General features: G+C 72.2%; 47 protein-coding genes, 6 pseudogenes and 1 riboswitch. Of the genes and pseudogenes, 25 read left to right on the top strand and 28 right to left on the bottom strand.

Annotated features, from left to right (window positions below):
* The first annotated feature begins 1 nt into the window (after nt 1).
* Nucleotides 2-2440, top strand: coding sequence for an HAD-IC family P-type ATPase (locus ACFP2V_RS06330; RefSeq protein WP_381206689.1), 2439 nt, complete (start codon nt 2-4; stop codon nt 2438-2440).
* A 93-nt stretch (nt 2441-2533) separates the two neighbouring features.
* Here the strand turns inward: ACFP2V_RS06330 and ACFP2V_RS06325 are convergent, their stop codons facing one another.
* The gene (locus ACFP2V_RS06325) at nt 2534-3313 is read right to left on the bottom strand and encodes a DUF5707 domain-containing protein (protein ID WP_381206686.1); all 780 of its coding nucleotides are present in this window, start codon (nt 3311-3313) and stop codon (nt 2534-2536) included.
* A 266-nt stretch (nt 3314-3579) separates the two neighbouring features.
* Here ACFP2V_RS06325 and nhaA point away from each other — a divergent pair, with 266 nt between their 5' ends.
* On the top strand, nt 3580-5472 hold the full coding sequence (gene nhaA, locus ACFP2V_RS06320; RefSeq protein ID WP_381207532.1) for a Na+/H+ antiporter NhaA: 1893 nt from the start codon (nt 3580-3582) through the stop codon (nt 5470-5472).
* A 172-nt stretch (nt 5473-5644) separates the two neighbouring features.
* Here the strand turns inward: nhaA and ACFP2V_RS06315 are convergent, their stop codons facing one another.
* The 3 genes and pseudogenes from ACFP2V_RS06315 to ACFP2V_RS06305 form a co-directional block, all read right to left on the bottom strand.
* The gene (locus tag ACFP2V_RS06315; RefSeq protein WP_381206683.1) at nt 5645-8794 is read right to left on the bottom strand and encodes a sacsin N-terminal ATP-binding-like domain-containing protein; all 3150 of its coding nucleotides are present in this window, start codon (nt 8792-8794) and stop codon (nt 5645-5647) included.
* Between the two features lie 707 nt (nt 8795-9501).
* Complete coding sequence (locus ACFP2V_RS06310; RefSeq protein ID WP_381206681.1) at nt 9502-9711, bottom strand: DUF397 domain-containing protein; 210 nt, start codon at nt 9709-9711, stop codon at nt 9502-9504.
* Nucleotides 9708-10585: pseudogene (locus ACFP2V_RS06305) on the bottom strand (helix-turn-helix domain-containing protein). The gene ACFP2V_RS06310 and the pseudogene ACFP2V_RS06305 overlap by 4 nt, the downstream one beginning before the upstream one ends.
* Nucleotides 10586-10746: 161 nt before the next feature.
* On the opposite strand from ACFP2V_RS06305, the pseudogene ACFP2V_RS06300 reads away from it, so the two are divergent.
* Nucleotides 10747-10931, top strand: a pseudogene (locus ACFP2V_RS06300) (ATP-binding protein); the annotation flags it as partial.
* Here the strand turns inward: ACFP2V_RS06300 and ACFP2V_RS06295 are convergent.
* Nucleotides 10884-11183, bottom strand: a pseudogene (locus ACFP2V_RS06295) (transposase); the annotation flags it as partial. The pseudogenes ACFP2V_RS06300 and ACFP2V_RS06295 sit on opposite strands and share 48 nt — an antisense overlap.
* 254 nt (nt 11184-11437) lie before the next feature.
* On the bottom strand, nt 11438-12373 hold the full coding sequence (locus ACFP2V_RS06290) for a DUF3027 domain-containing protein (RefSeq protein WP_381206679.1): 936 nt from the start codon (nt 12371-12373) through the stop codon (nt 11438-11440).
* Between the two features lie 396 nt (nt 12374-12769).
* On the opposite strand from ACFP2V_RS06290, the gene ACFP2V_RS06285 reads away from it, so the two are divergent.
* From ACFP2V_RS06285 to ACFP2V_RS06270, 4 genes are all read left to right on the top strand, one after another.
* A complete protein-coding gene (locus ACFP2V_RS06285; RefSeq protein ID WP_381206676.1) occupies nt 12770-14218 on the top strand; it encodes an MFS transporter in 1449 nt (482 codons plus the stop codon).
* A 171-nt stretch (nt 14219-14389) separates the two neighbouring features.
* On the top strand, nt 14390-14887 hold the full coding sequence (locus tag ACFP2V_RS06280) for a DUF2771 domain-containing protein (RefSeq protein ID WP_381206673.1): 498 nt from the start codon (nt 14390-14392) through the stop codon (nt 14885-14887).
* Between the two features lie 92 nt (nt 14888-14979).
* A complete protein-coding gene (locus ACFP2V_RS06275; RefSeq protein WP_381206670.1) occupies nt 14980-15675 on the top strand; it encodes a futalosine hydrolase in 696 nt (231 codons plus the stop codon).
* The gene (locus ACFP2V_RS06270; RefSeq protein WP_381206667.1) at nt 15665-16648 is read left to right on the top strand and encodes a 1,4-dihydroxy-6-naphthoate synthase; all 984 of its coding nucleotides are present in this window, start codon (nt 15665-15667) and stop codon (nt 16646-16648) included. The genes ACFP2V_RS06275 and ACFP2V_RS06270 overlap by 11 nt, the downstream gene beginning before the upstream one ends.
* A gap of 10 nt (nt 16649-16658) precedes the next feature.
* On the opposite strand, the gene ACFP2V_RS06265 is transcribed toward ACFP2V_RS06270, so the two are convergent.
* Complete coding sequence (locus tag ACFP2V_RS06265) at nt 16659-17042, bottom strand: cold-shock protein (RefSeq protein WP_381206664.1); 384 nt, start codon at nt 17040-17042, stop codon at nt 16659-16661.
* A 165-nt stretch (nt 17043-17207) separates the two neighbouring features.
* Here ACFP2V_RS06265 and ACFP2V_RS06260 point away from each other — a divergent pair, with 165 nt between their 5' ends.
* Nucleotides 17208-17459: a hypothetical protein gene (locus ACFP2V_RS06260; protein ID WP_381206661.1), complete on the top strand. Its 252-nt coding sequence runs from the start codon at nt 17208-17210 to the stop codon at nt 17457-17459.
* A gap of 20 nt (nt 17460-17479) precedes the next feature.
* Here ACFP2V_RS06260 and ACFP2V_RS06255 read toward each other — a convergent pair whose 3' ends face one another.
* Nucleotides 17480-18106, bottom strand: coding sequence for an HAD family hydrolase (locus ACFP2V_RS06255; protein ID WP_381206658.1), 627 nt, complete (start codon nt 18104-18106; stop codon nt 17480-17482).
* Between the two features lie 54 nt (nt 18107-18160).
* Nucleotides 18161-19294 (bottom strand): hypothetical protein, encoded by a 1134-nt coding sequence (locus tag ACFP2V_RS06250; RefSeq protein WP_381206655.1) that lies wholly within the window; start codon nt 19292-19294, stop codon nt 18161-18163.
* Nucleotides 19295-19413: 119 nt separating this feature from the next.
* Between ACFP2V_RS06250 and ACFP2V_RS06245 the strand changes: the two genes are divergently transcribed.
* The 3 genes from ACFP2V_RS06245 (at nt 19414) to ACFP2V_RS06235 (ending at nt 24284) form a co-directional block, all read left to right on the top strand.
* Nucleotides 19414-22062 carry a helicase-associated domain-containing protein gene (locus ACFP2V_RS06245; RefSeq protein WP_381206652.1) on the top strand — a complete coding sequence of 883 codons (2649 nt, stop codon included), beginning with the start codon at nt 19414-19416 and terminating at the stop codon, nt 22060-22062.
* A 44-nt stretch (nt 22063-22106) separates the two neighbouring features.
* Nucleotides 22107-22481 (top strand): iron chaperone, encoded by a 375-nt coding sequence (locus ACFP2V_RS06240; protein WP_381206649.1) that lies wholly within the window; start codon nt 22107-22109, stop codon nt 22479-22481.
* Between the two features lie 159 nt (nt 22482-22640).
* Nucleotides 22641-24284 carry a DNA repair helicase XPB gene (locus ACFP2V_RS06235; RefSeq protein ID WP_381206646.1) on the top strand — a complete coding sequence of 548 codons (1644 nt, stop codon included), beginning with the start codon at nt 22641-22643 and terminating at the stop codon, nt 24282-24284.
* A 536-nt stretch (nt 24285-24820) separates the two neighbouring features.
* Here the strand turns inward: ACFP2V_RS06235 and ACFP2V_RS06230 are convergent.
* Nucleotides 24821-25024, bottom strand: coding sequence for a hypothetical protein (locus ACFP2V_RS06230; protein ID WP_381206643.1), 204 nt, complete (start codon nt 25022-25024; stop codon nt 24821-24823).
* A gap of 481 nt (nt 25025-25505) precedes the next feature.
* Here ACFP2V_RS06230 and ACFP2V_RS06225 point away from each other — a divergent pair, with 481 nt between their 5' ends.
* Complete coding sequence (locus tag ACFP2V_RS06225) at nt 25506-27575, top strand: HelD family protein (protein ID WP_381207529.1); 2070 nt, start codon at nt 25506-25508, stop codon at nt 27573-27575.
* A gap of 21 nt (nt 27576-27596) precedes the next feature.
* Here ACFP2V_RS06225 and ACFP2V_RS06220 read toward each other — a convergent pair whose 3' ends face one another.
* The 4 genes and pseudogenes from ACFP2V_RS06220 to ACFP2V_RS06205 all read right to left on the bottom strand — a co-directional run.
* Complete coding sequence (locus ACFP2V_RS06220) at nt 27597-28307, bottom strand: copper homeostasis protein CutC (RefSeq protein WP_381206641.1); 711 nt, start codon at nt 28305-28307, stop codon at nt 27597-27599.
* Between the two features lie 104 nt (nt 28308-28411).
* Nucleotides 28412-29092, bottom strand: coding sequence for a maleylpyruvate isomerase family mycothiol-dependent enzyme (locus tag ACFP2V_RS06215; RefSeq protein ID WP_381206638.1), 681 nt, complete (start codon nt 29090-29092; stop codon nt 28412-28414).
* A 213-nt stretch (nt 29093-29305) separates the two neighbouring features.
* Nucleotides 29306-29473, bottom strand: a pseudogene (locus ACFP2V_RS06210) (IS110 family transposase); the annotation flags it as partial.
* A gap of 312 nt (nt 29474-29785) precedes the next feature.
* Nucleotides 29786-30134 (bottom strand): annotated as a pseudogene (locus ACFP2V_RS06205) (DUF5063 domain-containing protein); the annotation flags it as partial.
* Between the two features lie 51 nt (nt 30135-30185).
* On the opposite strand from ACFP2V_RS06205, the gene ACFP2V_RS06200 reads away from it, so the two are divergent.
* Together ACFP2V_RS06200 and ACFP2V_RS06195 are read left to right on the top strand one after the other, a co-directional pair.
* Entirely contained in the window at nt 30186-30848 is a 663-nt protein-coding gene (locus tag ACFP2V_RS06200; RefSeq protein ID WP_381206635.1) for an HD domain-containing protein, read from the top strand.
* A gap of 10 nt (nt 30849-30858) precedes the next feature.
* Nucleotides 30859-31965: a GNAT family N-acetyltransferase gene (locus ACFP2V_RS06195; protein ID WP_381206632.1), complete on the top strand. Its 1107-nt coding sequence runs from the start codon at nt 30859-30861 to the stop codon at nt 31963-31965.
* Nucleotides 31966-32233: 268 nt separating this feature from the next.
* On the opposite strand, the gene tnpA is transcribed toward ACFP2V_RS06195, so the two are convergent.
* Nucleotides 32234-32650, bottom strand: a complete 417-nt coding sequence (tnpA, locus tag ACFP2V_RS06190; protein ID WP_381206628.1) for an IS200/IS605 family transposase — start codon at nt 32648-32650, stop codon at nt 32234-32236.
* A gap of 25 nt (nt 32651-32675) precedes the next feature.
* Between tnpA and ACFP2V_RS06185 the strand changes: the two genes are divergently transcribed.
* The gene (locus tag ACFP2V_RS06185) at nt 32676-33899 is read left to right on the top strand and encodes an RNA-guided endonuclease InsQ/TnpB family protein (RefSeq protein ID WP_381206625.1); all 1224 of its coding nucleotides are present in this window, start codon (nt 32676-32678) and stop codon (nt 33897-33899) included.
* Between the two features lie 118 nt (nt 33900-34017).
* Here the strand turns inward: ACFP2V_RS06185 and ACFP2V_RS06180 are convergent, their stop codons facing one another.
* Both ACFP2V_RS06180 and ACFP2V_RS06175 read right to left on the bottom strand, forming a co-directional pair.
* Nucleotides 34018-34290, bottom strand: coding sequence for a DUF4031 domain-containing protein (locus ACFP2V_RS06180; RefSeq protein ID WP_381206622.1), 273 nt, complete (start codon nt 34288-34290; stop codon nt 34018-34020).
* The gene (locus tag ACFP2V_RS06175) at nt 34287-34745 is read right to left on the bottom strand and encodes a hypothetical protein (RefSeq protein WP_381206619.1); all 459 of its coding nucleotides are present in this window, start codon (nt 34743-34745) and stop codon (nt 34287-34289) included. Before ACFP2V_RS06175 ends, ACFP2V_RS06180 begins: the two co-directional genes overlap by 4 nt.
* 55 nt (nt 34746-34800) lie before the next feature.
* Here ACFP2V_RS06175 and ACFP2V_RS06170 point away from each other — a divergent pair, with 55 nt between their 5' ends.
* The 3 genes from ACFP2V_RS06170 (at nt 34801) to ACFP2V_RS06160 (ending at nt 37460) form a co-directional block, all read left to right on the top strand.
* Nucleotides 34801-35778: a MurR/RpiR family transcriptional regulator gene (locus ACFP2V_RS06170; RefSeq protein ID WP_381206617.1), complete on the top strand. Its 978-nt coding sequence runs from the start codon at nt 34801-34803 to the stop codon at nt 35776-35778.
* 57 nt (nt 35779-35835) lie between these two features.
* Complete coding sequence (gene murQ, locus ACFP2V_RS06165; protein WP_381206614.1) at nt 35836-36822, top strand: N-acetylmuramic acid 6-phosphate etherase; 987 nt, start codon at nt 35836-35838, stop codon at nt 36820-36822.
* 68 nt (nt 36823-36890) lie between these two features.
* On the top strand, nt 36891-37460 hold the full coding sequence (locus ACFP2V_RS06160) for a hypothetical protein (RefSeq protein ID WP_381206611.1): 570 nt from the start codon (nt 36891-36893) through the stop codon (nt 37458-37460).
* 32 nt (nt 37461-37492) lie between these two features.
* Here ACFP2V_RS06160 and ACFP2V_RS06155 read toward each other — a convergent pair whose 3' ends face one another.
* Nucleotides 37493-38998, bottom strand: coding sequence for an MFS transporter (locus tag ACFP2V_RS06155; RefSeq protein ID WP_381206608.1), 1506 nt, complete (start codon nt 38996-38998; stop codon nt 37493-37495).
* 284 nt (nt 38999-39282) lie between these two features.
* Entirely contained in the window at nt 39283-39507 is a 225-nt protein-coding gene (locus ACFP2V_RS06150) for a hypothetical protein (RefSeq protein WP_381207580.1), read from the bottom strand.
* Here ACFP2V_RS06150 and ACFP2V_RS06145 point away from each other — a divergent pair.
* Entirely contained in the window at nt 39448-39930 is a 483-nt protein-coding gene (locus ACFP2V_RS06145) for a Uma2 family endonuclease (RefSeq protein WP_381207527.1), read from the top strand. The genes ACFP2V_RS06150 and ACFP2V_RS06145 overlap by 60 nt on opposite strands.
* A 146-nt stretch (nt 39931-40076) precedes the next feature.
* On the opposite strand, the gene groL is transcribed toward ACFP2V_RS06145, so the two are convergent.
* From groL to thrC, 4 genes are all read right to left on the bottom strand, one after another.
* Entirely contained in the window at nt 40077-41699 is a 1623-nt protein-coding gene (gene groL, locus ACFP2V_RS06140) for a chaperonin GroEL (protein ID WP_381206605.1), read from the bottom strand.
* A 391-nt stretch (nt 41700-42090) separates the two neighbouring features.
* Complete coding sequence (locus ACFP2V_RS06135) at nt 42091-42294, bottom strand: cold-shock protein (RefSeq protein ID WP_004986573.1); 204 nt, start codon at nt 42292-42294, stop codon at nt 42091-42093.
* A gap of 431 nt (nt 42295-42725) precedes the next feature.
* Complete coding sequence (locus ACFP2V_RS06130; RefSeq protein WP_381206601.1) at nt 42726-43001, bottom strand: MoaD/ThiS family protein; 276 nt, start codon at nt 42999-43001, stop codon at nt 42726-42728.
* Between the two features lie 177 nt (nt 43002-43178).
* The gene (thrC, locus tag ACFP2V_RS06125) at nt 43179-44471 is read right to left on the bottom strand and encodes a threonine synthase (protein WP_381206598.1); all 1293 of its coding nucleotides are present in this window, start codon (nt 44469-44471) and stop codon (nt 43179-43181) included.
* Between the two features lie 18 nt (nt 44472-44489).
* A riboswitch (SAM riboswitch) is annotated at nt 44490-44704 on the bottom strand.
* 322 nt (nt 44705-45026) lie between these two features.
* Between thrC and ACFP2V_RS06120 the strand changes: the two genes are divergently transcribed.
* From ACFP2V_RS06120 to otsB, 3 genes are all read left to right on the top strand, one after another.
* The gene (locus ACFP2V_RS06120; protein ID WP_381206595.1) at nt 45027-45971 is read left to right on the top strand and encodes a glucosyl-3-phosphoglycerate synthase; all 945 of its coding nucleotides are present in this window, start codon (nt 45027-45029) and stop codon (nt 45969-45971) included.
* Between the two features lie 159 nt (nt 45972-46130).
* The gene (locus tag ACFP2V_RS06115) at nt 46131-47540 is read left to right on the top strand and encodes an alpha,alpha-trehalose-phosphate synthase (UDP-forming) (protein WP_381207524.1); all 1410 of its coding nucleotides are present in this window, start codon (nt 46131-46133) and stop codon (nt 47538-47540) included.
* 268 nt (nt 47541-47808) lie between these two features.
* The gene (gene otsB, locus ACFP2V_RS06110; RefSeq protein ID WP_381206592.1) at nt 47809-48729 is read left to right on the top strand and encodes a trehalose-phosphatase; all 921 of its coding nucleotides are present in this window, start codon (nt 47809-47811) and stop codon (nt 48727-48729) included.
* A gap of 70 nt (nt 48730-48799) precedes the next feature.
* Here otsB and ACFP2V_RS06105 read toward each other — a convergent pair whose 3' ends face one another.
* Both ACFP2V_RS06105 and ACFP2V_RS06100 read right to left on the bottom strand, forming a co-directional pair.
* Nucleotides 48800-49075: a DUF3263 domain-containing protein gene (locus ACFP2V_RS06105; RefSeq protein ID WP_381206588.1), complete on the bottom strand. Its 276-nt coding sequence runs from the start codon at nt 49073-49075 to the stop codon at nt 48800-48802.
* 56 nt (nt 49076-49131) lie between these two features.
* Nucleotides 49132-49488: a hypothetical protein gene (locus ACFP2V_RS06100; RefSeq protein WP_381206585.1), complete on the bottom strand. Its 357-nt coding sequence runs from the start codon at nt 49486-49488 to the stop codon at nt 49132-49134.
* 67 nt (nt 49489-49555) lie between these two features.
* Between ACFP2V_RS06100 and ACFP2V_RS06095 the strand changes: the two genes are divergently transcribed.
* The 3 genes from ACFP2V_RS06095 to ACFP2V_RS06085 all read left to right on the top strand — a co-directional run bounded on the left by ACFP2V_RS06095 (nt 49556) and on the right by ACFP2V_RS06085 (nt 52703).
* The gene (locus ACFP2V_RS06095; RefSeq protein ID WP_381206582.1) at nt 49556-50500 is read left to right on the top strand and encodes an ROK family protein; all 945 of its coding nucleotides are present in this window, start codon (nt 49556-49558) and stop codon (nt 50498-50500) included.
* Nucleotides 50500-51660: an N-acetylglucosamine-6-phosphate deacetylase gene (gene nagA / locus ACFP2V_RS06090; RefSeq protein WP_381206579.1), complete on the top strand. Its 1161-nt coding sequence runs from the start codon at nt 50500-50502 to the stop codon at nt 51658-51660. Before ACFP2V_RS06095 ends, nagA begins: the two co-directional genes overlap by 1 nt.
* A 113-nt stretch (nt 51661-51773) precedes the next feature.
* Nucleotides 51774-52703, top strand: a complete 930-nt coding sequence (locus tag ACFP2V_RS06085; protein ID WP_381206576.1) for a 1-phosphofructokinase family hexose kinase — start codon at nt 51774-51776, stop codon at nt 52701-52703.
* A 136-nt stretch (nt 52704-52839) separates the two neighbouring features.
* Here ACFP2V_RS06085 and ACFP2V_RS38675 read toward each other — a convergent pair.
* The 3 genes and pseudogenes from ACFP2V_RS38675 to cdgB form a co-directional block, all read right to left on the bottom strand.
* Nucleotides 52840-52953, bottom strand: a pseudogene (locus ACFP2V_RS38675) (IS630 family transposase); the annotation flags it as partial.
* Between the two features lie 164 nt (nt 52954-53117).
* A complete protein-coding gene (locus ACFP2V_RS06080) occupies nt 53118-54062 on the bottom strand; it encodes a carbohydrate-binding protein (protein WP_381206573.1) in 945 nt (314 codons plus the stop codon).
* A 153-nt stretch (nt 54063-54215) separates the two neighbouring features.
* Entirely contained in the window at nt 54216-55895 is a 1680-nt protein-coding gene (gene cdgB / locus ACFP2V_RS06075; protein ID WP_381206570.1) for a diguanylate cyclase CdgB, read from the bottom strand.
* Between the last annotated feature and the right edge of the window lie 47 nt (nt 55896-55942).

The raw sequence follows: 55942 nt of genomic DNA, 5'->3' as shown, positions 1-55942 counted from the left end.
CATGACCCCTCTCGACGCGGACACGCGGACCGACGCCGCGCGTCCTGCCTCCCTGACATCACCGGTGACCGGCCTGACCTCCGCCCAGGTGGCGGAGCGGGTGGTCCTCGGGCAGGTCAACGACGTGCCGGTGCGCAGCAGCCGGTCGCTGGCCGAGATCGTCCGCGCGAACGTCTTCACCCGGTTCAACGCGATCATCGGCGTCCTCTGGGTGATCATGCTGGGTGTCGCGCCCATCCAGGACAGCCTGTTCGGCTTCGTGATCCTCGCCAACACCGGGATCGGCATCATCCAGGAGTGGCGGGCGAAGAAGACCCTGGACTCCCTGGCCGTGATCGGCGAGGCACGGCCGACGGTGCGCCGGGACGGGGTGAGCGCCGGGATCGGCACCTCGCAGATCGTGCTGGACGACCTGATCGAGATCGGGCCGGGTGACAAGGTCGTCGTCGACGGGGTGTGCGCGGAGGCCGACTCGCTGGAGATCGACGAGTCGCTGCTCACCGGCGAGGCCGACCCCGTGGTCAAGCAGCCGGGTGACCAGGTCATGTCCGGAAGTTTCGTGGTCGCGGGCAGCGGCGCCTTCCAGGCGACCAGGGTGGGGCGCGAGGCGTACGCGGCGCAGCTCGCCGAGGAGGCGTCCCGGTTCACGCTGGTCCACTCCGAGCTGCGCTCGGGCATCTCCACGATCCTCAAGTACGTGACGTGGATGATGATCCCGACCGCGACCGGACTGATCATCAGCCAGCTGTTCGTCAAGGACGCCGAGCTGAAGAACTCCATCGCCCGCACGGTCGGCGGGATCGTTCCGATGGTGCCCGAAGGGCTGGTGCTGCTCACCTCGGTGGCCTTCGCGATCGGGGTCATCCGGCTGGGCCGCAAGCAGTGCCTGGTGCAGGAGCTGCCCGCCATCGAGGGACTGGCCCGCGTCGACACGGTCTGCCTGGACAAGACCGGCACCCTCACCGAGGGCGGCATGAACGTCACCGAGCTGCACCTGCTCGACACCGGCACCGGCACCGGCACCGAGACCGGCACCGGCGAGGCGTACGTCCGGAACGTGCTCGGCGCCCTCGGCGTCTCCGATCCGCGGCCGAACGCCTCGCTCCAGGCGATCACCGAGGCCTACCCCGCCCCCGGTGACTGGCGGCGCACCGACGCCCTGCCCTTCTCCTCCGCCCGCAAGTACAGCGGTGCCGCCTTCGCCGAGGGCGACGGGGCCGCCTCTCCCGCCTCCCCCGCCTCCACCTGGCTGCTCGGCGCGCCCGACGTCCTGCTCGACGCCGACGACCCTGCCCTGGCCCGTACGGGGCGGCTGAACGAGCAGGGTCTGCGGGTACTGCTCCTCGCCCGCACCGAGCGGGCCCTGGACGACCCCGGGGTCGCCGTCGGTGTCCGCCCCACCGCGCTGGTGGTGCTGGAGCAGCGGCTGCGGCCGGACGCCGCGGACACGCTGGCGTACTTCGCCGAGCAGGACGTCGACGCCAAGGTCATCTCCGGCGACAACGCGGTGTCGGTCGGCGCGGTCGCCGGGAAGCTCGGGCTGACGGGGACCGTCGTCGACGCGCGCGGGCTGCCCTCCGAGCCGGAGGCGATGGCCGGGGCGCTCGACGAGGGCACCGTGTTCGGGCGGGTCACCCCGCAGCAGAAGCGGGACATGGTGGGCGCGCTCCAGTCCCGCGGGCACACGGTCGCGATGACCGGCGACGGGGTCAACGACGTCCTGGCCCTGAAGGACGCCGACATCGGGGTGGCGATGGGCTCCGGTTCCGAGGCCACGCGGGCGGTCGCGCAGATCGTGCTGCTCAACAACAGTTTCGCCGCGCTGCCGTCGGTGGTGGCCGAGGGGCGGCGGGTGATCGGCAACATCACCCGGGTCGCGACGCTGTTCCTGGTGAAGACCGTCTACTCGGTGCTGCTCGCGGTGCTGGTGGTGTGCTCGCAGGTGGAGTACCCGTTCCTGCCACGCCATCTGACACTGCTGTCCACGCTCACCATCGGCGTCCCCGCGTTCTTCCTGGCCCTCGCCCCGAACAAGGAGCGGGCGCGGCCGAACTTCGTACGGCGGGTCATGCGGTACGCGATCCCGGGCGGCGTGCTGGCCGCGCTGGCGACCTTCACCACGTACCTGCTGGCCCGCCACCACTACAGCGGCGAGGGCGCGCTGGAGGCGGAGACGAGCGCGGCGACGCTGACGCTGTTCCTGATCTCGATGTGGGTGCTGGCGATCATCGCCCGCCCGTACACGTGGTGGCGGATCGGGCTGGTGGCGGCGATGGGCGCCTGCTTCCTGCTGGTGCTGGCCGTGCCGTGGCTCCAGGAGTTCTTCGCGCTGAAGCTGGTCGGACTGACGATGCCGTGGGCCGCGGTCGGCATCGCGGTGGCGGCGGCGGCCACCCTGGAGGTTCTGTGGAAGTGGGTGGACCGGCGCTTTCCCGCTTAGCGCCCGGCCCGGCGGGCGAGCACCCGCCTCGTGCCGACGCGGCCCCACGCCTCTGAGAGGCGTGGGGCCGCGTGACCGGTTGTCCGGGGTGGCTTACTTCACGTCGACGAAGTCGCCGGCGGCGTTGACGGCCGGGGTGGTCGAGGTGCCCGCGAAGGAGTACCGGAAGTAGCCGTCGACGGAGGCCTTGACGGTGGTCTTCAGGTTGCCCGTCGAGTTGGACTTGATGGTCTTGACGGTGGTGTAGGTGCTGGAGCTCTTCTTGCGGAACTGCAGCTTCACGGACTGGGCGCTGTAACCGGCGTACTTGCCGGTCTCCCAGTTGGCCCGCGACAGCTTGCCGGTGACGGTGATCGTCTTCCCCTTCTTCACGGGCTCGGGGGAGGCGTCGACGGTCAGCTTCGAGGCGCGCTGCACGGAGAAGCTCTTGGCGTTCTCCTTCTCCATGTAGTCGTCGTCCTTGGCCGCGGCGACGATCCACACCTTCCAGGTGCCGGCGACCGAGTTGATGAGGTTGTCCCGCTGCTTCAGGGTGAAGGTGGCCTTGCAGGTCGACTTGGTGGCGTCGACCTTGGTGCACTTGGCACGGCCGTCGCTGCTGTCGGCGAGGGCACCGGTCTCGGACTTCTCGATGGAAGCGCCGCGGTACAGGATGGGATGGGCCCAGGCGATGCCCGAGTTGTCGGTGGCGGTGAAGGTGAGGGTGACCTTCTTCGCTTTCGTGGCGTCGACGACGACGGCCTTGCCGCCGTTGACCACCACGTTGGAGATCTTCGTGTCCCCGGCGGAGTCGTCGGCCTGCGCGGCCGGCGCGGCGAAGGCGGACAGGGCCAGGGCGCCGGATACCACGGCGACGGTGGTGCGAATACGCATGCGTTCTCCACGTGGAGAAAGGGGCCCAGGGGTCGACGTTTTTGGGTACGTCACCCAACGGCTCGTCGTCACACCCGGGACCTGAGTGACCATGGAGTCTGTTGACTCACGTGATCAGATGCGGAGCGCCACCGAATGGTTGTACGAGAATTGGAAAACATGTGGAGAAACTTTAAAAATCAGCGACCGGACCGTAGCGCCATCCCCCTCACCTCCCGCCTGCCTGCCACGGCCAGGGGCCGGACCGGGGCGGTGAGCCCCTGATGATGCTGCGCGCGAAGAAGTCCGAGGACTCCCAGTCCCGGTCGCGGAGGAGCGAGCTGGCGGCCCAGCTGTCCACCCCGGTCCGCAATTTCATGGCGACCGAGGCGGGCAGCGCGGGCCTGCTCCTGGTGGCTGTGGCGGTGGCCCTGATCTGGGCGAACTCGTCCTGGTCGGATGCGTACACCTCCCTCTGGCACACCGACCTCTCCCTCTCCCTCGGCAACGCCGAGCTGTCGATGAGCCTGGAGCACTGGGTCAACGACGGGCTGATGGCCCTGTTCTTCTTCGTCATCGGCCTCGAGGTCCGCTACGAGGTCTCCGTGGGCGAGCTGAACAGCCGCAGCCGGATCATGATCCCGGCCCTCGCCGGGATCGGCGGCATGGCCGTGCCCATCCTGCTGTACCTGGCGATCGCGCCCGGGGGCGAAGCCGCCGGGGGCTGGGGTGTCGTCATCGGCACCGACACCGCGTTCATGCTGGGCGCGCTCGCCGTGGTGGGCCCGCGGTTCGTCACGCAACTGCGCGTCTTCCTGCTGGCCATCACCGTCATCGACGACATCGTGGCCGTCACCGTGATCGGCGTGGTCTACTCCGGCAGCATCAGCGTGCCGGCGCTGATCGTCGCGCTCGTCCTGGGCGTGGTCCTGGCCGCGCTGACCCGCTTCGGCGTCTGGCATGCGGCCCCGTACGTCCTGATCGTCCTCGTGATGTGGCTCGCCACCCTCGATGCCGGCCTCCACGCCTCCATCGCCGGCATGCTCGGCGGTCTCCTCATCCCCGCCCGGAGCCCGTCGCGGGAAGGGGTGGAGCAGGCCGCGCGGCTCTTCCGCGCCTTCCGCCAGTCACCCCTCGCGGGCGTCGGCAAGACGGCACGCAAGGGGCTCCAGCAGGCCGTCTCCGTCAACGAGCGGCTCCAGACGGTCCTCCACCCGTGGTCCAGCTACGTCATCGTCCCGGTGTTCGCGCTGGCCAACGCCGGTGTCGACCTGCGCAACGGCGTCCTGACCAACGCCCTGACGTCCGCCGTCACCTGGGCCGTGGTCGTCGGTCTCGTCGTCGGCAAGCTCCTCGGCATCTGGGGCGGCGCCCGGCTCGGCACCTGGGCCGGCCTCGGGAAGCTCCCGACGGGGGTGGGGCCGGGCCATGTCCTGGGCGGCGGCGTGCTGTCCGGGATCGGGTTCACCGTCTCCCTGCTGATCGTCGGACTCGCCTTCGACGACCCGGCCATCCGCGCCGAGGCGACCGTCGGTGTCCTGCTCGCGGCCGTGTTCTCCACCGTCCTCGGCTGGCTGGTGTTCCATCTGGCCGCCGTCCTGCGCGGCGAGACGGACGCGGACCTGCCCCGCTACCTGGACCGCCCGGTCGACCCGGAGACGGACCACATCCTCGGCCCCCCGGACGCACCCCTCACCCTGGTGGAGTACGGCGACTTCGAGTGCCCCTTCTGCGCCCGCGCCACCGGCGTCACCGCGGAACTGCGGCAGCGTTTCGGCGACCGGTTCCGCTACGTCTTCCGGCACCTGCCGCTGCCCGACGTGCACCCGCACGCCGAACTCGCCGCACGGGCGGCCGTCGCCGCCGGCTACCAGGACCGCTTCTGGGACATGCACAAGATGCTCTACGAGCACCAGGACGAGCTCGAGTACGAGGACACCATCGGCTACGCCGCCGACCTCGGACTCGACGTCGAGAAGTTCCTCCGCGACCTCGAGGACGAGAAGACGGCCGCCCGGGTCCGGGCGGACGCCGCCAGCGCCGAGGCCAGCGGTGCCCGCGGCGCGCCGACGTTCTTCATCGGCAACCGCCGGCACACCGGCCCGTACGACGCGGTGACGCTCGCCCACGAGCTGGAGGAGTTCGCCCAGGCGTCCGGCGCGCAGGCGCCCACGAAGTAACCGGACCGTCCGCCGTCGACGGGTGGGCCGGGGCCGAGCCGGCCCCGGCCCACCCGCTCCGGTCAGTCGAACCAACGATCCCGGGCCGGCCCCCACCCCGACCCTGGACGAATCCTCCAGCAGCGCCGCGACCTCGAACCGACGCGGCCACTCCCGGGCCCACCCGCTTCGGTCAGTCGAACCAACGGTCCCGGGCCAGCTCCCCGGTCCTGGACGAATCCTCCAGCAGCGCCGCGACCTCGAACCGACGCGGCCACTCCCCGGCCGCCCAGGCCAGCCCGGCGGCGACCCCCTCCAGGGTGGCCGCGTGCAGCACGCCGTCGCGGGTCAGCCGCCAGTCGATCTCCACACCGTCCACGACGAGTTCCTCGTGCTCGACGTACGTGGCGGGGGTGTCCGCCCCGAGCAGCATCCGCACCGACTCCGGTACGTCGTGTTCGGTGCCCTCGGTGTCGACCTCCCCCGTGACGGATTCGCTCAGCCGCCGCACCTGGAACAGTTCGGCCAGCTCGGCGGCGCGCGCGGGGCGGACGGGCAGCAGGGCCACGCCCTCGGTGAACGGCAGCAGGTCGGGCGAGTCGACGACCACCGCGTCGGCGGCGTCGACCACCTCGACCCGGCCGTCGATCACCGCGCGCAGCTCGTCCGGCAGGGTCACCCGCTCCGGGTCCAGGTCGGCCAGCGCCCCGTAGAGGGCGTGCAACTGGCCGGAGGTGACCTCACGGTCGGGGTCGGCGAGGCGGTCGAGGAGTTCGGCGGCGCCGCCCGGTTCGTCGAGCAGCGCGGACACGGACGTACGGACGCCGAGGGCCCGCAGCACCTGCTCGTCCTCGAAGCCGGTGGCGTCGGCCTCGTCGTACAGGCCGCGCAGCAGCGGGTCGCTCCCGGCGGCGCGCAGACCGGCCGGGCGGCGGCCGCCGAGCACCGGGTGCCCGCGCAGCCACCACGCGGTGTAGGGGCGTACGACCTCGTGGGTGCCGTCCGGCAGCAGGACGCGGACCGGCTGGGTGAGCGCGTCGCGCAGCGGCGGGCGGGCGAGCAGGGCGAGGGCGCGGGGCCACTGGTCGTCGTCCACGAGGTCGAGGTCGCGGACGGCGACGAGTTCGGTGGCGACGGGCGGCACCGGGCTGTCGGGGAAACGGTCGAGGACGTCCTCGCTCCACACGTCCACCGCGTCCAGCAGACCCACGTCGTCGGGCTCGGCGAAGTCCCCTTCGCGGGGCTCGAGTTCGTCCGGGTCGAGGACGACGTCGGTGGCGCGGACGAGGACGAAGTCGACCAGCACGCCGCAGGCGGCCAGCGGGGCCTCGCCCCACTTCCGTGCCAGCTCGGCGTCCACGGCGGCGAGTTCGTCCTCGCGCATGACCTGGGCGAAGGGGCCGCCGGGGAAGACCAGTTCACAGGCCGGGGAGAGTTCGCCGTCCTCGTCGGGCAGCGCGAGGGCGCCCAGCCACGGCTCATCACCGGGTTCGAGATCCGCGTCGCGCACCAGTCCGAGCACGGTGTCGGCGAGTTCTTCGGCGTCGGGCGCCTCGTCCTCCCAGTTCAGGGGCCCCTCGTCGTCCAAGGAGGCGGCGACGGCGGCCCGCACCTGCGGGGTGGTGAGCACCGCGCGCGGAGTCGCCGGGAGGGCGCCGAGCTTCTCCAGCAGGGGGTGCGCGGCGTCCGGGTGGGCGACCTTGAGGCCGAGCCGGGCCAGCGTCGCGGGGTCGATCCGGACGGCCTCGGCACCGGGCAGCAGCACCTGCCGGGGTCCGGTGGCGGTGCGCCCGTCGGCCAAGGGCACCGGCAGCCCGGAGAGCCGGTCCGGGTCGACGCCGGCGAGGCTCTCGTACAGCCGCCGCCACCAGTCGGGCGACTTCTCCAGCCCGGCCAGCCGGTCGATCGCGTCGGCCAGCGAAAGGCGGGCCACGCCGAGCGTGCGCAGTTCGGCCCGCCGTTCGAGCCCGGCGGGCAGGAGGGTGGGCAGCACCTCAGAGAGCACCCGGACCGTGTCCGCCCCGGCGCCCTCGACGACCTCGGCGTCCCGGGGCCGCAGCGACTCGGGCAGATCGGATTCCGTGCCCTCCTCGTCCCCCTCGTCCCGCCCGCCCCGCTCGACGGCGGGCGGCAGGAACGAGGTCCGCGGAAGCCGCCCGAGAACGGCCTGTCGCAACGCGCCGTCCAGCTCGCCCCGGCCGAGCGGACCGGGCACGAGGCCGATGATCCCGGCGGTCACCGGACGCCAGTCGGCGAGAAGCTCGGTGTAGGCGTCGGCGGCGCGCTCCACCAGGAAGTCGGTGAGCGGCCCGGGGGCGGTGTGCCGGCGGGTGGAGTCCAGCGGGAAGGAGGCGATGAGCAGGGCCGGGACGCCCAACGGCTCCTCGCTCGGCGTCGGCGCGTGCACGACCGGGCTGGTGCGGGGCCGGGCAGGGGTGCCGTCGGAGTCCACCGGCACGGCCCACGTCACCGACCAGTGCGGGCGCAGCCGCTCCTCGATCGGCCGGTCGGCGAGCAGGTCCGCGGTGAGCGGCCCGTGCGCGGCGACGGTACGCCAGCGGGTGGTGCCGTCCCGCGAGTCCTCGATCACGGTGAGCGCGCCGTCGCTGCCGCGCCGCACGGTGCGGGGCGGGGCGTCGCCGATCTCGACGACGACCTCCTCCAGACCGGGCAGCGCGAGCAGCAGAGCGTCGTCGACGGCGTGCAGCAGCCGCTCGGCCAGATCGGCGGCGGCCGTGTCGCGCAGCGGCAGGATGACGGCGGTGTCGTACGGCTCGGGGGCGGTGCCCTCGGCGGTGAACGGGAGACGCAGCAGCGGCACGTGTCCGTCACGCCGGCGGATCTCCTCCCCCAGCCCGGCACTGCCCCCGGCGCTCTCCTCGGCCAGCCCGCGCGCCTCGGCGAGCGACCAGCGCACCCCGCCGTGCCGGCCGACGACGGCGGGCTCGTCGGTGACGGCGAGGACGGCGGCGAAACCGACCCCGAACCGCCCCACGGCCCGGTCGGGAGTGTCCCGCTTGGCGGAGGCCCGCAGCGTGGACAGCGACTCGACCCCGGCCGCGTCCAGCGGGGCACCGGTGTTGGCGGCGACGAGCACCCCGTCACGCAACGTGAGCCGGAGCCGCCCCGGCGCCCCCGCGCGGGCCGCGGCGTCGGCCGCGTTCTGCGCCAGCTCGACGACGAGACGGTCCCGGTATCCGCCGAGGACGAGGTCCTCCTCGGCGTTGGCATCCTCACGGAACCGTGCGGGACCGGCGGCCCAGGCATCCAGCACCCCGCGCCGCAGCCGCGCCGTACCGAACGGGTCCGCGCCCTCGGCAGCGGGCCGTACGAACATGCTCACGGTCACTCTCCTCATTGCCCCTGATAGGCGTGAGGTCGAAGGTACCGCGCCACCCGCCTCCGGCGAGAAGAGCATGCTCACCACCGGCCCCGTACCGGCGATGGCGCTGCTGCGGGAACCAGGCCGACGTCCTGAACCCGTGGCCCCGACGTGGTGGGGCCGGAGGCGGATACCTTGCTGAAAAGCGTGAGCAGTCGGCGACCAAGTGACACTTGAGTGCTCAAACGAGCACCATCAGAACAGTGACAATCAAAGTGCTCACGCTTTTGGGACGATGTGTCACGCCCGGAGCGCGGGCACCCGGCCCGGCACCGCACACGGCGAGGCCGCTCCCCTCCAGCCGGTCACAGAAAAGCGCCCGCACGATCACCTCACCAGCCCCGACACGGCTGAACACCCCGTCACCATCGCGCCGGCAACCAGGACAACACTGGACAGCCCTCGGGCATCGACCGTAAGCATTCGCTGGATGGCTCACAGCGGGCCGCCCGGTACTTCACTGTGGGTGACGTGCAAGGACAAGCAGCCACCACTCGCAGCGCGCACCCTTCCTCCTCTCTCTCGCCCACCAAGGCCCACGGTTCGGAAGGGACGGCGTGGGGGCACTGCCGACGGGTCCGGTGGTCATCGTGGATTCCCCGGACGCCGAGGAACCCGACCAGTTGGCCCGTCTGCTGCTGGAGTAGCAGGCGGACCGGACAGGGCACTCAGCCCTCGGACGCGTACGGGACGAAACTCGCCCACGCGTCCGGGGCGAAGGTGAGGCGGGGGCCCGCGGTGTCCTTGGAGTCGCGGACGTGGATGGTGCCGGGGCCGGTGGCGATCTCGACACAGGACTCGCCGTTGGTGCCACCGCTGTGGCCACTCTTGAACCACGCCGGTTCGAAGGTGTCCCCGGCGGAAGCCTTGCGCATCATGTCTCTCCCAGCAGTTCCTCGATGAAGGCGAACGACTCCCGAGGCGGGAGGGCCTGCGCTCGGATGGTGCCGTATTGCAGCTCCAGGATGCGGAGCTGCTCGGGGTCGGAGACCGGCCGCCCATCGAACAGGCCGTCTGCACGCCCTACTGCCGTGCCATCCGGGAACTTCAGCAGCTCGATCCTGCCGTCCAAGCCGGGGTGTGCTTCTGTGTTCGTCGGCATGACTCGAAGTGCGACGTGGTTCAACCGCCCCACCTCCAGCAGGTGTTCGAGTTGCCGTCGCCACACCATTGTGTCCGCGATCTGTCGACGCAGCGGTGCCTCTTCCACCACGAAGTGGAGGGAAGGAGCAGGGTCTCGTTCGACGACCGACTGCCTGGCCGACCGAGCAGCCACCATGCGTTCCACATCGTCAGGTGAGTACGGCGGTTGTGCCGCCTTGATCAGGGTCCGTACGTGTTCCGGCGTCTGCAACAGCCCCGGGATGATGTTGCACTCGTACACCCCGATCTCGACCGCCCTGCCCTCCGGCTTCCCCAGCTCCCGCACCTTCCTCGGGTACCGGACCTTCTTCACGTCCTCCCAGGCCGCCGAGATGAGCCCGCCCGCGTCCAGGACCTCGTCGCCCTTGTCCAGGAACTCCTGGCGAGGGATCCGCTTGCCGCCCTCGATCTTGTAGACCATGCCCTCGCCGTACCCGAGCACCCTCCCGAACTCGACGGCCCGCATCCCCACCGCCTCGCGCCGCAGCTTCAACCGCCGTCCGACGGTCGTGATGACCGCGGCGCCCCCTCGGCGCCCGGATCGACCTCCCAACCCGGTTCGTCCGCCTCGCCCTTGAGCCGACCCGCCTCCGCCTCGACCGCCGTCATGCCGCACCTCTCCCTCGAAACCGTCCGTGACGCACCTGGGGAGCCTTACCCGTACCAACCGTCGGCACAGCCTCGACAGCACCGGACAACCACCGGACAGTGACCGCATCCACACACTGGGTCACCCCTCACGGTACGCAGATACCGCCACCCTGAGTGACGTGAACCAGAAAACCGTCGAACCCGCGATCCCCGTCCACAACTTCAGCGTGCAGGTCTCCCCCACACCTCGCGGTGCCCGCCTCGCCGCCTGCTCGGAGCGGAACAACTCCGCTCCTGGGGACTACCGCTGGATCCCGCCCGCCAGATCATCGCGGAGCCGGCCGTCAACCTGCTCGAGCCGGGCGAAGAGGCCGAGCCGGGTCCACTCGTCGCGGCGGTGGCGGATGGTGGTCGCCGAGCAGGTCGTGTCGGCGATCGCCTGATAGGAGCAGCCGAACCGCAGGAGTTGCAGCAGCTTGTCGAAGATGATCCGGTCGCTGATGCGGGGCCGGTGGCAACCCAGTGGGTGGGACGGATCGACCGTCGGGTGCTCGGGCAGCAGGGCAGCGAATTGGTCCCGGAGCGGGTCGGTCAGCCATGACGGCAGCACGGGCACAGGTTCCCCCAGTGATCACAGAGCGTCACAGTTCCATGATCACGGAGACCTGTGCCCGCCTCGCTGCCCGGGTACCCCGCCCCGCCTCTCTGCGCGGGCTCCAAGGAGGCTCACCCCACGCCCGAGCGGGCACCGGACGCTCCGCGGGCCGCTCTCTCCGTCGTCACCTCCGGGCGACTGACGGAGAGGCAGCGGATGAAGGACGTTGCCTTCGCCGAGGCCGTCGAGGGGCGATCCCCGCGGGGGGACTCCCCCTACGAGTGCCCCAGTTCCGCCGATGCCTCGTCCTCCGTCGCCGGGACCGAACCGGAGTCCGGGGCCGGCCGCAGCGGGAACGGGTCGACGCGGGTCTCGTCGATGACCGGGGCCGGGGGCTGGGGCGGCTTCGGCATGACGGCGGCCTCGGAGTGGCCGCCGCAGCCGTAGGAGAGGGAGACCACGCGGCCGTCGGCCGGGGCGAACTCGTTGGCGCAGACACCGAAGGCCTGGCCCAGGGAGCCGCCGATGGGGGCGAGGAAGCCGCAGCTCACACAGTGCGCGGGGGCGGCCTGCGCCATCGGGGTCTTGGCGCCGAACGCCTCCTCCCAGCGGTCGGCGGCGATGTGCAGGCCGTAGCGGGACAGGACGCGGGCGCGGCGCATGCCGAGTTCCTCGGCGACCGACGCGATCGAGCCGCGGGCGGGTGCGATCGTCAGGTCGGCCGGGGCGACCCCGGCGACCTCGGCGTCCTCCGCCTCGGCCAGCTCGGCGAGTTCCCCGGTGACCGAGGCGACCGTGGAGTTCGGGGCCGGCTCGTCCTCGCCGGAGTAGCCGGGCTCCAGGCGCAGGTCCTCGGCGTCGGTGGGCAGCAGGTCGCCGGGGCCCATGTCGCCGGGGCGCAGCCGCTCGCTCCACGGCACCCACTCCGGTGCGAGCAGCGCGTCGGGGCCGGGCAGCAGGACCGCCTCGTCCACCGTGACGATCTTGGCGCGGGAGGCGCGGGTGACCGTGACGGCCCAGCGCCAGCCGCGGTAGCCGAACTCACGGCATGCGAAGAAGTGGGTGACGACCCGGTCGCCCTCGGACAGGAGTCCCTCGTGCTCTCCGACGACCCCGGGCGCGGCGGCCTCCTCGGCGGCGGCACGGGCGAGGTCGACCGCCTCGGCGCACAGACGGTCGGGGGTGCGGCTTCGCGTTGTCGCTGCGCTCACAGGTATCGCTTCTCTCCTACGCCGTCTCACGGGTGCGCCACTCCCAGCGCGGGGGCGAACGGAGCGGACCGGAGGACCGCGTCGACGTCCGCGCCGATTCGTGCTCGGGCGCGCCTCCATCCATTCTGCGGGATGGCTGAGATATGCACGCTACCTTCTCGCGTGCGTATGGCCTACACCGACGGTAGTTCTCGGGCCACCGCGTGCCGGAATCCGCCCGGTCCACGTCACCTCGCAACAGCCGTCACACCCGTACCGCACCGGTGTGCCGGGTACCCGGCAGGGCGGTCGGCAGTCACCGTACCGGTGCGGTGTTCCGCCGGACAGCGGCACGCGTCGGTGCCGTCGCCACCGTTGGGGCACTACGTACCGCCATATCGGGGCACTATGAACGTCGTGGCTACCGCGAGGACACCCCAGGGCGTCACCGGGACCGGTGGTGCGAACGGGGTCAAGGTGAAGGGCCCGAAAAAGGGCCGACGCGTCGGGACGGGCCGGACGGGCAGTCCGCTCCGTGCGCTCGGGCGCGGCCTGCGCCTGCCGGTGACCGGGACCGCGCGCGGAATCCGCCGGGCCACCCACGCGCAAGGCGCCGGCGAGTCCGGGCTCGGCAAACTGATCGAACTGCACGGGGTGAACGGCGCCGGCGACGTCATGATCACCGTCGCGCTCGCGTCCACCGTCTTCTTCTCCGTGCCGACGGACGAGGCCCGCGGCCGGGTCGCCCTCTACCTCGCCATCACGATGGCCCCGTTCACGCTCCTGGCCCCGGTGGTCGGCCCGCTCCTCGACCGCCTCCCGCACGGTCGCCGGGCCGCGATGGCGGGCGCGATGCTCGCCCGCGCGATCCTCGCCCTGGTGCTGTCCGGGGCCGTCGTCACCGGCAGCATCCAGCTGTATCCGGCCGCCCTCGGCGTGCTGGTCTCCTCGAAGGCGTACGGGGTGGTCAGAAGCGCCGTCGTGCCCCGGCTGCTGCCACCCGCGTTCTCCCTGGTGAAGGCCAACTCGCGGGTCACCCTCGGCGGGCTGCTGGCCACCGGCATCGCGGCCCCGATCGGCGCGGGACTCCACCAGATCGGGCCGCGCTGGCCGCTGTACGGGGCATTCGTCCTGTTCGTGACGGGGACGGTGCTGTCGTTCACGCTGCCGTCGAAGGTGGACTCCGCGAAGGGTGAGGCCACGGCGCTGCTCGCGGCGGACGAGACGCATCTGCACGGCCCGCACCTCAAGCCGGTCAAGCGGCCCGGCCTGCGCACGGTCGGCCCGGCCGTCACCCACGCGCTGGCCGCCAACGCGTCCATCCGCTGTCTGACCGGATTCCTGATCTTCTTCCTCGCGTTCCTGCTGCGCGGGCATCCGATGACCGGGCAGAGCGCCGCCGTGTCCCTGGGCATAGTGGGTGTGGCGGCGGGCATGGGCAACGCGCTCGGTACGGCCGTCGGGGCGTCGCTGAGATCCCGGGCGCCGGAGATCATCATCGTGGCGGTGGTCGCCTGTGTGGCCGCCACGGCGATCACCGCGGCGGCGCTGTTCGGGGCGGTCGTGATCGCCTGTCTGGCCGCGGTCGCCGGGTTCGCGCAGGCGCTGGCCAAACTGTCCCTGGACGCGCTGATCCAGCGGGACGTGCCCGAAACGGTCCGTACGTCGGCGTTCGCGCGCTCCGAGACCCTGCTCCAGGTGTCGTGGGTGCTCGGCGGGGCGATCGGCATCGCGATGCCGCTGATCGGGTCGCTGGGCCTGGCGGTGGGCGCCGCGATCGTCGCCACGGGCTGGCTGACCACCGTGCGCGGCCTGATCGGCTCGGCCCGGCAGGGAAGAGGCGCCGGGCGCGCTCGCGTGGCGTGAGCCCGTCCGCCGTACGGCGGAGTGTTCCGTACGGCGGAGTGTTCCGTGCGGCGGAGTGTTCCGTGCGGCGGAGTGTTCCGTGCGGCGTCCGCGCGCGAGTGGCGTAACGCTCCGGCCACGCCGTACCCCCACGTGGGGAGCGGGCGGGGCGCGCCCGATAGCCTTCCGTCCATGACCACGTTGCCTCGCGGCGCAGCCGCTCCGAGTGCCCGCGCCGTGCGACGCCGCCGCGCCGTCGCCACCGTCGGCGCCGTATCCGCCGGACTGCTCGTCCTGTCGGCCTGCAACAAGCCGACGGCGATCTCCACCCTCACCGTCGGCAGCTCCTCGGTGAACTCCGAGGCGACCTGCGGTGGCCACGGCGAGGCGCTGAAGGCCGCCGAGGTCACCAAGTGCCTGCAGGACAAGGGCGTCAAGGAGATCACGGTCGACCCGGACGAGACCGTGCGCTTCGGCGTCGACCCGGAGATCGCCGACAAGGGCTGGACGATCCTGATGAACGGCCAGCCGCTGACCGACTCCAGCACCAAGACGTACCGCACCATCCCCGGCAGCGTGTTCTTCAACGCCCAGTACGGCGCCCGGGGCAACTCGACCCTGGTGTCGGTCAAGGAGGGCGAGAGCAACGCCACGGGCCTGTGGAACTTCCGGCTGAAGAAGGACGCCTGATCAACCCGAGGAGCGGCTCGAGCGGCCCCGGTACCTCCGCCGGCCCCGCGTACCCCGCCCGTACGGGGCTGAGGGCCCGGGGCGGCATCCTCGTGGCCACCGCGGTCCCCGCCGAGCGGGACGCGGTGGCCAGGGCGTTCCCGGGGGCCTCGCACGAGGTCGCCCTGCCGGGAGTGACCGTGGTCGAGATCGCCGACGGTCCCGACGTGCTCGCCGCCGGTGTCGGTCCGGCCCTCGCCGCCGCCTCCACGGCCACCGCCCTGACCGCCGCCGCCCTGACCGGCCGCTCCTACGACCTCGTCGTCTCGGCCGGGATCGCCGGCGGTTTCGCGCCCCACGCGCCCGTCGGCTCGCTCGTCGTCGCCGACGAGATCACCGCTGCCGACCTGGGCGCCGGGACGGCGGACGGTTTCCTGCCGGTGACCGCCCTCGGCTTCGGCACCGTCACCCACCTGCCCCCCACCGCCCTGGTCCGGGACGCGGCCGCCGCGACCGGCGCGCTCACCGGCGCCGTCCTCACCGTGTCGACGGTGACCGGCACCGCGGCCCGCGCCGCGCACCTCGGCGACCTGCACCCCCGCGCGCTCGCCGAGGCCATGGAGGGCTTCGGGGTCGCCGAGGCCGCCGCCGCGCACGGTGTGCCCGTGCTGGAGATCCGGGCGGTGTCGAACCCCGTCGGCCCGCGCGACCGCGATGCGTGGCGCATCGGCGACGCCCTGACGGCCCTCACCGAGGGCTTCGGGAAGCTCGCGCCCGTCCTGGAGAGTTGGAACCGGCATGACCAGTGAATCCCGTAAGCCCCACGAGCCCCACGAGCCCAGCCAGTCCGGCGGGGACGGCGAGTACGGCGAGTACGGCGAGCAGCAGTCCGCGACCGGTGATCGGCCGCTGGGCATCGCGTACTCCCCCTGCCCGAACGACACCTTCGTCTTCGACGCCCTCGCGCACGGCCGTGTCCCCGGCGCGCCCGCCCTCGACGTCACCTTCGCCGACATCGACATCACCAACGGCATGGCCGAGCGCGGCGAGTTCGACGTGCTGAAGGTGTCGTACGCGGCCCTCCCCTACGTCCTCGACGAGTACGCCCTGCTGCCCTGCGGAGGCGCGCTCGGCCGCGGCTGCGGCCCGCTGGTGCTGACGCGGGGCGAGGGGCGTGAGGGTACCTCCCCGCTCGAGCGGGGCCGAGAGCCCGGGGGACTGAGCGGCGGTACGGTCGCGGTGCCGAGCGAGAAGTCGACGGCGTACCTGCTCTTCCGCCTCTGGGCGGCGGACACCCTGCCCGGCGGGATCGGCGAGATCGTCGTCATGCCGTTCCACGAGATCATGCCGGCCGTGCGGGACGGGAAGGTCGACGCGGGACTCGTGATCCACGAGGCGCGCTTCACGTATCAGAACTACGGGCTGCACCGGCTCGCCGACATGGGCGAGCACTGGGAGCGGACCACCGGGCTGCCGATCCCGCTCGGCGCGATCATCGCCAAGCGGTCCCTCGGCCCGAAGACCCTGACCCTGCTCGCCGACGCGGTCCGCACCTCCGTACGGGCCGCCTGGGACGACCCCGAGGCGGCGCGTCCGTACGTCATGGAGCACGCCCAGGAGATGGACCCGGCCGTCGCCGACCAGCACATCGGGCTGTACGTCAACGAGTTCACCGCCGACCTCGGCGAGGACGGCTACGCGGCGGTACGGGGCCTGTTGACGCGCGCGGCGGCCGAGGGACTGGTACCGCCCCTCGGCCCGGACGCGCTGCGGTTCCCGTGACGGGGTGCTCTCACACGTCCAACTGGTCGGCGACGGCGCGCAGAAGGCCGGCGATCTGCTTCCCGGAGGCGCGCTCCGGGTAGCGGCCCTTCTCCAGCATCGGCGTGATGTTCTCCAGCAGGGTCGTCAGGTCCTGGACGATGGAGGCCAGCTCGTCGGGCTTCTTGCGCTGGGCCGCCGCGACCGACGGGGTCGGGTCGATGACGGTCAGGGACAGGGCCTGATCACCGCGCTGCCCGGCGACCACGCCGAACTCGACGCGCTGGCCCGGCTTCAGCGTCTCGAGTCCGGCGGGGAGGACCGAGGAATGGACGAAGACGTCGCCGCCGTCGTCGCGGGAGAGAAAGCCGAAGCCCTTCTCATTGTTGAACCACTTGACTTTGCCGGTAGGCACGTCTGTCCTCGTCCTCGTACTCGTCGGAAAACTGCTTCTGAAAACGGCTCTTGATAGCGCTCGGGCGGGTCCCGGTGACCCGCCGTCACCAAGGCTAGTGGTCTTCGAGCAGGTGACAAGACTGTCGCCGGGTTGTTCCCTCGGGCCAGGAACTACCCTGGTCGGGTGGCTGACAAAACCCAAGCGAATTCCCCGGCTCCCGGAGACGGTCTGGTCCGTGCCGGCGGCATCGTGTTCATCATCGGAGCTGTGGCCACTCTGGTCACGGTGGCCCCGTTGTTCCTCGGAATCGAGGCGTTTCCGACGTACATGTTCGTACTGAGCATGCTCATGGGCGTCGGATTCCTGATGGCCGGCGCGGGCGTGCTGCGCTCGGCCGCGGCGGGACGCCGTCGGGCGCGTACCGCCGGGGAGTGACCCGGCTTGCCCCCGTCGGCCTAGTCGTTCACGTAGCCCGAGAGCCAGCGGGGGAATTCCGTCAGGTCGGCGAGGACCACGTCCGCGCCCGCCTCCCGCAGCTCCGCGGGGTCGCAGGGGCCGGTGGCGACGGCGACGGACAGCGCGTCGGCGGTCCGCGCGCCGCGTACGTCGCCCACGTGGTCGCCGACGTACACGCCCGCGCCGTGCTCGCGCAGCGCCAGCGCCTTCTGCTCGGCCCACAGGTCGCCGATCACGGCGTCCGGTTCGATACCGAGGTGGGCCAGGTGCAGCTTGGCGTTCGGCTCGTACTTCGCGGTGACGACGATGGCGCGCCCGCCCGCCTCGCGTACGGCGGACATGGCCTCGCGGGCGCCGGGCAGCGCGGGCGTGGCGGCGATGGCGAACGTCGGGTACATCGCCCGGTACAGGTCGGCCACCTCGTCGATCCGCTCGGCCGGGAACCAGTTGGCCAGCTCGTCCGCGAGGGGCGGCCCCAGCCGGGTGACGGCGAGATCGGCGTCGATGTACGTCCCGGTCCGCTCGGAGAGTGCCTGGTAGCAGGCGCGGATGCCGGGCCGGGAGTCTATGAGCGTCATGTCGAGGTCGAAGCCGACGGTGGGCGCAAGCGTGGTCGTGGAGGCCATACCCGCCATTGTGCCCAGTGCACGCAAACAACAGGCCGCGGGCGTACGCGCCCCTCAGCGGGGCCGCTGGGAACGCCAGGTCAGGAACAGGGCCGAGGCGACGGCCGCGGCCCGGACCACCCAGGGCCAGGTCTCGGAAACGGCGTCGTTCATGGTGCCGTCGGCGACGGGGGCGCCCCAGCGCCCCTCGGTCCTGCCCCAGAGCCAGACGGCTCCGCCCGCGAGCGCGAGACCGGGCAGGACGACGACCGCCCACTTGATCTCGGCCTGGGTGAGGCGGCGGGAGGCGTAGACGATGACCCAGCCGAGGAGCAGGGCGAACCAGTTGCCGAGCACGGCGCCCACGACCAGCAGGCCCGCGGCGACCAGGAGCAGGGGGTTGCTCCAGCCGCCGGACGGCAGGCGTGGGAGCAGGCGCCGGGAAGCGGAGCCGCTCTTCCCGGCCCCGGCCTCGACGGCGGCGGGGGCCCCTTCGGCCTGCGGGGCGGTTCGCGCACCGGGTACGGACGCCCCGGGTGCCTTCCCGCCCGGCCCGCCGGCGCCCTCGGCGTCCTTCGCTTCCTTGGACGGCGGGGCCTTGAGCAGTTCGGGGATCTCCACGCCGCCGATGAAGCCGGGCACCGAGTCGCCGACGCCGAAGGGGCTGCTGTCCACCCGCCACCAGTCGGGCTGGTCGGCGCTGTCGCCGAGTTCGTCCGTACCGGCCTGGTGCGGTGCGGACGGTCCGTCGGGGGCGGAGGGTGCGGCAGGGGTGGCGTTCGGGTCCCCGGCCTGGCGGGGGCGGGGGACGACGCGGCGCAGGACGTTCTTCGCCCGCTGGGCGCGGTCGCCGGCCCGCTGGGCGGGGACGGCGGCGGTCGCGGGCCCGGGTTTGCCCAGGGTGGCGCCCCCGTCCTCCTCCGCCCCCCAAGCCATCCCCTCGGTGCCGAAGGAGCCGGAAGTGCCGGTGGAGCCGGAGGTGCCGGAGGAGGCCGCCGTCACGATCTCGTCCGGGGTGCCCATGCGGGAGATGATGCGGCGCACGGCGGCCGGGGAATCGACGACGGTCTTCGCCCGGCGCCGGTCGATCTCGTCCCGCAGCCGGGCGACCAGACGCATACGGGTCGCCGACGGCAGCTGCCGCTGCTGGGCCACGTCGCCGACGCGGCTCAGATACTCGTAGACGACCTGGTCACTCTCGATACCCACGAAGTCCCCTCCGGGGCGGATGCGTTGGCGGACGACGTCGGACGACGGTACCGCGACTGCGGCCGCCCGGCCCAACTCCACGCACCCCACCGGAGCACCCACCCGCTACGGTGATGCGGATGAGCACCGAGGAGAAGCCCGCGGCGGCCCCCCGATCCCTCGCGGAGGCGCTCCGGGGACGGGACGACGCCGAGCTTGCCGCGCTCCTGCGCAGCCGGCCGGATCTCGTCACGCCCGTGCCCGCCGACCTCACGCAGCTGGCCACCCGGGCCGGCACCCGCGCCTCGGTCGTCCGCGCCCTGGACCGGCTGGACCGGTTCACGCTGCAGACCGCGCAGGCGCTGGCCGTGGCGGCGGATCCGGCGCCGTACGACGAGCTGCTCGGGCTGCTGGCGGGCGACGAGGGCGACCGGGCGGTGTCCGCCGCGCTGCCGGGCGCCGTGCGGACGTTGCGCGAGCAGGCGCTGGTGTGGGGTGACGACGACCGGCTGCGGCTGGTCCGCACGGCCCGTGAGCTGCTCTCCCCTTCCCCGCAGCATCCCTCGCCCACGGGCCTCGGCCCGACCGTGCGGGAGGCGACGGCCGGGATGTCCCCGGGCCGGATCCAGGAGATCGTCACGACGGTGGGGCTGCCCTCCACGCACGACTCGGTCTCCGCCGTGGCGGAGCTGACCGGGCTGTTCACGGACCGGGAGCGGATGGCGGCACTGCTGGACGAGGTGCCGTTCGAGTCACTGGATGTGCTGGAGCGGCTGCTCTGGGGGCCGCCCTACGGTCAGGTCACCGCCGATCCGGCGACCCGGCTGCGCCGGCTGCTGGACCGGGGGCTGCTGTTGCCGATCGCGCCCGGGACGGTCGTCCTGCCGCGGGAGGTGGCGCTGCATCTGCGCGGCGGGCGGGCGCACCGGACGGTGGAGCCGGTGCCGCCGCCGGTCGAGGCCGCGGCCACGCACCGTCCACCGGTGGTGGACGCGACGGCGGCCGGGCAGGCGTACGCGGCGCTGGCGACCGTCGAGGAGCTGCTGAAGGACTGGGACGAGGGCGGTCCGGCGGTGCTGCGGTCCGGCGGGCTGAGCGTGCGGGACCTGAAGCGGACCGCCGTCGCCCTGGACGTGACCGAGCCGGTCGCCGCGTTCTGGGTCGAACTGGCCCATGTGGCCGGTCTGCTGGCCTCCGACGGTGGTGGGGGCACCTCCCACGCCCTTAAGGCAGTGGGGGACGACGAGCGGTACGCGGCGACCCCGGCGTACGACACCTGGCGGGAGCGGCCCGCCGCCGAGCGCTGGACGACGCTGGCCGCGGCGTGGCTGACGGCGACCCGGACGCCGGGACTGGTCGGAGGGCGGGACGCGAAGGACCACACCCTGTCGGCACTGGGTCCGGGGCTCGACCGGTCGGCGGCGCCCGAGGTGCGGCGCCGGGTGCTGGAGCTGCTCGCGGGGCTGCCGGAGGGGGCGGCGCCGGACGTCGGGTCGGTGACGGAGCGGCTGCGGTGGGAGCGGCCGCCGCGCTCGGCGGGCGGTGCCGCCGGTTCCGGTTCCACGGGCTCGGGCGGGGACGGAGGCGGGGGCGACGATCTGCGCTCGCGGCTCGCCCGGTGGACGCTGACCGAGGCCGAGATGCTGGGCGTCACCGGCCGCGGCGCGCTGTCCGCGCACGGCCGGGCCCTGCTCGNNCCCGAGCGGACGGACCGGGTGCCGGAGTCGACGGGGCCGGGCGACCGGCTCCCCGTCCACCACCGGCCGGCCGTCCCGCATCCGGGCTCCCCCGCCCCACCCTCTCCCGCCCTCACCCCCGCCGAGCAGGCCGCCGCGTCCGCCGTCGCCGCCCGGCTGCTCGCCCCGCAGCTGCCCGAGCCACTGGACCACGTCCTGCTCCAGGCCGACCTGACGGCGGTCGCGCCCGGCCCGCTCCAGCGGCCCCTCGCGGACATGCTGGGGGTGCTGGCGGACGTGGAGTCGAAGGGCGGGGCGACCGTCTACCGGTTCACGCCGGGCTCGGTACGCCGTGCCCTGGACGCCGGCCGGGCCGCCGCCGACCTGCACGCCTTCCTCGCCGCGCACTCCCGCACTCCGGTGCCGCAGCCACTGGCGTATCTGATCGACGACGTGGCCCGCAGGCACGGGCATCTGCGGGTGGGCGCGGCCTCCGCGTACGTACGCTGCGACGACGACGCGGTGCTGAACGAGATCCTCGCCGACAAGCGGGCCGTGGGACTGGGCCTGCGCAGGCTCGCGCCGACGGTGCTGGCCGCGCAGGCCGATCCGGCCGGCCTGCTGGAGGGGCTGCGCCGGATGGGGTTCGCGCCGGCCGCCGAGTCCGCCGAGGGCGATGTCCTGATCACCCGCGCCGACGCCCGTCGCACCCCGCCGCGCGCGGCACCCGAGCCGGTCCCGGAGGGGCCGCCGGTGCCCGACGACACGCTGCTCAGCGCGGCGATCCGCGCCGTCCGTGCCGGTGACCTCGCCTCGACCGCCCCGCGCAAGGCCAAGGCCGGGGAGGCGGACGGTGCCGGGGCGGGGAGCGGGGAGCTGCCGCGCACCGGGCCCGCCGAGACCCTCGCCACCCTGCAGGCCGCCGTCCTCACCGGCGAGACGCTGTGGATCGGCTACGTGAACGCGGAGGGCGCCGCCAGCCAGCGTGTCATCGCCCCGGTCCGCGTCGAGGGCGGCTTCGTCACGGCGTACGACCACACGGCCGACGAGGTGCGGACGTACCCGCTGCACCGGATCACCGGGGTCGCGGAACTGGCGGACGACGAGGGCTGAGCGGGCTCCGCCGTCCGGGTGGCCTTCCCGCGTACGCTGCACTCATGGTGCAGAGCACGGCGGCGGACGTCGACAGCTACCTCGCCGAGGTCCCGGAGGGGCGCAGGACCGCCCTGGCCGAGCTGCGGCGGTTGTGCAGGGCGGAGCTCGAGGGCTTCGCCGAGGTGATGGCGTACGGCATGCCCGCCTACGAGCGGAACGGCACGGCCGAGATCGCCTTCGCCTCGCAGAGGCAGTACGTCTCCTTCTACCTCCTGCGAAGCGACGTCCGCGCGGCCTTCGAGGACCGGCTGGCGGGGCACGACATGGGCAAGGGCTGTCTGCGGTTCCGCAAGCCGGAGCGCGGGGGGACCATCGACTTCGACCTGGTGCGTGATCTGCTGCGCGCCACGGCGTCCGGACCGGGCACGGTCTGCTGACGGGCACGGCCCCCTGCCGGGCGCGGCCCCCTGCCGGAGCGTCGTCCGCTGTCCTTGTGGCCGCCGTCACTCCGGCCCCCAGGGGACGGGCGATCAGGCAAACTGGACGTTTGGCCGTGCTGTGCCCGTGCCGGGTCCGTCGCAGAAAGGCAACCGCGCGTGAATGGTCCGCTCATCGTCCAGTCCGACAAGACGCTTCTCCTGGAAGTCGACCACGAACAGTCCGGTGAGTGCCGTCGTGCCATCGCGCCGTTCGCCGAGCTGGAGCGGGCGCCGGAACACATCCACACCTACCGGGTGACCCCGCTCGGCCTGTGGAACGCGCGGGCCGCCGGCCACGACGCCGAGCAGGTCGTGGACGCGCTGGTGAAGTACAGCCGCTACCCGGTGCCGCACGCGCTGCTCGTCGACATCGCCGAGACGATGGACCGCTACGGCCGGCTCAGCCTGCTCAAGCACCCGGCGCACGGTCTCGTCCTCACCAGCACCGACCGGCCCGTGCTGGAGGAGGTGCTGCGCTCCAAGCGGATCGCCCCGCTGGTGGGCGCCCGCCTCGACCCGGACACCGTCGCCGTGCACCCCTCGGAGCGCGGGCAGATCAAGCAGGTGCTGCTGAAGCTGGGCTGGCCGGCCGAGGATCTCGCCGGGTACGTGGACGGCGAGGCGCACGACATCGAGCTGCGCGAGGACGGGTGGACGCTGCGCCCGTACCAGAAGCAGGCCGTGGAGAACTTCTGGCACGGCGGCTCCGGCGTGGTCGTCCTGCCCTGCGGCGCGGGCAAGACGCTGGTCGGTGCCGGTTCGATGGCGCAGGCGAAGGCGACCACGCTGATCCTGGTCACCAACACCGTCTCGGCCCGCCAGTGGAAGCACGAGCTGGTGAAGCGGACCTCGCTGACCGAGGACGAGATCGGCGAGTACAGCGGGACGCGGAAGGAGATCCGGCCCGTCACCATCGCCACCTACCAGGTGCTGACGACCCGCCGGAAGGGCGTCTACCCGCACCTGGAGCTGTTCGACTCCCGGGACTGGGGCCTGATCCTGTACGACGAGGTGCATCTGCTGCCCGCGCCCGTCTTCAAGTTCACCGCGGACCTCCAGGCCCGGCGGCGGCTGGGCCTGACGGCGACGCTGGTGCGGGAGGACGGCCGCGAGTCGGACGTGTTCTCGCTGATCGGGCCGAAGCGGTTCGACGCGCCGTGGAAGGAGATCGAGGCGCAGGGTTACATCGCGCCCGCCGACTGCGTCGAGGTCCGGGTCAACCTCACCGACTCCGAGCGGATCGCGTACGCCACCGCGGAGACGGAGGAGAAGTACCGCTTCTGCGCGACGACCGCCACCAAGCGGAAGGTCACGGAGGCGATCGTCCGGCGGTTCGCGGGGCAGCAGATCCTCGTCATCGGGCAGTACATCGACCAGCTGGACGAGCTGGGCGAGCACCTGAACGCCCCCGTGATCAAGGGCGAGACGTCGAACGCCCAGCGGGAGAAGCTGTTCGACGCGTTCCGGGAGGGCGAGATCAGCGTCCTGGTCGTGTCCAAGGTCGCGAACTTCTCGATCGACCTGCCGGAGGCCACGGTCGCCATCCAGGTGTCGGGCACCTTCGGGTCCCGGCAGGAGGAGGCCCAGCGGCTGGGCCGGGTGCTGCGCCCCAAGGCGGACGGCCACAAGGCCCACTTCTACTCCGTCGTCGCCCGCGACACCATCGACCAGGACTTCGCGGCCCACCGCCAGCGGTTCCTGGCGGAGCAGGGATACGCGTACCGGATCGTGGACGCGGACGAACTCCTCACGGAGAGCTAGCGGGGTGCCGGGGGTGCGGTCCACTCCCGGGGAAGGCGGAACACCGGTGCCCACGGTGAAGAGCGGCGGCAGCAGCGTTCTCGCTGCCGCCGAGGCGCGCAGGGCCGACCACCGGGTCCTCCACGGAAGCACCCAGGACGTGAACCGGGCGCAGAAGGTGCAGAAGGTGAGGACGCCGCCGACGGGCAGCGACCGGAGGACCACGTCCAGGGTGGTCGTCAGCTTCTGCGGACAGTCGTCGGGCCCGCACCTGTCGGTCGCCATGACGGACATCGCGCCCAGCGGGAACGCCACGGGCAGCAGGAACACCAGAAGCACGATCGCGACGGTGGGCGCCGCCCGGGCCCGGCGGTCCCGGTCGGGCGGGTGGGGCACCGCCGGCAACAGGGGCGCGAGGTGGGCTCGGCTCATGACGCCGGTCGACCCGTGTGAGGGGTGCCCGGACACGGGGGCGCGTACTCAGCCGGTACCTGTCCGCGTACTCAGCCCGCGCGACCGCGGGCGGGGCGGATGGGCCGGGAGGCTCGGGCGGGCCGTCACCTCCGGCGGACGCCCGCCTCCTCGCCGTACTCGCCGAGGACGGTGACCGAGAAGAAGCTCTCGGCGAAGACCCGGACCGCGCGCAGGGCGTTGCCGATGCGGTGCGGGGAGTGAGGAACGGAGCCGGTGGCGGTGGCACCGCGGTGCGGGGCGCCCGGCCCACGGGCCTGATTGCCTGGGGTGAAGGTCGCTGTACTCATGTGTCCAGAGTGCGCCGGATCACCCGTTCGGAGCATCGGTCGCTGGGCTCACCTTCGGATCCCGTCACGTACGCCCTGAGATGCACGGTCTCCCCTGCGAGGAGTACCCACGCCCCGGAGAGCCCTGAGGGGCGCGGAACCCCGAAGCCCGGGACGGCGGAACGGCGGGACACATTAATCGTTCGTCCCCGGCGCGGGAGCCGACTAGAATCTCCCGCTCGCCCCGGCCACTGGAACGGAAGCCGTCCGGGGCCTTCCCGCCTCCCTCGCCGGAGTGCCACCGCCCGGACGGAAACCGGACGGTCCGCCATGCCGTGATCACGCGGCATCACCGCCCGCACCAGCCGGAGGCAGACCCGTGCCCGCGCACGTCCCCGAACCCACGCCCGCCACCACAACCGCGCCCGTCACCGGCGCCGGCGCCGGCGCCGGCACCAGCACCAGCACCAGCACCAGCACCGAAAGCGACGGCGGAGGCCCCCTGGCCCGCGAGCGCTCCCACCTCTCCGCGTCCCGTACCGCCCTGCGCGCGATGCGCGAGGACGTCGAGGCCCTCGACATCCGCGACGTCACCGCGAACTGGGTCAACGCGCAGATCCTGGAGCGGCAGATCGGGGACCGGATCAAGGCCCTGGCCGACCTCAGCGACACTCCGCTGTTCTTCGGTCGCCTCGACTACCTGCACGCCCCGGGCGCCGAGGAGGCGGAGGGGGCCGAGGGCGAGCGCCCGCAGCCGGAGGCCGCTTATCAGACACTGCACATCGGGCGCCGGCATGTGCACGACGCCGGCGGCGACCCGATGGTGATCGACTGGCGTGCGCCGGTCTCGCAGCCGTTCTACCGGGCGTCCAGGAAGGACCCGATGGACGTCGCGCTGCGCCGCCGTTTCGGCTACACCGGCGGGGACCTCACGGCGTACGAGGACGAGCACCTGTCCGACCCGGCGGCAGTGACATTCTCCGGCTCCGCCGGGGCCACCGTCACGAGCAGGCTGCTCCAGCGGGAGATCGAGCGCCCGCGCGTCGGTCCGATGCGGGACATCGTCGCCACGATCCAGCCCGAGCAGGACGAGATCGTACGGTCCGGCCTGTCGGGCAGTGTCTGTGTGCAGGGAGGCCCCGGTACCGGGAAGACGGCCGTCGGCCTGCACCGGGTCGCCTACCTGCTGTACGCCCACCGCGAGCGGCTGGCCCGCACGGGCACGCTGGTCGTCGGGCCGAACCGGTCCTTCCTGCACTACATCGAGCAGGTGCTGCCCGCGCTGGGCGAGCTGGCGGTCGGGCAGGCGACGGTGGACGACCTGGTGTCCCATGTCGAGGTGCGCGGGACGGACGACGCGCGGGCCGCGCTCGTCAAGGGCGACGCGAGGATGGCCGAGGTACTGCGCCGGGCCCTCTACGCGCACGTGAGCCCGCCCACCGAACCGGTCGTCGTCGTGCGCGGCTCGCGCCGCTGGCGGGTACCGGCGTACGAACTGGAGGAACTCGTCCGCCAGTTGCTCGACCGGGACATCCGCTACGGCGCCGCCCGCGAGGCCCTGCCGCAGCGCATCGCGCACGCCGTGCTGGTGCAGATGGAGCGGGCCGGGGAGGCACCGGACGACAGGGTGCAGGACGCGGTGGCCCGCAACAGCGCGGTGAAGGCGGCGGTGAAGGCCCTCTGGCCGGCCGTCGACCCGGCGAAGCTCGTCCTGCGGCTGCTGGCGGACCCGGAGTTCCTGGCCGAGCACGCGGCCGGACTGCTCGACGAGGACGAGCGGAAGGCGATCCTCTGGGCGAAGCCGGCACGGTCGGTGAAGTCCGCGAAGTGGTCGGCGGCGGACGCGGTACTGATCGACGAGGCCACCGACCTGATCCGGCGCACCCACTCCCTGGGGCACGTGGTGCTCGACGAGGCGCAGGACCTCTCCTCCATGCAGTACCGGGCGGTGGGCCGGCGCTGCACGACCGGTTCGGCGACCGTCCTCGGCGACCTGGCCCAGGGCACCACGCCGTGGGCGACCCGAAGCTGGGAGGAGGCGCTGGGCCACCTGGGCAAGCGGGACGCGGTGGTCGAGGAGCTGACCGCCGGTTTCCGCGTCCCGACGGACGTGATCGCCTACGCCTCCCGGCTGCTCCCGCACATCGCGCCGGGTCTGGCGCCGGTGGCGTCGATCCGTGACAACCCGGGCTTCTTCGAGATCCGCCGGATCGCGGGGGCTGGTGACGTGGTGTCCGCGTGCGGCGAGTTGCTGCGCAACGAGGGCTCGGTCGGCCTGATCGCCGCCGACGCCCGGATCCCGGAGCTGGCTCAGGCCCTGGCGGACGCGGGCCTCGGTTACGTCGCGCCGGGCGAGGAGACGACGTACGACACCCGGCTCACCCTGGTCCCGGCGTCCTTGGCGAAGGGCCTGGAGTACGACTACGTGGTCCTGGACGAGCCACGCGCCGTGGTCGACGGCGAGCCCGACGAACGCACCGGCCTGCGCCGCCTGTACGTCGCCCTGACCCGCGCGGTCTCGGGCCTGCTCGTGACCCACGCGGCGCCCCTGCCGGAGCAGCTGCTGAACTGAGCCGGTCCGGCGGAACCGGTGTCAGCCCCCGTCCACCGCCCCGTCCACCACGCGTCGCCACTGGGCGACGGCCTCCGCCGAGACGGGCCCGGTCCATCCGTCGGGCCGGGCCGCGCCCCCGATGTGGAAGGCACGGATCCCGGCGGCGAGCAGGGTGGGCACCTGCTCCAGCCGCAGGCCGCCGCCGACGAGCAGCTCCTGCTGGTAGCCGGGTTCGCCTTCTCGCCCCCGCCGGGCCTCGGCGAGCAGGGTGGGCAGCCCGTCGGCGACACCGCCGGGCGCGCCGGCCGTCAGGTAGGCGTCGAGGCCGGGCAGCCCGTCGAGCTGCTTGCGGAGGGCGTCGCGGTCGGCGGCGCGGTCGATGGCGCGGTGAAAGGTCCAGCGGCAGCCGTCCAGCGCACCGGTCACCCGCTCCACGGCGTCCAGGTCCACCCGGCCGTCGGTGTCGAGGAACCCGAGGACGAACTCCTCGGCCCCGGCGTCCCGCACCTGGTGGGCCGTGCGCACCAGCCGGTCGGGGTCACCGGCGGCGAACCCGTCGGCGAGGCGCAGCATCACCCGTAGCGGGAGGCCGACGGCCGCGCGGACGGCGGCGACGGTGGCGGCGGACGGAGTGAGCCCGTCGGCGGCCATGTCGGTGACCAGCTCGAGCCGGTCCGCGCCTCCGGCCTGCGCGGCGACCGCGTCCTCGGCGTCGAGGGCGATCACCTCCAGGACTGCACGCTCGCTCATGGGACCCCATTCCTCGGCATCGGTCGGCGGCGACTAGAGGTCTAGTCCAATCCACCCTACGCTCGCCCACCGAGGATCCGCGCCCCTGGAGCCCTCGCCGCGCCTCATTCGTCGAAGATGTTCAGCTCACCGGCCTCCGCCCCGGCCAGCTCGTACGAGGCCCCGTCCACCGGCCGCCCCGCGTAGAGCCGTACGAGCGTCGGCCCGTCCCCGATGTACCGCGCCGGGGGTCGCCGTCCCGAGATGTCGCCCAGCCGCAGGGGCTCGTCCGCGTCGTCGAGGTCGGCGTGCAGCGAAAGGTGCCCCTTCCGGCATGTCACGTAGGCCATCAGGGAGAGTGCGGACGGCAGCCCCGCGCCCGCGTACGCGCCGGGCTCTCCGAACGCCTCACGCACGTCCCCCGCGTGCACCCACTCGCCCAGCGCGAGGATGTCCAGCACCCCGCCCGCCTTCGCGATCACCGGCCCGGCCTCGGTCATCCCGCGCTCCAGCTCGTCGACGACGCGCTGGTTGCTCCATTCGGCCCGCTCGGCGATGTCCCGGTCGTTGCACGCGGGCGAGAACACCCCCTGCTCGAACCGGCCCTCCAGCACCCGCGTGAACGCGGACGAGCAGTGCGCCAGCACATCCCGCACGCTCCACCCCGGGCAGGCCGCGACCGGCAGGGTGAAGTCCTCCTCCGCCCGGCCCCGCAGCAACGGAACCAGCGCGTCCCGCTCAACGGTCAACAACCTTCCGGGAAGCCCGGGTTCACGCACGCCATGCACATCAGCAGGAGTCGTCATGCAGGCCAAGCTAGCGGCCGCTCGGGGCCCTGTCGCGATTCGCCGGCGGCATCGGACGTGCCGGACCTGCCGGATTCGCCGGAGCTGCCGGAACCGGGGGTCGGGGAACAACGGACCGAGAACCGGCGCCAAGGTCCTTGCCGCAGACAACGTACCTCTATGTCTTTCGCCAAGGCACCCCGTCGGGTTTGGGGTGATTCCGGCTTGCTGGGGTCATGCGGCGAGTTCGATGTCCTTGGGTGCGCGGGGTTCGTAGAAGGTGCCGTCGCGGAGCATGGCGAACAGAACGCTGGCGCGTCGGCGGGCCAGGCGGAGGAGAGCTCGGGTGGGGGTCTTGCCGCGGGCTCGCTGCTTGCCGTAGTAGGCGCGGGAGGCCGGCGACCCTCTTGCCGGACCGCGAAAACGTAACGGGGCTTCGAACCGGTGGGGACGGCGCCGGCGCGCAGGTGCTTCAGGTCCGGGACGGGGTGCAGAGGGTGCCCGAGGGGCCGGCCCCGGTCCAGCGCCGCACCCTTGCCCGCGTTGCCGACGTAGACGCTGTCGTTCACGTGGCACATCCGCCAGAAAACGTGAGCATCCCGGCCGCCATGACCCCCATAGTGCCCATCTGAGCACTTAAGTGTCACTCGCCTGCGAAGTGCTCACACCTTTCAGCAAGGCACCCGCCGGAGCGGGCCGAAGCCGCTCGGTTCGTCAGGTGTCCGGACGCATGCCCAGCGGACCGCCGGTCTCCCCCGCCATCGCCCTGCCCGCCTCGATCTCCAGGGTGTCGTCGCCGAGGCCCTGGTCGGTGTCCAGGCCGCCCAGGGCGGCGAGGGGCTGGTTGAGACGGACGTGGGCCACTACGGACGGGAGTGGAGAGGCGCGGGGTTGCCGAAACGGTGGAGCCCCAGTTGGAGAAGCAGGAGAACTGCCGCCACCCCAGCGCTTCCGTGGTGCGGCCCGCGCGGTAGTGGACCATGCCGTGGCGGAGGTCGGAGATGACGTCGGAGATGGCGTCGGAGATCCGGGCCGGGACGGGCGCCGTACGGGGCTCGTACGGGCCGAGCTCGGCCTCTGCCCTGTCGGGGTGCTCAGCAGGAACAATGGCCGCATGGCCGACACCGATGTGCTGCGTGAGCGTTTCGTCCGCGCCCTGGAGGGGGCCCTCGGCGCCGGGGGCGGACCCGATCCCGTGCCCTACGCCGAGAACCTGCTGGCCCGCTGGCAGGAGCCGCAGCGGCGCTATCACACGCTCGCACACCTCACCGCCGTGCTGGATCACGTCGACGAGCTGGCGGAGTACGCGGACGACCCGGACGTCGTGCGCCTCGCCGCCTGGTTCCACGACGCCGTGTATCTGCCCGACCGGTCCGAGAACGAGGAGCGGTCCGCGCGGCTGGCCGAGCGGGCGCTGGCCGAGGCCGGGGTGCCGGAGGCGAAGGTGGCCGAGGTGGCGCGGCTGGTGCGGCTCACCGTCACCCACGACCCGGGCGACGACGACCGTGACGGCCAGGTGCTGTGCGACGCCGACCTCGCGATCCTCGCCTCGCCCCCGTCCGCGTACGCCGCCTACACCGCCGCCGTCCGCGAGGAGTACCACTTCGTGCCCAACGACGCCTTCCGCGAGGGGCGAACCGCCGTACTGCGCCAACTCCTCGGCCTGCCCCGCCTGTTCCGCACGTCGTACGGGCGGGAGCACTGGGAGGCCACGGCCCGGTACAACCTCGGCGGTGAGCTGGAAATGCTGTCGACCCCGGTGCCGCCGCCCTCATAGCCTGCCCCTCATGCATACCTTGGGAGCGGAACAGCCGGCGGAACGGGTGGAGGAGGCCGTCGCGCACTGCGTGGCAGCCCTGGGGGCGGCCACCGACCGGGATTGGGGAGGCGTGCGGGCCGGACGGCTGGAGTGGGACTGCCGGAGGACCGCGGTGCACATAGCCTCCGATCTCCTCGCGTACGCAGGCCAGTTGGCCGGCCGGGCGCAGAGCGCGTACGTGCCCTTCGAGATCACCCTCGACGGCACCGACGACGGCTTGGACCCCGCCGACAACGCGGGCGTCCTCCAGGTGATCACCACGACCGGCACCCTCCTCGCCGCCACGATCCGCACCACCCCGCGCGCGGTCCGCGCCTTCCACCCGTACCCCTTCCGGCACGCGAACCGTGAGGGCTTCGCCGCGATGGGTGTGGCCGAGGTGCTGCTGCACACCCACGACATCACCGAGGGCCTGGGCGTACGGTACGAACCGCCCGCCGAACTGGCCTCGTTCGTCCTCACCCGGATCTTTCCGCGGGTCCGGCCGGGGCCCACCCCCTGGCAGACCCTGCTGTGGGCGACCGGGCGCGGCGAGCTGCCGGGGCGCGAGCCCGTCGGCCCATGGCGCTGGAGCAACAATCCGGTGCTCCGCAGCGAGCGGCTCGATCTGGAGGGCCTCACGCCGGCGAGCGCCGCCGACCTCGGCGCGGGCGGTGACGGCGGCTTCGCCTGGGTCGGCTCCGCTCCCGCCGAGGGCACCCGGATCGGCGCCGGGATGATGGTCAAGCAGTACGAGGAAGGGGAGTTCCGCCCGGAGTGGACCGCCTACGTCCTGGTCCGGCGGGAGGACGGCCTCGCCGTCGGCGCGATGGGATTCCACAGCGCTCCGGACCAGGACGGACGCGTGGAGATCGGCTACGACCTCGTCGAGGGCGCCCGCGGCCACGGCTACGCCACGGAGGCGCTGCGTACCTTGTCGGCGTGGGCGCTGGCCCAGGACGGCGTACGGACCGTCACCGCCGTCATCGACCGCGCCAACACGCCCTCGCAGGGCGTCGTCACCCGCGCCGGATTCACCCTGGTCGGCGAGGACGAGGCGAAGAGCGAGTACGTCTACGAGCTCCGAGAGGCCTGAGAGGCTGCCGCGGACCACTGGAGCGCGGCCGGGACAGCCACCGTGCCCCGCGTAGGAAGAAGAGGACCGCGACACCACCGGATCGGTTGGTGCGGTCCTGGGGCTCTCCGCTACCTGGATTCATTCGCAGTGCACCGGGCTTCAGCCAGGTGGTGAAGCGAATCTGATGGCTGCGACGCGGAGCGTCGCGGATTGTGGTCCGGCGGAGCCGGATGGTGCGTGTTCACCACCCGCGGCGAGGACCTGGTCCCGGCGGCTCCGGGAGAGTTCACGTCGGCCGGTTCCGTTGCTCGATGTACTGCTTGACCACGGAGAGTGGGGCGCCGCCGACGGTTCCGGCGAAGTAGGACCCGGACCAGAGCTTGTTGGCGCGCCAGTAGTGGCGTACCAGATCGGGGAACTCCTGGCGCAGGCGGCGGGATGAGACGCCCTTGAGGGAGTTGACCAGCTTGGTGACGGTGACCTTGGGCGGGAAGTTCACCAGGAGGTGGACGTGGTTGTCCTCGCCGTTGAACTCCACCAGTTCGCACTCGAAGTCCGCGCACACCGACCGCATGATCTCCTCCATGCGCGTCAGATGGGCATCGGTGAACACCTTGTGCCGGAACTTGGTCACGAAGACCAAGTGGACATGCATCACGAAAGTACAGTGCCGGCCAGTTCTGATCTTCTGCATCTCGCCCATAACCCAATTATGTAGCGTGGCAGTCATGCAGCTTCGGTACAGCTTCCGCCTGTACCCGGACACCAGCCAGGGAATGGCACTGGCGAAGGCGTTCGGGTGCGCCCGCGTCGTGTTCAACGACGCGGTGCGCGCCCGCGAGGACGCCCGGGAAGCGGGCGAGGCGTTCCCGACGGCCGGTGAACTCTCCAAGAAGCTGATCACCGAGGCGAAGCGAACCGGGGAGCGGTCTTGGCTGGGTGAGGTATCCGCCGTCGTGCTCCAGCAGTCTCTGCGGGACGCCGAGGCTGCCTACAAGAACTTCTTCGCCTCCCTCAAAGGGGCCCGCAAGGGTCCGAAGATGGGTGCGCCTCGGTTCAAATCCCGCAAGGACAACCGGCAGTCGCTCCGGTTCACGGCCAATGCCCGCTGGTCGATCACTGGTGGCGGTCGGCTGAACTTGCCGAAGATCGGGGCGGTGAAGGTGAAGTGGTCCCGCACTCTGCCCAGCACCCCGACCTCGGTCACCGTGATCAAGGACTCGTCCGGGCGGTACTTCGCTTCCTTCGTGATCGACACCGACCCGCACGCCGACGCCGCCGTGATGCCGGACACCGACCAACTGCTCGGCATCGACCTGGGGCTGACCCACTTCGCCGTCCTGTCCGACGGCACGAAGATCGACTCTCCGCGGTTCCTGCGCCGCGCGGAGAAGAAACTGAAGAAGGCCCAGCGTGAGCTGTCCCGTAAGCAGAAGGGGTCCAGGAACCGGGAGGAAGCCCGTCTGAAGGTCGCCCGCGCCCACGCGCAAGTGGCCGACGCACGCCGCGAGTTCCACCACCAGCTCTCCACGAAGCTGATCCGCGAGAACCAAGCGATCGGGGTGGAGGACCTGGCGGTGAAGGGACTGGCCCGCACCAGGCTCGCCAAAAGCGTGCACGACGCGGGCTGGTCACAGTTCGTGGCCATGCTGGAATACAAAGCGGCCCGGTACGGGCGGACCCTGGTGAAGATCGACCGGTTCACGCCGACCAGCCAGGTCTGCTCGGCCTGCGGGGTCAAGGACGGTCCCAAGCCCCTGCACGTGCGGGAGTGGACCTGCGCCGCGTGCGGCACGGTCCATGACCGGGATCACAACGCCGCGAAGAACGTGAAAACGGCCGCCGGACTGGCGGTCGCAGCCTGTGGAGCGCAGGTCAGACCAGGACTCGTCCCGGCACAGCGTAACGAAGCAGGAAGCCACGGATTCTCCCCCGAACCCCGTGCCGCGTAGCGGCACAGCAACAGGAGAGAAGGCCAGAATCCTCGGGCTTCAGCCCGAGGAGCAAGTCAAGCAACGGCCCGCGTGGGGAGTTCGGCGGCCTCCCCCGCCACTGCCGACCAGCACCGTGTCACCGTGCTCGGCTCGCGCTCTTGCGCACCCGCAGGCCCGCCCCGTGCAGCAACCGCACCACCTCGCGGCTGCTGACCTCCACCGCGCCGGCGAGCACGACGTCCGTGTACCGGTGCTGGGGGATGTCGTAGTGGTCGCGTTCGAAGGCGCGGCGGGGGACGCCGAGGGCGGCGGCGAAGGTGTGCAGTTCGTCGTAGGAGACGTCGCTGACCAGGTGGGACCAGAGGCGGCCGTGGCCCGGCCAGGTGGGCGGGTCGATGTACACAGTCACGCCTGGGCCGCCCCGCCCGCCCCGCCGCCCGGTGCCCCGCTCAGCGAGCCCACCGCCGCGACCTTCACGCCCGACTGATGGCACACCCAGTGCGGGTCGGGGCCCAGCTCCGGTTCCACCTCCAGCGCGTGCGGGTCGCCGGAGCCGCACACCGGGCACAGCGGCCAGCGGCCGTACCGCTCCAGCAGGGCGTCCTGCACGTCCTGGGCGACCAGGCCGGCCACGAACTCGGCGCCCTGGGGCCACTGTTCGACCCACCAGCGGCGCTGTGCCACGGACTCCTCGACGAGTGAGACGATCTCCGCCTCGGCGACCTCGTGCGCGACCAGGTCGGCGAGCACGAGGGCGCGTGCCGCGTGCAGGGCCTGCTCCAAAGAGCTGACGGGGCCGACGGGGGTGTCGTCGGTGCCGTCGGGGTCGCCGTGAAGCTCGTCGGGGTCGTCGTGGGGGTCCATGCCCCCATTGTGCGCACTCTTGACCACTCCACCGAAACGAAAATATCTTTCAACGGTGACCCAGGATGTGAAGGAAATTTTCGCGAACCGGCGCGGCACCGGTGCCTCCGGCGGTTCCGCCGTCGCCCCGTCCGCCCGGGCCACCCCTCCGGCCCCGCCCGCTCCCGCCGCCCTCGCGGCCAAGGTCCGTACGCTGGCGCCGTCGATGACCCGCTCCATGCAGCGGGTCGCCGAGGCCGTCGCGGGCGACCCGGCCGGCTGCGCGGCCCTCACGGTCACCGGCCTCGCCGAACTCACCGGCACCAGCGAGGCCACCGTCGTCCGCACGGCCCGCCTGCTCGGCTACCCCGGCTACCGCGACCTGCGCCTGGCCCTCGCCGGGCTCGCCGCCCAGCAGGAGTCGGGTCGTGCCCCCGCCATCACCACCGACATCGCGGTGGACGACCCCATCGCCGACGTCGTCGCGAAGCTCGCCTACGACGAGCAGCAGACCCTCGCCGACACGGCCGCCGGACTGGACACCGTCCAGCTCGGCGCGGCCGTCGCCGCCCTGGCCGGCGCCCGCCGGACGGATGTGTACGGCATCGGCGCCTCCGGCCTGGTCGCCCAGGACCTCACCCAGAAGCTGCTGCGCATAGGGCTGATAGCCCACGCCCCCAGCGACCCGCACCTCGCCGTCACCAACGCGGTGCAGCTGCGCGCCGGTGACGTGGCCATCGCCATCACGCACTCCGGTTCGACCGGCGACGTCATCGAACCGCTCCGGGTCGCCTTCGAGCGCGGGGCGACGACCATCGCGGTCACCGGCCGGCCGGACGGGCCCGTCACCCAGTACGCCGACCACGTACTGACCACGTCCACGGCCCGTGAGAGCGAGCTGCGCCCGGCCGCGATGTCGTCCCGGACCAGTCAGCTCCTGGTGGTGGACTGCCTGTTCGTGGGCATCGCCCAGCGCACCTACGAGTCGGCCGCCCCCGCGCTGTCCGCGTCGTACGAGGCACTGGCCCACCGGCACCGGAGCGGTTCCCGCTAGCCGCGGCTCCGCCCCCACCACAGCTCCCGCACCGGACAGACCGGAGAAAGCCGTTCCATGACCCACACGTCCGAGTCCTCCGCGCCCGACACGCCCGACACGCCCCGACCCCGTACGCTCCGTGCCGAGTTGGAGACCCTGACCACCGAGGCGTTCCGTCCGGAGCTGGCGGACGTCGACCGGCTGCCCACCCTCGGCATCGCCCGGCTGATGAACGGCGAGGACGCCACCGTCGCCGCCGCCGTGGCCGAGCGGCTGCCCGCGATCGCCGCCGCGATCGACGCCGTGGCCGAGAGGATGGCCCGGGGCGGCCGGCTGGTCTACGCGGGCGCGGGAACCGCCGGCCGGCTGGGCGTCCTGGACGCCTCCGAGTGCCCGCCGACCTTCAACACCGACCCCGGCCAGGTCGTCGGCCTGATCGCGGGCGGCCCCGGCGCCCTGGTCACCTCGGTCGAGGGCGCCGAGGACTCCGCGGAGCTGGCCGCGGCCGACCTGGACGCGCTGGTCCTGACCGCCGACGACACGGTGGTCGGCGTCTCCGCCTCCGGGCGCACGCCGTACGCCGTCGGCGCCGTCACGCACGCCCGCGCGCGGGGCGCCCTGACGGTGGGCCTCGCCTGCAACGCGGGCAGCCCGCTCGCCGCCGCGGCCGCGCACGGCATCGAGGTGGTCGTCGGCCCGGAGCTGCTGGCCGGCTCCACCCGTCTCAAGGCCGGCACCGCCCAGAAGCTCGTCCTCAACATGATCTCGACGATCACGATGATCCGGCTGGGCAAGACGTACGGGAACCTGATGGTCGACGTGCGCGCCTCCAACGAGAAGCTGCGCGCCCGCTCCCGCCGTATCGTCGCCCTCGCGACGGGGGCGGCGGACGCCGACATCGAGCGCGCCCTGGCCGCCACGGACGGCGAGGTGAAGAACGCCATCCTGGTCCTGCTGGCCGACGTGGACGGTCCGACCGCGGCCCGTCTCCTCACCGGCTCCCACGGCCACCTGCGCACCGCACTGGCACAGGCACCGGGACCGCAGGACGCCACGGGCTGACCCGGGCCCGGACGCCTCGCATCCGGGCCTGGGATACTGGACCCGCCCACCCCACTCCGGAGGCGACCATGAACCACGCGCAGCTCACCGCCCTGGGCCGCGCCCTGCGCGTCCTCGGTGAGCACGGCGAGGCCCTGTCCGGGGACTCCCCGGACGCCAAGCTGCACGAGGTCCGGGCGGACCTGAAACGCGCGCTGGACCGGTTGGAGGAGAGCGTCAGCACGGCGGTGCCCAGCACGCGCTGCCCCGAGCACCCCACCGGCCCGGTCGACGAGAGCGCCCCCGACCTGTGCCTGCTGTGCGAGACCCGGCGCCGTACGGCCCGCCGCGCCGAGTTCAACGGGCCGGCTCCCCAGCACGCGCCCACCGGGCCCGTACCGTCCCGGTACGGAATGCACAGCGACCGCCCCCAGCCCCAGCAGCGCTGGCTGCCGGAGCTGTGGAACGGTCAGGCGTGGCAGTTGTGCGGCACCCCGCGCCGCGACCGGCGCGAGGCCGAACTGTTCATCGCGGCCGAGCGGCGCGGGCCCCGGCCCGCCATGGCGTACCGGCTGCTGCTCGAGTTCACCGACTACGAGGTACTGCGCGTGTGGGGCACCACGGTCCGGGCCGGCGGCGAGCCGACCGGGAATCCGTAAGCCCGCGCCCCCGTACCCCCGCGGCCCTGTGGCTACGCCTTGGCTGCCGGAACCTCGGCGGACTCGGTCCCTTCCCCGGTCGAGTTCTCCGCGCTCTCCGCACGCGCCGCGGCCGGACCCTCCGGGCGCCGGCGCGGGATGAAGGCCGCCACGACGAACCCGACGAGCGCGGCACCCGAGCCGAGCGCCAGCACCGTACGGAAGGCGTCCTCGGACGGCACCGCGAACGAACCGAGCCGCGTGGTCATCTGGGCCAGGACGACACCGGCGACGGCGCTGGCGACGGACGTGCCCAGGGACCGCATCAGGGTGTTGAGGCTGTTCGCGGAACCCGTCTCGGAGGCGGGCACGGCACCCATGATGAGCGCGGGCATCGCCCCGTAGCAGAAACCGATACCGGCGCCGATGACACAGGACGCCAGCACGAAGTGCCACACCTCGGCCATGAGGACGACGTTCAGCCCGTAGCCGACGGCGACGATCAGGGCGCCGATCATCAGCGTCACCTTCGGCCCCTTGGCGCGGGAGACGAGGGCGGAGACCGGGGCCAGCGCCATCATCACCAGGCCGGACGGGGCCATGACCAGGCCGGCCGTCAGCAGCGACTTGCCCAGGCCGTAGCCGGTCTGCTCCGGGAGCTGGAGCAGTTGCGGGATGACCAGGGACATGGAGAACATCGCGAAGCCGATCGCCACCGAGGCGGCGTTGGTCACCAGCACCTGGGGGCGGGCCGAGACCCGCAGGTCCACCAGCGGCTCGGTGACGCGCAGCTCGTAGAAGCCCCAGGCCACCAGGATGACGACGGCCGCCGCGAACAGGCCGAGCGTGGTGCCGCTCCCCCAGCCCCAGTCGGCGCCCTTGGAGATCGCGAGCAGCAGGCACATCAGGCCGGCCGCCATCCCGATCGCGCCGGGTACGTCGAACCGGCCGCCGGTGCGCACCTTCGACTCCGGTACGAGGACGACCACCAGGGCGAGCGCGACGACGCCGAGGGCCGCCGAGGTCCAGAACAGCGCGTGCCAGTCGAAGTTGTCGGCGATGAGCGCGGCGGCTGGCAGGCCGAGGGCGCCGCCGACACCGAGCGAGGCGCTGATCACCGCGGTCGCCGATCCCAGCCGCTCGGCGGGGAGTTCGTCGCGCAGGATGCTGATGCCGAGCGGGATCACACCGGACGCGAGGCCCTGCAGGGCGCGGCCGACGATCATCGGGGTCAGGCTGTCGCTGAGTCCGGCGACCACGGAGCCGACGATCAGCATGCTCATGCTGAGCAGGAGCATGCGCCGCTTGCCGTACATGTCGCCGAGGCGCCCCATGACCGGCGTCGCGACGGCCGCGGCGAGCAGGGTCGCGGTGATGGCCCAGGCGGTGTCCGACGCCGAGGCGTTCAGGTACGTCGGCAGCTGCCCCACGATCGGGATGACCAGGGTCTGCATCAGCGAGACGACGATGCCGCTGAAGGCCAGTACGGCCACCACGGCGTTGGATTTGGGCGGCGCGGATTCCCCGGCCGCGGCGGGCCGGGTGGGTGCGTCGGACATGAGGGAGCTCTCCGTCGTGGCTCAGTTCTAATTGACTTGGGCAACCTTATGTAACTTAATTGAGTTAAGCAACTTAATGTGGCCGGGCCTTTTAGCCGGTCTTGTCGCCATGGAACGGACACCGGGAACGAGACACCGGGAGCGAGCTTGCAGCGGGCCTGGAGCGGGCTCGGAGCGGGCTTGAGTGGCCGAAGCGGGAAGCCGCGCAGGGAGAAAAGAGGCGGGGAGCCGGCGCACACGCCCTGCGGGACGCGCGCGCCGGCTCCCCGCCTCCGGGGCTCAGCTCAGCTCAGCGTCTTGAGCGTCGCCGCGTCGTACGGTACGAGCTCGTCGATGCGCCCGCCGAGGACCTTAACCGGCTGGAGTTCCTCGGCGGCCGGCTGTGCATCCGGCACGGGCCGCTCGACGTCGAGGAGTTCGAGGAGCCGGCCGAGGCCGCGCCCGAAACCGTGCGGCTGGAATACGTCAACGGAAGGGTAGAGGTCAAGGGCATGCCGGACGGCAACCACCGGTCGATCTTCATGTGGCTGCTGCGCCAGTGCATGCGACAACGGTCCGACTTGGACCTCGTACCCGAGTCCGGTCTCAGGGCCGGGGCCTGTCGCAAGGGCCGCGCCCGAACGGACGGCACTCTCGTTCCCATGGACCACTTCAGGGGAGACGGCGAGTGGTCCGCTGCTGACGGCTCCCTCATGACGGTGGAGATCACCTCCCACCACCGCGACACCGACACCGACACCGACACCGACACCGACACCGACCGGCGTGACCGCGTCGACAAGCCCGTCGGTTACGCGGGAGCAGACATCCCCGTCTACCTCCTCGTCGACCGGGACCACCACACCGTCGTCCACAGCGAGCCGAAGGACGGCCGTTACCAGCAGTCCCGGTCCTCCCCCTGGGGTCGACCGTCGAACTCCCGCCCCCGGTGAGCATCACCCTCGACACCGAGAGGCTCAAGGGCTACGCCGACCGAGCCCCGCCGGTCCGAAGACGCCCGAGGGCGGCACCCCCTGCTGTGCAGGAAGTGCCGCCCTCGGTACCGACGGACCGGGTCCGAACCTGAGGTGAATCAGGCTCAGAAGTCCATGTCACCGCCCGGCATGCCGCCCGGAGCGGCCGCGCCGGCCTTCTCCGGCTTGTCGGCGATGACGGCCTCGGTGGTCAGGAACAGCGCGGCGATCGACGCGGCGTTCTGCAGCGCGGAACGCGTCACCTTGGCCGGGTCGATGATGCCTTCCTTGATCAGGTCGACGTACTCGCCGGTCGCGGCGTTCAGGCCGTGACCCGGGGTCAGGTTGCGCACCTTCTCCACCACGACGCCGCCCTCGAGGCCGGCGTTGACGGCGATCTGCTTCAGCGGGGCCTCGAGCGCGAGCTTCACGGCCTGGGCGCCGGTCGCCTCGTCTCCCTCGAGCTCCAGCTTCTCGAACACCTGGGAGGCCTGGAGCAGGGCCACGCCGCCACCGGCGACGATGCCCTCCTCGACGGCCGCCTTCGCGTTGCGAACGGCGTCCTCGATGCGGTGCTTGCGCTCCTTGAGCTCGACCTCGGTGGCGGCACCGGCCTTGATGACCGCGACACCGCCGGCGAGCTTCGCCAGGCGCTCCTGCAGCTTCTCGCGGTCGTAGTCCGAGTCGCTGTTCTCGATCTCGGCGCGGATCTGGTTCACGCGGCCCTGGACCTGGTCGGCCGAGCCGGCACCGTCGACGATGGTGGTCTCGTCCTTGGTGATGACGACCTTGCGGGCCCTGCCCAGGAGGTCGACCGTGGCGTTCTCCAGCTTGAGGCCGACCTCCTCGGAGATGACCTCGCCGCCCGTGAGGATGGCGATGTCGCCGAGCATGGCCTTGCGGCGGTCGCCGAAGCCCGGGGCCTTGACCGCGACGGACTTGAAGGTGCCGCGGATCTTGTTGACGACCAGGGTCGACAGGGCCTCGCCCTCGACGTCCTCGGCGATGATCAGCAGCGGCTTGCCCGACTGCATGACCTTCTCCAGGAGCGGCAGCAGGTCCTTGACGTTGCCGATCTTGGAGTTGGCGATCAGGATGTACGGGTCGTCGAGCGACGCCTCCATACGCTCCATGTCGGTGGCGAAGTACGCCGAGATGTAGCCCTTGTCGAAGCGCATACCCTCGGTGAGCTCCAGCTCCAGACCGAAGGTCTGGGACTCCTCGACGGTGATGACGCCTTCCTTGCCGACCTTGTCCATGGCCTCGGCGATGAGCTCGCCGATCTGGGTGTCGGCGGCGGAGATGGAGGCCGTGGAGGCGATCTGCTCCTTGGTCTCGACGTCCTTCGCCTGCTCCAGCAGGGCACCGGAGACGGCCTCGACGGCCTTCTCGATACCGCGCTTGAGGGCCATCGGGTTGGCGCCGGCGGCTACGTTGCGCAGGCCCTCCTTGACCAGGGCCTGGGCGAGAACGGTCGCGGTGGTCGTACCGTCACCGGCGACGTCGTCCGTCTTCTTGGCGACTTCCTTGACCAGCTCGGCGCCGATCTTCTCGTACGGGTCCTCGAGCTCGATCTCCTTGGCGATGGACACGCCGTCGTTGGTGATCGTGGGGGCGCCCCACTTCTTCTCGAGGACGACGTTGCGGCCCTTGGGGCCGAGCGTCACCTTGACGGCGTCCGCGAGCTGGTTCATGCCGCGCTCGAGGCCGCGCCGCGCCTCCTCGTCGAACGCGATGATCTTGGCCATGTGAAGTGGTCCCTCCAGGACTGGGGGTGATGACTCCAGGACCGCGCCCGCGCCCGCGACGGACGGCTCACAGACCCGGTGGTTCCTTGCTCCACCGGCCCGCGGGCCTCACCGACCCGGTCCTTACGTTGTCACTCTCACCTTCAGAGTGCTAACGCAATGATTAGCACTCGACCCATGCGAGTGCAAGCGCCTTCGAGGATCGGCAGGTGACTCAGCCACCCGCGAACACCCCGGACAAGACGGACAGCGGGCCGGACACACCCCCGGATCCCCAGGGCGAGCGGCGGGACGGGCCCGGGGCAAGGCGAAGGGCTCGCGCCCCCGGGGTGACCCCGGAGACACGAGCCCTTCGCTGGCAGGAAAATTCTCGTGGTTGCTGGTAGCGCGTTCAGGCGGTGACGCGAACCATGTCGGCCTGCGGGCCCTTCTGGCCCTGCGAGATCTCGAACTCGACCCGCTGGCCCTCTTCAAGGGTGCGGTAGCCGTCCATCTGGATCGCGCTGTAGTGGACGAAAACATCCGCACCACCGTCGACCGCGATGAAGCCGTACCCCTTCTCCGCGTTGAACCACTTGACGGTGCCCTGAGCCATGCCTAACTCCCCTATTACTGGCCCTTGCACAGATCCGCACTTCGCGGATCCGGGTCAGACCTCACTCCCCAAACGGTTGGGGGCGTGCGCCGGAACGCGTCGACCGCGGCTGAATGTATCTGCCCAACTGCCCTCTGCAACAGGTCAATCGGACGAGAAATCTCGACGTCGCCGGTCCGGAATGTGACGGGAATTCGCCCGATTTCAGGGCAAGTCAGACCGGGCAAACATCGCAAAAGCCGCGGAAGGAGCCCAGACTTTGGCTACATCCAGTCGGGCGGGCGGCAGGAATTAATGGTTCCCGATGGGGAAATCGGGACCGTGTTCCCCGACTCTATCGTGTTCAATCCCACGGAATTGCCCCCTCCGCTTCTCTCGCGGAGGGGGCAATTCGGTGAACGCTCGGTAAGGGTGATTACCGAAGGTAATGATCAGCCGCCGGCGACGGCCGGGATGATCGACACCCCCGTGCCGTCCGGGGTCGCGGTGTCCAGGCCCTGCTCGAAGCGGACGTCGTCGTCGTTGACGTAGACGTTGACGAATCGGCGCAGCTTGCCCTGGTCGTCGAGGACCCGGGCGGCGATCCCGGTGTGGTTCTTCTCCAGGTCGGCGATGACGTCGCCGAGAGTGGCACCCTCGGCGCCGACCTCGGCCTTGCCGCCGGTGTAGGTGCGCAGGATGGTGGGGATGCGAACGGTCACGCTCATGCGACTTGACCTCCAGTGACGATGAAGATTCTCTACGTTTCGGCCGCCGGGCCGGCGGCTTCGGCCTGTGGAGCCGGCGCAGGACCTCGGCTTGGATGCGTCCCGGGGCGGCCCCCGGCCGTGAAGCGGGAAGCCCGCCGGCCGGCCGCCGGCCTCCCCCGGGCTCCAAAGAGGAGGTCAGGCGAGGCCGGCCTCTCGGAACGACTCCAGGCTGGGACGGATGGTCGCGGTCAGGCCGGTGTCGGCCACCGCGTCCAGCGTCTTGAGACCGTCGCCGGTGTTGAGCACGACGGTGGTCAGGGCCGGGTCCAGGTCGCCGTTCTCGATCAGCTTCTTCGTGACGCCGACGGTCACGCCGCCCGCGGTCTCGGCGAAGATGCCCTCGGTCCGGGCGAGCAGCCTGATGGCCTCCACGACCTGTTCGTCCGTCACGTCCTCCACCGCGCCGCCGGTGCGGCGCGCGATGTCCAGGACATACGGGCCGTCGGCGGGGTTGCCGATGGCGAGCGACTTGGCGATGGTCTTCGGCTTCTGCGGCCGGACGACGTCGTGGCCCGCCTTGTACGCGGTCGACACCGGCGAGCAGCCCTCCGCCTGGGCACCGAAGATCTTGTACGGCCTGTCCTCGACGAGGCCGAGCTCGATCAGCTCCCGCAGCCCCTTGTCGATCTTCGTGAGCTGCGAGCCGGAGGCGATGGGAACGACGATCTGGTCGGGCAGCCGCCAGCCGAGCTGCTCGCAGATCTCGTACGCGAGGGTCTTGGAGCCCTCGGCGTAGTACGGCCGCAGGTTGACGTTGACGAAGCCCCAGCCCTCGCCGGCCGGGTCGCCGATCAGTTCGGAGCAGAAGCGGTTCACGTCGTCGTAGTTGCCCTCGATGCCGACGAGCTCCCCGCCGTAGACGGCGGCCATGACGACCTTGCCCTGCTCCAGGTCGTGCGGGATGAACACGCAGGAGCGCAGGCCGGCGCGGGCGGCGGCGGCGCCGACGGCGCCGGCGAGGTTGCCCGTGGAGGAGCAGGAGAGGGTGGTGAAGCCGAAGGCGCGGGCGGCCTCCAGGGCCTGGGCGACGACCCGGTCCTTGAAGGAGTGCGTCGGGTTGCCGGAGTCGTCCTTGACGTACAGGCCGCCGGTGACGCCGAGTTCGCGGGCGAGGTTGTCGGCCTGGACGAGCTTGGTCCAGCCGGGGTTGATGTTCGGCTTGGTCGCCACGTCGGCGGGGACGGGCAGCAGGGGCGCGTAGCGCCAGATGTTCGCGGGGCCCGCTTCGATGCGCCGGCGCAGTTCCTCGGTGTCGTGGCCCGAGAAGTCGTAGGCGATCTCCAGCGGGCCGAAACACTCCTGGCAGGCGAAGACGGGACCGAGCGGCACGCGGTGGCCGCACTCGCGGCAGGACAGCGCGGCGGCGGGTCCGAGATCGACGGAGGGCGCGGCGGATTCGGTGGTGCTTTCAACGGTCTGCACAGCCATGTGAGGCGAGGCCCTTTCTCCTCATCTTCCTCACGACGCATCTCGCCGTGAGACGGATTTGGCACCTTCCCTAGCCGGGAGCCTCGCGAGGACGATCAGCGACGCGATCCACTGCGATGCGCGGTGAACGCCGCAATGCGCTGTGATCGTCGATCGACGGTGATCTACGAGAACCGGCTGGAGGGTTGCCGGGGCTTCATCGGGCCGTTTCCCTCTGCCCCTCTGGATGAGCTGTATGCGGTTGTGTCGTGCGGTTGTGGGTCGTGCGGTCGTACGGCGCGGATGAGGACCGGAGAGGGTCGCGACCCCCGATGTGCGGGGTTCATCCGCGTTGTTCAAGACTGTAACCGAAGGCCAGGACGGTGGAGAGAGCACGTCCGAACCGCGAGACGGGTCACAGGGGCATGGATCACAGGGGTACGGGCCGCCGGAGTACGGGCCGCCGTAGTACGGGCCGCCGTAGTACGGGCCGCCGTAGTACGGGCCGCCGTAGTACGGGCCGCGGGAGTATGGACCAGAGGGGTTATGGAGCGCAGAGGTGAGGAGCCGCCGACCGTGCTGGAAGAAGTCGAGCGCTGGCTGGCCGACCGCTCCTGGTCCGTGACCGACCGCCCGACGCACCGCCTCCTGGCCGCGAAACGCGCCACGGGACAGACGGTGAGCGTGGTGCTGCCCGCGCTCAACGAGGAGGCCACGGTCGGCGGGATCGTCACGGCGATCCGGCAGGAACTGATGCTGCGGGTCCCGCTGGTCGACGAGATCGTGGTCGTGGACTCCGGCTCGACCGACCGCACCTCCCAGGCGGCCGCCTCGGCGGGCGCGACCGTGGTGCACCGGGACACGATCCTGCCCCGTATCCCCGCCGTGCCCGGCAAGGGCGAGGTGCTGTGGCGCTCCCTGCTGGTCACCCGGGGGGACATCGTCTGCTTCGTCGACGCGGACCTCAGGGAGTTCTCCCCCGCGTTCGTCTCCGGCATCGTCGGCCCCCTGCTCACCGATCCGGACGTGCAGTTGGTGAAGGCCATGTACGACCGGCCCCTGGGCTCCGCGGCCGGCCAGGGGGGCAGGGTCACGGAGCTGATGGCGCGCCCGCTGCTCAACCTGCACTGGCCGCGGCTGGCCGGCTTCGTGCAGCCGCTCGGCGGTGAGTACGCGGCCCGCCGCTCGCTCCTGGAACGGCTGCCCTTCCCCGTCGGCTACGGCGTCGAGCTGGGCATGCTGATCGACGCCCTGCACCTGGTGGGCCTGGACGCCCTCGCCCAGGTCGACGTCGGCGTCCGCAAGCACCGCCACCAGGACGGCCAGGCCCTCGGCCGCATGGCCGCCGCGATCTACCGCACCGCCCACCTCCGCCTGGCCCGCGGCCACCACGTCCGCCCCGCGCTCACCCAGTTCGAACGCACCGGCGCCGGCTTCGAGCCCCGCACCCACCCGGTGGACACGGAGGAACGGCCCCCGATGACGGACATAGCCGAGTACCGGTCCCGCCGGGTGGCCTGACCGCGACGGCCCGCGGCCCCTGCCGCAGCCCTCGCCGCAGCCCCTGACCTGGCGTTCCGGGCACGTCCGGGCGTATACGGCCGATCCACCGGTCCGCATACGGCTGATCCGTACGTTTGAGCGTTTCGGAGGCGGGCTAGGTTGAGGCGTATGGCTTCCATGCAGGCTGGTCAGGGTGCTCGGGTGCTGGTCGCGTCGAACCGCGGCCCCGTTTCGTACGCGGTGGACGAGGACGGTTCGCTGCGGGCCAGACGAGGCGGCGGCGGGCTGGTGTCCGGGCTGTCGGCGATCGGATCGGACGCGGAGTCGCTGTGGGTGTGCTCAGCGCTGTCCGACGGCGACCGCGAGGCCGTGCGGCGCGGGGTCGGCGAGGCCGGCGTGCGGATGCTGGACATCCCCGCGGACGTGCACGCCGACGCGTACAACGGCATCGCGAACTCGGTGCTGTGGTTCGTGCACCACATGCTGTACCAGACGCCGCTGGAGCCCGTCTTCGACGCGGAGTTCCGCCGGCAGTGGGCGTCCTACGAGGCCTACAACCGGGCGTTCGCCGAGGCGCTGGCCGAGGAGGCGGCGCAGGGGGCCGCGGTCGTGGTGCAGGACTACCACCTGACGCTGGTGCCGGGGCTGCTCCGGGAGCTCCGCCCCGACCTGCGCATCGGCCACTTCTCGCACACGCCGTGGGCCCCGCCGGAGTACTTCCGGATGCTGCCCGACGACATCGCCGGGCAGGTGCTGCGCGGGATGCTGGGCGCGGACCGGCTCGGCTTCCTGACCCACCGCTGGGCGGACGCCTTCACCGCGTGCTGCGAGCAGTTCGCGGGCGGGCTCGGACAGACCGCGATCGGGGTGCACGGGCTGGGCGCCGACGCGGACTTCCTGCGCGGCCGCGCGCACGAGGCGGACGTCGAGGAGCGGATCCTCGCGCTCCGCGAGGAGATCGGCACGGCCCCCGAGGGGACCCCGCGCAAGGCCGTCGTCCGGGTCGACCGGACCGAGCTGTCGAAGAACATCGTGCGCGGCCTGCTCGCGTACCGGCAGCTCCTCGACGACCGCCCCGAGTGGCGCGAACGCGTCGTGCACGTCGCCTTCGCCTATCCCTCCCGGCAGGATCTCGCCGTGTACCGCAAATACACGGCCGAGGTGCAGCGGGTCGCCGAGGAGATCAACGAGCGGTACGGGACCCCGGGCTGGCGGCCCGTCGTCCTGCACGTCAAGGACGACTTCGCGCGCTCCCTGGCCGCGTACCGGCTGGCCGACGTGGCGCTGGTCAACCCCATCCGGGACGGGATGAACCTGGTCGCCAAGGAGATCCCGATCCTGTCCGACCGGGGCTGCGCGCTGGTCCTGTCCCGGGAGGCGGGCGCCTACGAGGAACTGGGCGAGGACGCGATCGCCGTCAACCCGTACGACGTGGTCGACACGGCACGGGCCCTGCACGAAGGACTCTCGATGCGCCCGGAGGAGCGCACCGAGCGCGCCAAACGCCTGGCCGAGGCGGCGACGGCGCTGCCGCCGCAGCAGTGGTTCCTGGACCAGCTGAACGCGCTGCGGGACGGAGGCCGGTGACCTGAGCCGGAGGTTCGCGGGCGGTTCCCGCCGGATGCCCGGTGCGTCACCGGCGGCGGCCGGGAGAGGCTGGGGCCGGCGGTGTTCGTGAGCGCCGCCGGAGCCGGCGGACGAACCGCGGCCGGCGATCCGCGGAAAGCCTTCCGACTCAGCTCACCGGAACCGGCCGCCCCCTCCCGGCCGCCCGCCGCTTCCCGGCCGCCCCCTCCGCCTCTGAACGGCCGGTCACGTATGCGTGCGGACGGGCGGGCGTGGATAGGTTGGCGGTATGGGCAGCTCTACGGATTCCACGGACCCGAACGCCATGCACCCCGACGCCGGTGGCGTCGGCGCCTCCGCCCCCCTGCCGGTGCCCGCCACGCGGGCCGGGCGGGACGGGCTCGACGCGCTGCTCGCGCAGCCGGGGAAGGCGCTGATCGCCCTCGACTTCGACGGGACGCTCTCGCCGATCGTGCCCGACCCCGAGCAGGCCCGCGCCCATCCCGGCACGGTACGCGCGCTCGCCGCGCTCGCCCCGCGGGTGGCCTCCGTGGCGGTGGTCACCGGCCGGCCGCCCGCGGTCGCGGTGCGGCACGGCGGCTTCGCGGACGTCCCCGGCCTGGAGCACCTCGTCGTCCTCGGCCACTACGGCACCGAGCGCTGGGACGCCGCCACCGGTGAGATCACCGCGCCCGCCCCGCACCCCGGGGTCGCCGCCGTCCGCGCGGAACTGCCGGGGCTGCTCGACCGGGCCGACGCCCCGGAGGGCACCTGGACCGAGGAGAAGGGCCGCGCGGTGGCCGTCCACACCCGCAGGGCCGCCGACCCCCAGGCCGCCCTCGAGGCACTGCGCGAGCCGCTGACCGGCCTGGCGCACCGGCACGGGCTGGTCGTCGAGCCCGGCCGCATGGTCCTGGAACTGCGTCCGCCGGGCATGGACAAGGGGGTCGCCCTGGCGGAGTACGCCCGCGAGATCGGCGCCGGGTCCGTCCTCTACGCGGGCGACGACCTGGGCGACCTCCCCGCCTACGCCGCCGTCGACGAACTCCGCTCGGCCGGCGTCCCCGGCGTGCTGGTGTGCAGCGGCAGCGACGAGGTCACGGAGCTGCGGGACCGCGCGGACGTGGTGGTCGACGGCCCCGAGGGCGTCGTCCACCTGCTCGGGGCGCTGGCGCGGGCCCTGGCCCCGCAGAACCGGCCGACCGACTGACCTGCCGACCTGCCGACGATGACGGCTGACGGCACCGGCCGGCGACGGCCGCCCCGCCGGCGGCCCGCGTTCAGCGTTCCGTGCGGCGGGACTCGCGGACGCGTCGGAGCCGGTTCACGGTGACCGGGTCGTGGGCCAGGGCGCGGGGGTCGTCGAGCAGGGCGTTGAGGAGCTGGTAGTAGCGCACCGGGGACAGGCCCAGCTCCTCGCGGATCGCCCGCTCCTTCGCGCCGGGGCCGAGGAAGCCGCGGCGCTCCAGCGCAATGACGTCCCGCTCACGCCGTGCCAGCCGCTCCTGCCCCTGCCCCTGTTCCTGCTCCTCGTCCATACCTCGGCCCTGGTCCATACCCGCACGGTAACCGCCGCCGCTGACAGCCGGTCCGCAGGCGGCGGGCATGTGCCCTACTGCGCGCTCTCCGCGCTGGTGGCGGTCGCCTGGAGTCCGCCCAGCACGCCCTCGGGGCTGCCCTTCGGGGTCACGGCCTTGCCGATCCGCTGCTTGATGGCCGCGTTGACGTCGGCCCAGGAGGTGTTGCCGACCGGGTAGAGCTCCGCGGTCGGCAACCGGTCGAGGAAGAGCTGGAGCTTCTTGTCCTCCGCGGACTCGTCCGTCACGCGGGACGCGGAGGTGGTGACCGGCAGCAGGTCGTACTCGCGGGAGAATCCGAGCCGCTCGTCCTCGCCGAGCTCCGCCGCCGCACTGTTTTCCGCTCCGAATCCGGCGCTCCGCGCCATCCGCTCCGAAAGATTTCCGATCATCGGATCAAGGTCTCCACCACGTAAGTGGACTAGACCTCTTGCGGGTCCCGGGGCCACACTGTCCCCCGTGGAACATGTCATCGCCCTCGACGTGGGCGGCACCGGGATGAAGGCCGCCCTGGTCGGAGCGGACGGCACGCTGCTGCACCGGGCCCGCCGGGCCACCGCGCGCGAGCGCGGCCCGGACGCGACCGCCGCCGGAATCCTGGACTTCGCCGCCGACCTCCTCGCCCACGGCGCCGAGCACCTCGGCGAGCCCGCGTCCGCCGCCGGCCTCGCCGTCCCCGGCATCGTCGACGAGAGGCGGGGCGTCGCCGTCTACTCCGCCAACCTCGGCTGGCGCGACCTCCCGCTGCGCGCGCTGCTCGCGGAACGGCTCGGCGGCATCCCGGTCGCCCTCGGCCACGACGTCCGCACCGGCGGGCTCGCCGAGGGCCGCATCGGGGCGGGCCGGGGCGCCGACCGGTTCCTGTTCGTGCCGCTGGGCACCGGCATCGCGGGCGCCATCGGCATCGACGGCCGGGTGGAGGCGGGCGCGCACGGCTTCGCGGGCGAGATCGGCCACATCGTCGTACGGCCCGGGGGCGTCCCCTGCCCGTGCGGTCAGCGCGGCTGCCTGGAGCGGTACGCGTCCGCGGCGGCCGTCGGCGCGGCGTGGGCGGCGGCCAGCGGCGAGGAGGGCGCGGACGCGGCCCACTGCGCCGGGGCCGTGGCCTCGGGCGACGTACGGGCCCGGAAGGTCTGGCAGGAGGCGGTCGAGGCGCTCGCCGACGGGCTGGTCACCGCGCTCACCCTGCTGGACCCCCGCACCCTGATCATCGGTGGCGGGCTGGCCGAGGCCGGGGAAACCTTGTTCACGCCGCTGCGGGAGGCCGTCCGGCGGCGGATCACCTTCCAGAAACCGCCGTCCCTGGTCCCCGCGGCCCTCGGGGACACCGCCGGATGCCTGGGCGCGGGACTCCTCGCCCGGGATCTCCTCACCACCACTGACCCCTCGGAGGTAACCACCTGATGGCCCCCACCAAGGTTCTCACCGGTGCCCGGGTGGTACTGCCCACCGGGACCGTGGACAACGGCCGTGTGACCGTGGAGGGCACCCGGATCGTCGAGGGGGTCCCCCCCGGGGCGGAGCCCGCCGGGGCCGAGACGCTCGACCTGGCCGGGCACTGGCTGGTCCCCGGCTTCGTCGACCTCCACAACCACGGCGGCGGCGGCGCTTCCTTCCCCTCCGGGACCGTCGACGAGGTCCTCAAGGGCATCCACACCCACCGCCTGCACGGCACCACCACCCTGGTCGCCTCGACCGTCACCGGCGACATGGACGTCCTCGTCCGTCGCGCGGGCCTGCTGGCGGAGCTGGCCGAACAGGGCGACATCGCCGGCATCCACTTCGAGGGCCCGTTCATCTCGCCGTGCCGCAAGGGCGCGCACTCCGAGGCACTGCTGCGCGACCCCGACCCGGCGGAGGTCCGCAAACTGATCGACGCCGCCCACGGCCGGGCGAAGATGGTCACCCTCGCCACCGAACTGCCCGGCGGCCTCGACTCCGTACGCCTGCTGGCCGAACACGGCGTGATCGCGGCCGTCGGCCACACCGACGCGACGTACGAGCAGACCGTGGCGGCCATCGACGCGGGCGCCACGGTCGCCACCCACCTGTTCAACGCGATGCCGACGCTCGGCCACCGCGCCCCCGGCCCGGTCACCGCCCTGCTGGAGGACGAGCGGGTCACGGTCGAACTGATCAACGACGGCACCCATCTGCACCCGGCCGCCCTCCGGTTGGCGTTCCACCACGCGGGCCCCGGACGGGTGGCGTTCGTCACGGACGCGATGGACGCGGCCGGTTTCGGAGACGGCCGCTACCTGCTCGGCCCGCTGGAGGTCGAGGTCGCGGACGGGGTGGCCCGGCTGGTGGAGGGCGGCTCCATCGCGGGCTCGACGCTCACCCTGGACCGCGCCCTCAAGCGGGCGGTGACCGTCGACGAACTGCCCGTCGAGCACGCGGTCGCGGCCCTGTCCGCCAACCCGGCCCGGCTGCTGGGCATGGACGACAGGATCGGCTCCCTGGAACCCGGGAAGGACGCCGATCTGGTGGTCCTCGACGCGGACTTCACCCTCAAGGGCGTGATGCGCCGGGGCGCCTGGGTGGTCGCTCCCCAACTGGGCTGATCCGTCCCCCCGGTCGGGCCCTCACCGGGCTGCGGGGGCCCGACCGGGGGGTGGGCCGGCCGCCGTCTCTTTGGCATGATCGAGGGCCGGCATGACGGAGGGAGGCCGGCCCGGTGATCCTCACCGTCACACTGAACACCGCTCTCGACATCACCTATCGCGTCCCCGCCCTGCGCCCGGACGCCTCCCACCGGGTCACCGAGGTGACCGAACGCCCCGGCGGCAAAGGCGTCAACGTGGCCAGGGTGCTCGCCGCCCTCGGCCACGAGGTGACGGTCACCGGCTTCACCGGCGGCCTCACCGGACGGCTCCTGCGCGAGAGGCTCACCGGGATACCGGGCCTGACGGACGCGCTGCTCCCGGTGTCCGGCACGACCCGGCGCACCACAGCCGTGGTCGACGAACGCTCCGGCACCACCACCCAGCTCAACGAGCCCGGCCCGGTCGTCTCCCCCGCCGAGTGGCACGCCTTCCAGGAGGTCTACGAGGACCTGCTGAAAGGCGTCTCGGCGGTGGCCCTGTGCGGCAGCCTGCCCCCGGGCGTCCCGGTCGGCGCCTACGCGGGACTGATCCGCACCGCCCGCGCCGCCAAGGTCCCCGTCCTCCTCGACACCAGCGGGGCACCGCTGCGCCGCGGCATCGCCGGACGCCCCGACATCGTCAAGCCGAACGCCGAGGAACTGGCCGAACTCACCGGCTCCCACGAGCCGTTGACCGCCACCCAGGACGCCCGCCGACGCGGCGCCGGCGCGGTGGTCGCCTCCCTCGGCCCGCAGGGGCTGCTCGCGGTGACCCCTCAGGGCCGCTGGCGCGCCGCACCACCGGCCCGCCTGCGCGGCAACCCCACCGGCGCCGGCGACTCCCTGGTCGCGGGCCTGCTCTCGGGCCTGGTCACCAACCTCCCCTGGCCGGACCGCCTGGTCCGAGCAGTCGCGTTGTCAGCTGCGACGGTAATGGCGCCGGTTGCGGGCGAGTTCGACCGGAGGGCTTACGAGGAACTGCTCGGGCGGGTGGTGATCACAGGGGAGGTCAGCGCGGCCTGAGGCGTACCCTGCGCGGTTATTGACGCCCTCGGGTGAACCTCCGCGATTCTCCGCAATCTCGTTGAAGAACGGCCCGCTGCCTCCGTAGCGTCGAAGAACACCGACGCACCAGTATCGGAAGTCCCTTCGAGGTGTGCGCGATGACTGTGTTCTTAACGCCTCGCCGGGCCCGCTCGACCGCCTCCCACCGCAACTTATCGCGGAAAGCACGTCGTCCGTCGGCCAGCCCGCCGCCTTGCGCATACCGCATGCGGTCGGCATATCGCAGAGATCATGAGACGTCAGCCCCTACGACACCACGCTTTGAAGGTCAGCAGACGAACGACGCCGCCGCCGCATGCCCCGAAAGGCGAATCGGCGGCACCACCCTTTTCAGCCCTCTCCACCCCAAGCCGACCACAGTTTTCCATGGCGTCAGCTCGGCGGATCCTCCGTCAGCCAGAATTGATCGAGGTTCGCGTTGCATTGGTTGCCCTCATTGCAGACGAGCTCGATCGTGTTCGTGCCCTTATTGAGGTTCACGTTGGCCCAAGAGGTCTGCCAGCCCTTCTCCCAGTCCCCCTCGGGCAGGTGGCCGAAGTTCTTCATGCTCAACGGACGGGAGTCGGCCTTGCCGTTGACCACCAGCGTGGCATCGGCATCCACGCCCGGAATGCCGTAGCGCACATACAGCCGATACGTGTCGGACTCCTTGATGCCGTCGACGGTCCAGGTGACCTTCGCGCCCACCTTGTTGAAGCCCGCCACATAGACCCCGCCCTCGGCCTGCGCACCCTTGATCTCCGACGCCTCGACGGTCCCGCCGTCCAGGCTGAGCGCCTTCGCGTCGAGGGCCGGCAGCTCGACCTCGTCGTCCGGCGCCTTCTCGCTCGCCGACGGGCTGGGCTCGCTGGTCTGGCTCTGGGTGGGGGACGCGTCGGCCTGGTTCTCGCCCTTGTCGTCCTTGTCGTCGCCGCTGAGCATGGCCACGCTGATGCCGATGACCACCGCGGCGACCACCGCGACGGCGCCGATGAGCAGGCCCTTGGTGTTCGGGCCGCGGCCCCGGCCACCGCCGCCATAACCACCACGGTTGCCCGGAAGCTGCGACGAGACGGTGGGGGCGGCGCCGGGCAGCGTCTCCGGTGCCGCGTAGTTCGCGTTCGGCTGGCCGTACGTTCCCTGCTGCTGCGGCGCCTGCGCCGCGGGGCCCTGCTGGCCGTACTGACGCGTGCCGACCGCCCGCACCCGGTTGACCGAGTTCGGGTAGCCGTAGCCCCCGGACGGCGGCTGGGCTCCGTTGGCCTGCCCGTCGGCGTAGAGGTAGCCGAACGGGTCGTCGTCCTCGGGCGTGCTCGCGCCGTTGCTGCCGGGCGTCATCCCTTGGTACTCCTAGCTGCGGATCGGGTGTGGTACGGGTGCTGAGAAGGGCGAGCCTACCCTCCCCCGTTCTCGAATTTACTCGAACGGGGGGACCCCCACCCAGCGACCCGAACGGGTGCCTCAGACCGCATCAACGTACTGACCTGCGGTTCATCCCGCCCGCCGATGTTGTTTGGGACGAGATCGTTTCTCGATGTACATCCGCTCGTCGGCCGACTTCAGCACTTCGTCCGCCGTCAGGCCGCAGTGGGCCCATCCGATGCCGAAGCTGGCGCCGACCCGCACGGCCCGGCCCTCGGCCCGGATGGGCTGGATGATCTCGTTGCGCAGCCGTACGGCGAGGTCCTGGGCGTCGGCCCGGCCGAGCCCGTTGGCGAGGATCACGAACTCGTCGCCGCCGAGCCGGGCGACGGTGTCGCCGTCCCGGACGCCGTCGCTGAGCCGGCGGGCGACCTCGATGAGCACCGCGTCACCCGCGTTGTGCCCGAACCGGTCGTTGATCGACTTGAAGCCGTCGAGGTCGCAGAAGAGCACCGCGAGGCCCTTGGCGCCGTCGTCGTGGTCCGCGGCGGGGGCGATGGCGTGCACATGATGGTCGAACCCCTCGAACCCCTCGGCCTCGGGCGGGAAGTCGAAGTCGTGGCCGCGGTCGAAGGCGGGCGGGCCGTAGGCGGCGTCCTGGGAGTCGAAGGACTCGAAGCCCGCCATGGCTTCGTCCACGGCGGGCAGCATCGACGGGCGCTGCTGACACAGCCGGGCGGAGAGCCGGGCGCGCAGCTCCGCGGAGTTCGGCAGGCCGGTGAGGGAGTCGTGGGAGGCGCGGTGGGCGAGGTGCAGCTCGCGGCGCTTGCGCTCCTCGATGTCCTCGACGTGGGTGAGCAGGAAGCGCGGCCCGTCGGCGGCGTCGGCGACCACTGAGTTGCGCAGGGACACCCACACGTAGGTGCCGTCCCGACGGGCCAGCCGCAGCTCGGCGCGGCCGCCCTCGGCGGAGGTCCGCAGCAGCGTGCCGATGTCCTCGGGGTGCACGAGGTCGGAGAAGGAGTAGCGGCGCATCGCGGAGGCGGGACGGCCGAGCAGCCGGCACAGCGCGTCGTTGGTGCGCAGGATGCGGCCGTGCTGGTCGCCGCCCATCTCCGCGACGGCCATGCCGGACGGGGCGTACTCGAAGGCCTGCCGGAAGCTCTCCTCGCTGGCGCGCAGGGCCTGCTGCTCGCGCTCCAGGCGGACCAGGGCACGCTGCATGTTGGAGCGCAGCCGGGCGTTGCTGATCGCGATGGCGGCCTGGAAGGCGTACATCTGGAGCGCTTCGCGGCCCCAGGCACCGGGCAGCCGGCCGTTGCGCGGGCGGTCCACGGAGAGCACGCCGACCAGTTCACCGGCTCCACCGCCCTGCGGGCCGGGGGCGTACATCGGGGCGAGGAGCCGGTCGGCGGGGTGCCACTCGTCCTCGAAGCGGGGGGCGGGGCCGTCGATGTACCACTGCGGGATGTCGTCGTCGAGGACCCAGCCCTCGGTGTGCGGTATGAAGATCAGGTCGCCCCAGGTCTCGCCCATGCAGAGGCGGCGCTCCCAGGACTCGCGCGAGCCGACCCGGCCGGTGATGAGGGCTTCGGCGGCCGCGTTGCCCGAGAGGGCGGCCACCACCAGGTCGCCGTCGGGGCGCACGAGGTTGACGCAGGCCAGTTCGTATCCCAGGGCGTCGACGACGCCGTCGGCGACGGTCTGGAGGGTGTCGGCCAGGCTGCGGGCCGTGTTCATGTCGGCCATGCCCTGGTGCAATTGCCGCAGGGACGCAAGGCGGACGTAGGGCTCCGACTCGGTCTCCATGCTCACCCTCCCCCGGGACCTCGCAGCGAATCAAGCGTTCTCATCGG

Source organism: Streptomyces incanus, from assembly GCF_042656345.1.
GTDB lineage: Bacteria > Actinomycetota > Actinomycetes > Streptomycetales > Streptomycetaceae > Streptomyces > Streptomyces incanus.
Note: the sequence above shows the minus strand (reverse complement) of the source record. Positions and strands in the feature narration are given on the sequence as shown.

What these genes read in the sequence shown, in the direction of transcription:
- ACFP2V_RS06330 (WP_381206689.1), top strand. Translation starts at nt 2, where the DNA reads ATGACCCCTCTCGACGCGGACACGCGGACCGACGCCGCGCGTCCTGCC.
- ACFP2V_RS06325 (WP_381206686.1), bottom strand. Translation starts at nt 3,313, where the DNA reads ATGCGTATTCGCACCACCGTCGCCGTGGTATCCGGCGCCCTGGCCCTG.
- nhaA (WP_381207532.1), top strand. Translation starts at nt 3,580, where the DNA reads ATGCTGCGCGCGAAGAAGTCCGAGGACTCCCAGTCCCGGTCGCGGAGG.
- ACFP2V_RS06310 (WP_381206681.1), bottom strand. Translation starts at nt 9,711, where the DNA reads ATGATGCGCAAGGCTTCCGCCGGGGACACCTTCGAACCGGCGTGGTTC.
- ACFP2V_RS06280 (WP_381206673.1), top strand. Translation starts at nt 14,390, where the DNA reads ATGACCACGTTGCCTCGCGGCGCAGCCGCTCCGAGTGCCCGCGCCGTG.
- ACFP2V_RS06270 (WP_381206667.1), top strand. Translation starts at nt 15,665, where the DNA reads ATGACCAGTGAATCCCGTAAGCCCCACGAGCCCCACGAGCCCAGCCAG.
- ACFP2V_RS06255 (WP_381206658.1), bottom strand. Translation starts at nt 18,106, where the DNA reads ATGGCCTCCACGACCACGCTTGCGCCCACCGTCGGCTTCGACCTCGAC.
- ACFP2V_RS06240 (WP_381206649.1), top strand. Translation starts at nt 22,107, where the DNA reads ATGGTGCAGAGCACGGCGGCGGACGTCGACAGCTACCTCGCCGAGGTC.
- ACFP2V_RS06230 (WP_381206643.1), bottom strand. Translation starts at nt 25,024, where the DNA reads ATGAGTACAGCGACCTTCACCCCAGGCAATCAGGCCCGTGGGCCGGGC.
- ACFP2V_RS06220 (WP_381206641.1), bottom strand. Translation starts at nt 28,307, where the DNA reads ATGAGCGAGCGTGCAGTCCTGGAGGTGATCGCCCTCGACGCCGAGGAC.
- ACFP2V_RS06215 (WP_381206638.1), bottom strand. Translation starts at nt 29,092, where the DNA reads ATGACGACTCCTGCTGATGTGCATGGCGTGCGTGAACCCGGGCTTCCC.
- ACFP2V_RS06200 (WP_381206635.1), top strand. Translation starts at nt 30,186, where the DNA reads ATGGCCGACACCGATGTGCTGCGTGAGCGTTTCGTCCGCGCCCTGGAG.
- ACFP2V_RS06195 (WP_381206632.1), top strand. Translation starts at nt 30,859, where the DNA reads ATGCATACCTTGGGAGCGGAACAGCCGGCGGAACGGGTGGAGGAGGCC.
- tnpA (WP_381206628.1), bottom strand. Translation starts at nt 32,650, where the DNA reads ATGGGCGAGATGCAGAAGATCAGAACTGGCCGGCACTGTACTTTCGTG.
- ACFP2V_RS06185 (WP_381206625.1), top strand. Translation starts at nt 32,676, where the DNA reads ATGCAGCTTCGGTACAGCTTCCGCCTGTACCCGGACACCAGCCAGGGA.
- ACFP2V_RS06175 (WP_381206619.1), bottom strand. Translation starts at nt 34,745, where the DNA reads ATGGACCCCCACGACGACCCCGACGAGCTTCACGGCGACCCCGACGGC.
- murQ (WP_381206614.1), top strand. Translation starts at nt 35,836, where the DNA reads ATGACCCACACGTCCGAGTCCTCCGCGCCCGACACGCCCGACACGCCC.
- ACFP2V_RS06160 (WP_381206611.1), top strand. Translation starts at nt 36,891, where the DNA reads ATGAACCACGCGCAGCTCACCGCCCTGGGCCGCGCCCTGCGCGTCCTC.
- ACFP2V_RS06155 (WP_381206608.1), bottom strand. Translation starts at nt 38,998, where the DNA reads ATGTCCGACGCACCCACCCGGCCCGCCGCGGCCGGGGAATCCGCGCCG.
- groL (WP_381206605.1), bottom strand. Translation starts at nt 41,699, where the DNA reads ATGGCCAAGATCATCGCGTTCGACGAGGAGGCGCGGCGCGGCCTCGAG.
- ACFP2V_RS06135 (WP_004986573.1), bottom strand. Translation starts at nt 42,294, where the DNA reads ATGGCTCAGGGCACCGTCAAGTGGTTCAACGCGGAGAAGGGGTACGGC.
- ACFP2V_RS06130 (WP_381206601.1), bottom strand. Translation starts at nt 43,001, where the DNA reads ATGAGCGTGACCGTTCGCATCCCCACCATCCTGCGCACCTACACCGGC.
- thrC (WP_381206598.1), bottom strand. Translation starts at nt 44,471, where the DNA reads ATGGCTGTGCAGACCGTTGAAAGCACCACCGAATCCGCCGCGCCCTCC.
- ACFP2V_RS06115 (WP_381207524.1), top strand. Translation starts at nt 46,131, where the DNA reads ATGCAGGCTGGTCAGGGTGCTCGGGTGCTGGTCGCGTCGAACCGCGGC.
- otsB (WP_381206592.1), top strand. Translation starts at nt 47,809, where the DNA reads ATGGGCAGCTCTACGGATTCCACGGACCCGAACGCCATGCACCCCGAC.
- ACFP2V_RS06105 (WP_381206588.1), bottom strand. Translation starts at nt 49,075, where the DNA reads ATGGACCAGGGCCGAGGTATGGACGAGGAGCAGGAACAGGGGCAGGGG.
- ACFP2V_RS06100 (WP_381206585.1), bottom strand. Translation starts at nt 49,488, where the DNA reads ATGATCGGAAATCTTTCGGAGCGGATGGCGCGGAGCGCCGGATTCGGA.
- nagA (WP_381206579.1), top strand. Translation starts at nt 50,500, where the DNA reads ATGGCCCCCACCAAGGTTCTCACCGGTGCCCGGGTGGTACTGCCCACC.
- ACFP2V_RS06080 (WP_381206573.1), bottom strand. Translation starts at nt 54,062, where the DNA reads ATGACGCCCGGCAGCAACGGCGCGAGCACGCCCGAGGACGACGACCCG.
- cdgB (WP_381206570.1), bottom strand. Translation starts at nt 55,895, where the DNA reads ATGGAGACCGAGTCGGAGCCCTACGTCCGCCTTGCGTCCCTGCGGCAA.